This is a genomic window from Thauera sp. (genome assembly GCF_035444905.1).
Taxonomy (GTDB): domain Bacteria; phylum Pseudomonadota; class Gammaproteobacteria; order Burkholderiales; family Rhodocyclaceae; genus Thauera.
The window spans coordinates 55,653-111,245 of sequence record NZ_DAOMPS010000007.1 but is presented as its reverse complement, the minus strand read 5'-3'; the positions used below and the strand labels follow the sequence as shown (position 1 = coordinate 111,245).

Sequence of the window (55,593 nt, the reverse complement as noted above, 5' to 3'; positions counted from 1 at the left end):
ATGGCGCAGGATCTCAATGCCGGGGGCGCGACGGGTAACGCGGCGCTTGCCGATGCGGCACTCGGCGCGCGCCTGGTCGAACACTTTGCCGGCGTGCTTGCGGGCGTCATCGAGGATGCGCAGGACTTCGATCTTGGCCACCTGCGCGACGTGCCCGCCTAGCGGCGCAGCGCGCTGCCGTGCCCGGCGTCGATGTGCGGGCGGTGGCAGGTCGCACATGGGCGCGTGTTGAAGCGTCGGTTTGCGGGGCTCAGGCGCCGCCGGCCGTGCCCGGGGCAGGCAGGCGCTCGGGTTCATCGGTGGCGGGCTCGTCCTGCTCGGTCAGCAAGTCATGCAGCCAGTGACCGTGGCGGTGCGCCTTGGTCTGCAGGTAGCGCTCGTTCTGGCGCGTGACCTCGCCATAGATCGCCTGGCGCGCCACGACGTTGATGCCGGCGCGTTGCAGGGCCTCGACCTTGCTGGGGTTGTTGGTGAGCAGCAGCACCTTGGAGACGCCGAGCTGGTCGAGCATCTCGTGGGCGACGCGAAAGTCGCGCTCGTCCTTGGAGAAGCCGATCACCTGGTCGGCATCGATGGTGTCCAGGCCCTGGTCCTGCAGGCCGTAGGCGCGCAGCTTGTTGGCCAGCCCGATGCCGCGCCCTTCCTGCGACAGGTAGAGCAGGATGCCGCCGCCCTGGGCGTTGATCGCGGCGACGCCGCGGCGCAATTGCTCGCCGCAGTCGCAGCGCAGGCTGCCGAAGAGGTCGCCCGTGAGGCAGGAGGAATGCAGGCGCACGGGCACCGCCTCGGGCCATTGCGCGGCGTCGCCGATGACGATGGCGACGTGCTCGTGCACGCCATCGGCTTCGCGGAAGAGCACGAAGCGGCTGTTCTCGGCTTCGGCCAGCGGCACTTTGGCCTCGCTGATGCGGGTCAGGGTGCCGGGCCCGCTGTTGCACAGGCGCAGGGCCTCGCTGGCCTCGACGGCCAGCACCTGGCCGCGTTCGATCTCGTTGGCGACGACCGCTGCCTGTGATGCGGACACCGCGAAGGACAGTGCGGCGGGGACCAGCTGGGCGCGGCCGAGCAGGCGCAGGGCGGCACGTTCGGCCTGGCTGGCCGCGCGCGCACGGGTGCCCGCAGGCAGGGTGGCGCCTTGCATCCAGGCCAGGTCACGCAGCGCGCGCGCGTCGGGCAGGGGCTCGAGTGCGAGGGCGACGGCGTCGGTCGCATCGGCCTGCCCCAGCGCCGCCATGCGATGGCGGCTCAACACGAGCTGTGCCGCGGCGCCGCTCAGCTGCAGGGCGTCGTCCAGGCTGCGCCCGGTCAGGCCCTCGACGGCGAGGACCAGCGTCTGCCTGCCATGGTCACGCAGCACGATGGGGAGGCCGCGACGCAGATCGAAAATGGCACGCTCGGCTTGGCGCATTACTGTGTTCTCCGTTGGGGGTTCTGGTTCACCATCACGCAAGCCGTCCCCGGGGCGGGCAGACGCCGATGTAAACCGTGTGTGAAGGAAGGATGAATGTCAGACGAGCTTCTATCAGATTGGGGCTGGACGTGCATATTGCAAGCGCGTGATGCCGATTGGGCCGCCTGCGAGGCAACAAGTTTCACGGTGCAGGGCGTGGATATCGAAATCCGGCGCGGTGGCGCCTGGGGCTGCGCGCGCGATCTGGACCGGCCGACGCGGGATCTGCTCGATCTCTTCCTGCCCTGGGTGGCCACCGCCGCGCCGGTGGTGATCGCGCAGATCGGGCAGAGCCTGGACGGACGCATCGCCACCGCCAGCGGGGCCTCGCACTATATCAACGGGGAGGCGGCGCGCGCGCATCTGCATCGCCTGCGCGCGCTCGTGGATGCGGTCGTGGTGGGCGTGGGCACGGTCAATGCCGACGACCCGCAGCTCACCGTGCGCCATGTGGCCGGGCGCAATCCGGTGCGCGTGGTGCTCGATCCGCGCGGCCGCGCCAAGCCGTCGGCGCGGCTGTTCGGCGATGGGCTCGCGCCCACGCTGCATCTGGTCGCCGCCGGCCTGCCCGCGGCCGAGGCCGCACCGGCAGCGGACCCATGCAGCGCAGGGGGTGCAGGCGGCACGGTGCTGCGGATCGCGCTGGCGAGCGGTGAAGCCGGCTTCGAGCCGGCCGAGGTGCTGGCCCGCCTGGCCCGGCGCGGCTTGCGGCGCGTGCTGGTCGAGGGCGGCGGGGTGACGGTGTCGCGCTTCCTGCAGGCGGGGGTGCTCGACCGCCTCCATGTCATGGTTGCGCCGATGCTGATCGGCGCGGGCCCCGCCGGCCTGGTGCTGCCGCCGATCGACCGACTGGACGAGGCCATTCGGCCGCCCTGTCGGCACTTTGCCTGCGGCGAGGATGTGGTGTTCGATCTCGCGCTGCGCCCCCTGCGGGACCCGCCGTGAGCGTTCCCGGCCGGGCGGGCGCACAGGCCTTGCTAGCGCCGGCGCGCTAGCAGGAGCAGGGCGCCGGGCAGGCTGGAGAGCAGGACGACGAGGCCATAGCTGACCGAGATCGCGACGCCTTCGGCCGCATTCAGGCCGGCCAGCGACCACACCAGTGCGGCCGCGCCTTCACGGATGCCCCAGCCTGCGATCGACAAGGGGATCGCCATCGCCAGCAGCACCCAGGGCACCAGCGGCATGACCTCGCCAACTGGCGTCGTGATGCCGACCATGCGCATGCAGCACAGGTAGACGGCCAGGTAGCTGGCGACGATCAGCAGCGAGGCGATCAACTGGCGGGCGAAAACTTCGCGGGCGAGCAGGGCGTGCTGCACGGCGCGACCGAGGCGGCCGATCACCGTTGGCCACCGCCACCCGGCGAGACCGACGAGCAGGGCGGCGGCCAGCAGCAGCCAGAATGTGGCGCCCGCCGCTTGCGCAGCGGCCGCGCCGTCGAGCCCGAGCAGGCGCAGCGGCACGGCTTGGAGCGCTGGCGACCAGGCCAGCGTCAGCAGCGCCACCAGCAGCAGGGCAAGCTGGCCCGAAGCGCGCTCGATCAGCACGGCATGCCAGGCGCCGGCCCGCTGGCCGGCTGCCGCCTCGCTGCGCGCATGGCGCCAGGCGCGCCCGGCATCGCCCATGACGCCGCCCGGCAGCATCTGGTTGAGGAAGGTGGCGAGGTAGTACTCGGCCACGGCATGACGCAGGCCCAGCGGCACGCCGAGCTGGTGCGCCGTGAGCCGCCAGCGCCAGGCCGACAGCACGATCTGCGGCAGGCTCAGGCCGAGGGCGAGCAGCAGCCATCCTGGGTGGGGCGCGGCAAAGGCCTGCGCCAGCGCGGTGGGGTCGAGCCACAGCAGCACGAGGGCGAGCAGGCCGAGGCTCAACGCGAGGCGCAGCGCCGGCAGCAGCAGGGCGCGCACACGAAACCGCTGGCGTATTTGGGGGAGCGTGCGCGACATCGGCAGCGGGCGTCGATCCTCAGCCTGCGTTGCGCACGGGGTGGGTGCGGGGGGCGGCGAAGAGGTCGACATGCCCCACCACGAGCTGGCCCGGCGAAACCCCGCACAGCGCGCTGCGGCGCCCGTGCCAGGCCTCGATGCGCGCAGTCGCCTGCGGGCACTGCGCGCGGGCGGCGTCGCGCCAGCCGTCGATCAGGGCGCGTGCCAGGGCGGCATCGCCGGCTTCGGCGAGCTTGAGCTTCCAGGGGCTGGGGGCGAGCTCGACCTCGAAGCCGCGCGCATCGAGCGCGGCGGCAAGCGTCGGTGCCGCGTCGGGGCCGAGTGCCGCGCCCAGCCCCTTGTCGCGCCGCTGATGCGCGTTGAAGGCCTCGCGCACGAGGGCGTCGTCGGCATCGCCCGCCACTTCGCCGGTGCCCTCGAAATGCCACAGCCCGTCCACGCTGAGGGTCACGAGCACGGCGCAACGCAGATCGGCACACAGGTCGGCGAGTCGCGCCAGCCAGGCTGCATCGACAAGATCGAGCAGGGCCGATGCGCAGACCAGGCCCGTCTCGCCAAGCGCCGTGGCGTTCAGGGCGGCCAGATCGAACTGCCGTGTCTCGATCTGGACGTGGCCGCCATCATGGTCGCGCAGCTCGGTGCAGGACGCGAGCGCGCGTGCGAGCAGGGTGGGGTCGTGGTCGATCAGCGTCCAGCGTTGGGGGCCGGGCAGGCGCGGGGCGAGGTAACGCGGGTTGGCGCCGCTGCCGGTGCCCAGGTCGGCCAGCATGAAGAGGCGCTGGTTGTCGGCAGCCGGCTGGCGGGCTCGCAGCCAGTCGGCTGCGCGCCGGTTGAGGTGGTCGGCGCGTGCTGCACTGTCGGCCGCGGTGCGCAGCGCCAGCCAGTCCGCATCGAAGAGCGCATCGGGGTGGGCGTCCCGAGGGGCTTCGGGAGGCAGCGGGCTTGCGGGCGTGGGTGCGAGCATGGCGGCAGTCTCGGGCGAGGCGATCGGTCGGGCTCAGTGCCGTGCGGGGGCAGCGCCTATGCTGTCCAGCGCGGCGGCAAACTCGTCGGCCGCCTGCGTCCAGCTGCGCAGCTGCAGGCGCGCCCGGCGCGCGCCATCGCGCAAGCGCAGACGTCGGTCGCGGTCCTGCAGCAGGTTCTGCAGGGCGCTCGCCAAGGCCGCGGCGTCATCGGGCGGCACGCTCACGCCCGCGTCGGGCGGCAGGGTCTCGGCCAGCGCGCCACCGCTGGTCGTGAGCACCGGCAGGCCGGCGGCGAGGGCCTCGTCGATCACCATGCCATATCCCTCGTAGCGCGAGGCAAGCACGAACAGGTCGGCGCTGGCATAGGCCTCGCGCACCACCCGCTCCGGGCATTCGCCGAGCAGGCGCAGGCGATCGCCCAGGCCGGCGCGGCGGATGGCGTCGGCGATGGCGGCGGCGTGCTGCGGTGCGCGCGTGAGGCTGCCGATGCAGTCGCAGGTCCAGGGCAGGTGCTTCACTGATTGCAGGGCGGCAAGCAGCAGGTCGTGGCCCTTGCGCGGCGTCAACGAGGCCACGCACAGCAGGCGCGGTGCGATGTTGTCCGCGGCGGCGAGTGCGCTTGGCTCGGTGCCGGGGGCGACGACGCGCAGGCGGGCGGGACGCACGCCGAAATCAGCCAGGCGGCGGGCGGTAAACCGGCTGGTGCCGATGACGAGGCGCGCCGCCGACAGCACGGCGCGTTCGCTGGCGAGCAGGCAGCGACGGCGGCTGGCGTCGAGCCCGCTCTCGTCGGCGAGCGGATGGTGCACCAGGACGACGAGCGCCAGCCGACCGGCGTGGGCAAGCGCCACTTCGGGCAAGCCGCCCGCGGCCAGGCCGTCGACGACGACCTGATGCCCGGGCGGCAAGGCAGCGAGGGTGCGAGCGAGTGCCGTGCGCGCTTCATCGTCGGCATCGGGAAAGCGCCCGGGCAGGCCATGCACCTGCACCGTCCAGCCGCGGCTGCGCAGCCCGGCGACGATACGCGCGTCGTAGAGGTAACCGCCGGTGAGCTGGCCGGGGTCACCGGGCACGATGAAGCTGAGCTGCCGCGTCATGCGCCGGTTCTCGAGGAGCGCCGGGCAGCCGCGGTCAAAGCGCGCCCTCGTAGCTGGCCCAGGCGATGTGCGATTCGTGCAGCGTGACCTTCAGCCGCTGCAGGCCCCGGCCGCCTGCCCCCAGGCGACCACTACGGATCGCGCCAGCCATGCGGTCGAAGACCACGCGCGCCATGAACTCGGTGGTGGTGTTCTGGCCGCGGAAGGCGAGCTCGTCGTCGAGGTTGCGGAAGTTGAGATCGGCGAGCAGCGTTTTGAGGGTTTCGCTGGCGAGGCCGATGTCCACCACCAGGCCGTCGGCATCGAGCTCGGCACGCTGGAAGCAGACATCGACCACATAGGTCGCGCCATGCAGGCGTTGCGCAGGGCCGAAGATGGCGCCCTGGAAGCTGTGCGCAATCATGACGTGGTCTCGGACGGTGAGGCTGTACATGGAGGGTCTCCGGGTGGGGTCAGGGGTAGCGGATGCGCTCGCACAACGCGCCGCCGGGCTCGTGTGCGAGCCGGGCCATCAGTTGCGGCAGGTCGGCGAACGGACTCTCGCCGCTGATCAGCACGTCGAGCCGCTCGTCGACGAGCAGCGCAAGGGCAAGTTCCATGCGCCGGCGGTAATCCCAGCGCGGCGTGTGCGAGGGCGGCAAGTGGCCGACCTGGCTGGATTTGAGCGACAGGCGGCGGGCGTGAAACGCCCCGCCGAGCGCGAGCGGCACGCTGCGCAGCCCGTACCAGCTCATCTCGACGATGCGGGCCTCCTGGCCGCCCAGTTCGAGCGCGCGCGCGAGTCCGGCCGGGTTGCCGCTGGCGTGCACCACGAGGTCGCATTCGGCGCTGGCCTGGTCGGGCAGCCGATGCGTGAGCCCGAGCGCGGCGGCGAGTGCCGCCCGGCCAGGATCGACGTCGACGAGCTCGACCTGGGTGCCCGGGATGCGCCCGCACAGCCAGGCCAGCAGCGCACCGACGACGCCGGCACCGATCACCGCGATGCGCTCGCCCACCGTGGGCGCGGCGTCCCACGCGGCATTGATCGCCGTCTCCATGTTGGCGGCGAGCACGGCGCGCTCGGCGGGCAGGCCGGCAGGCAGGGGCACGACCGCAGAGGCCGGCACGATGTAGCGCTGCTGGTGCGGGTGCAGGCAGAACACCGTCTTGCCGACCAGTTCGCGGGCCGAGCTGCCGCAGCCGTCCTCGACCACGCCGACGCTGATGTAGCCGTACTTGACCGGGCCGGGAAAGTCGCCCTGCTGGAAGGGCGCGCGCATGCGCTGGTACTCGCTGACGGGCACCTCGCCGCGAAACACCAGGCACTCGGTGCCGCGGCTGATGCCGCTGTACAGGCTGCGCACGCATACGTCACCATCGCCGAGTGGGGGCAGCGGCGCCGGGCGCAGTTCGCCGCGATCCGGCGGCAGGCTCCAGAAGGCGAGGTTGGCTTGGGACATGACTCGAGGGACCGCCCGGCGAACCCTGGCGGCGGCTTGATGATCGAAGCTCGCATGGTAGCAGGCGGCACGGGCCGGACCGGGCGCGACAACAGCGGGAGGAGGGGGGGCGATCGATGAAGCAGCAGGACATGACGACGGCGGGCACGGGCTGGCCGCGGGCCGGCCTCGAACTTGGCCTCGGCCTGGCCGGCGTGGCGCTCTCCGGCGGCGGGCTTTCTGCGGTGGTCGGTCTGCCCGTGATGGCGCTGCTCGCCGCACTCGGGGTGCAGGCGGCGCTGTCGGCGCTGCTGTGGCTGCACTGGCCCGATCGCGGGCGCAGCCTGGGGCCGGCCAACCACGTCACGCTGGGGCGCGCCGCGCTCGTGTCGCTGCTTGCGGGGGCGGCGCTGGTCCCGTCGTGGGCGCAGCAGCAGGCCTGGCTGCTGGCCGGCATCGCGGGCACGGCCTTGCTGCTGGACGGCGTCGACGGCTGGGTGGCGCGGCGCTGGCGATGCGCGAGTGCGTTCGGCGCGCGCTTCGACATGGAACTCGATGCCTTTCTGATGCTCGTCCTGTGCATGCACCTGCTGTCGATGGGCAAGGCGGGGCCGTGGGTACTGGCGATCGGCCTGATGCGTTACGGCTTCGTCCTTGCCATGCGGCGCTGGCCCTGGCTCGACGCGCCGCTGCCCGACAGCCGTCGGCGCAAGCTGGTGTGCGTGTGGCAGGTGGCGAGCCTGCTGCTGTGCCTGCTGCCCCTTGTCGGTCCGACGTTGGCGACAGGCTTGCTGGCGCTTGCGCTCGGCCTGCTCGCCGGCTCGTTCGCCCTCGATGTGCGCTGGCTGTACCGGTCCGGCGCAAGCCTGCGGGTCGCCGGGCCCTGAAGAGGACGGCCGGGATCCGCCACAAGAACTCAACCACCAAAGGAGACGCAAGCATGAGAGCCGAAACGAGACCTGCCGCGCTGCGCACGCTGATCGGTAGCGGGGCGCTTGCCGCCGCGCTGGCGGCCAGCCCGGTGCTGGCCGAGCCGCACACCTACCGCATCGACCCGGATCACTTCGCGATCGCCTTTCAGGTCGACCATGTCGGCTACGCAAACGTGATCGGCCTGTTCCTGAAGGCGAGTGGCAGCTTCGTGTACGACGAGGACGCGCGCACGCTCAGCTCGGGGCGGGTGGTGGTGGTGGCCGACAGCGTGTTCAGCAACCACGGCGCGCGCGATCGCCACGTGCGCGACAGCGACTTCCTGGATGCGAAGCGCTTTCCCGAGATCGTGTTCGAGGCCACCGCGCTGGAACTCGGCGCGGACAACACCGGCAAGCTCGCGGGCAAGCTGACCCTGCTGGGGCAGACCCACCCGGTGACGCTCGACGTGTCGCTCAACAAGGCGGCGGCCTATCCCTTCGGCCACCGCAAGCACACGCTGGGCATCTCGGCGAGCACGACGCTGCAGCGCAGCCAGTGGGGCATGAACTATGGCGTCGACCGCGGCATGGTGGGCGACGCGGTGGCGCTGAGCTTCGAGCTCGAGGCCATCCGCGACTGAACGCAGCCGGGCGCCGCCCTCAGCCGCCGATGTAGGACATCTCGATCTTGCGCAGGGTGGCGGTTGCGGCGGTGCGGATCTCGGAGTAGCGATCGCTGCGTTGCTGCCACACCTGCGCGATTGCGGCGTCGATGCGGGCGTCATCGGCGCCGCCGCGCAGCAGGCCGCGCAGATCGTGGCCGTGCTGGGCAAACAGGCAGGTGTAGAGCTTGCCCTCGGTCGACAGGCGGATGCGGGTGCAGCTGGCGCAGAAGGCCTGAGTCACCGACGAGATCACGCCGACCTCGCCCCCGCCGTCCTTGTAGCGCCAGCGTTCGGCGACCTCGCCCTCGTAGTTGGGGTCGATCGGCTCGAGCGGGTAGAGGCGGTCGATGCGTGCGATCACCTCGCGCGAGGGCAGCACCTCGTCCATCTTCCAGCCGTTCGAGGCGCCCACGTCCATGAACTCGATGAAGCGCAGGATGTGGCCGCTGTGGCGAAAGTGGCCCGCCATCGCCTCGATGTCGCTGTCATTGGTGCCGCGCTTGACCACCATGTTGACCTTGATCGGCCCGAGGCCGACCGCGCTTGCGGCCGCGATGCCCTCGAGCACCTTGTCGACCGGATAGTCGGCATCGTTCATGCGTCGGAACAGCGCATCGTCGAGCGCATCAAGGCTGACGGTGACGCGATGCAGGCCGGCATCCTTGAGCCGGCGGGCGAGCTTGGGCAGCAGCACGCCGTTGGTTGTGAGCGTGATCTCGACGCCGTCGAGCCGGGCGAGCATCGCGATCAGGCGCTCGATGTCCTTGCGCAGCAGGGGTTCGCCACCGGTGATGCGAAGCTTGCGCACGCCGCGTTCGACGAACAGGCGGGCGACGCGGAAGATCTCCTCGAAGGACAGCAGCTCGCTGCGCGGCAGGAACTTGTACTGGTCGTCGAACACCTCGCGCGGCATGCAGTACACGCAACGGAAGTTGCAGCGATCGGTCACCGAGATGCGCAGATCGCGCACGCTGCGCCCGCGTTGATCGAGCAGCGGCGCGCCCGGAGCGGGGCGCTGTGCGGGATCGGCCGGCAGGATCGGGGCCGCAGCCTCGTGGATCGGAATGACTTTCATGGCAGGCCAGGGGGCGAGTGCAGCGATTATCAATACAGGGACAGCGCCTTGCAAGGCATGGTTCAAGCCGCTTTCTCGCGCGCCTGCGCATGCTGCACTGCAGCGTGTGCGCGTGCGCGTTGAGGGCCCGACCCCGAGTGCCATGGGCGAGCGGTGTATCATTGCGCGCCGGAGCGATTCCGGCATCAGGAGAACAATCAGACATGGCCGAACTCGTGCCACTGCCCGCCACGGCACTGCGCAGTTATTGCGACCCCGCCTGCTTCAATTTCGACACGACCGAATCCCTTGCCGATCACGCCGGCGACCTTGGCCAGGAGCGCGCCGTGGAGGCGATCCGCTTCGGCCTCGCCATGGGGCACAGCGGCTATCACGTGTTCGTGCTGGGCGAGGCCGGCAGCGGCAAGCATGCGACCACCTTCAGGCTGCTGCGCGATCGCGCCGCCGGCGAGCCGGTGCCGCCCGATCTGTGCTACCTGCACAACTTCGACGAGTCGCTCAAGCCGCGCCTGCTCACCCTGCCGGCCGGCCGCGGCGCGGCCTTGCGCGCATACATGCAGACCTTCATCCGCGACCTCGGCCCGGCGCTGGAGGCCGCGCTCGACAGCGACGCGCACAGCGACCGCGTCGAATCCCTGCAGAGCGCCCACAAGGCGCGCGAGGAGGGCGCCTTGCGCGAGCTCGGCCAGTCCTGTGCCGAGGAGGGCATCTCGCTGCTGCAGACTCCCGAGGGTTTCGTGTTCGCGCCGATGCGCGACGGCGAGGTGATGTCGCCCGAGGCCTTCGAGGCCTTGCCCGAGGAAGAGCGCAAGACCATCGAGGGCCGCGTCACCGCCTGGAGCGAAAGGCTGGAGGACCTGCTCAACGAGTTTCCCGGCTGGCGCAAGGCGGTACGCGAGTCGATCGAGCGTGCCGAGCACGAGGTGCTGGGGCCGGCGGTGTCCCACCTGTTGCGTGAGGTGCGCGAGGCGCACACCGACCTGCCCGAGGTGCTCGCCTTTGTCGATGCGGTCGCACATGACGTGCTCGACAGCGCGATCAGGGGCACGATGCTCGAGGAGGAAGAGGACGACGTCGCCGAACCCGAGGAGAACACGCGCTACCACCGCTACCAGGTCAAGCTGCTGGTCGATCACTCGGCGTCGCAGGGCGCGCCGGTGGTGTTCGAGAACAATCCGGGTTACGGCAACCTGATCGGGCGCATCGAGCACGTCGTGCAGCAGGGCAACCAGGTCAGCCACTTCAACCTCATCCGCGCCGGTGCCCTGCATCGGGCCAATGGCGGCTACCTGGTGCTGGACGCCGAGCGCCTGCTGTCCCAGCCCTTTGCCTGGGAAGGCCTCAAGCGCTGCCTGCGCGCCGGCGAGATCCGCATCGAGCCGCCGGCCGAGGCGCAGGGGTGGAGCGGCGCGCTGACGCTGGAGCCGCAGGCGGTGCCGAGCGCCTTGAAGGTGGTGCTGATCGGTGATCGCGATGTGTATTACCTGCTGATGGAACACGATCCCGAGTTCGCCGACCTGTTCAAGGTCGCGGCCGACTTCAACGACGACCTGCCGCGCACGCCCGAGAATGAATGCGAGTACGCCCGCCTGATGGCGCTGCTGGCGCGCGGGGCGAAGCTGCTGCCCTTCGATCGCAGCGGCGTTGCCCGCCTGGTCGAGGAGGCGTCGCGTCTGGCCGAGGATGCCGGTCGCCTGTCGCTCAATACGCGCGCCCTGTCCGACCTGATGCGCGAGGCCGACCACCACGCCCGCCTGAAGGGACGCAGCGCCACCGGCCGCGAGGAGGTCGAGGATGCGCTCGCGGCGCGTGTGCGGCGCTGCAATCGCTATCCGACGCGGGTGCGCGAGTCCATTCTCGACGGCACCACGTTGATTTCCACCGACGGCCAGCGTGCCGGCCAGATCAACGGCCTGGTGGTGGTCGAGCTCGCCGGCGAGCGCTTCGGCCATCCGGTGCGCATCACCGCCACCGTGCGCATGGGTGAGGGCGACGTGGTCGACATCGAGCGCGAAACCGAACTCGGCGGCGCGATCCACTCCAAGGGCGTGCTGATCCTGTCCGCCTTCCTCGCGGCGCGCTACGCCCGCCACCAGCCCTTGTCGCTGTCGGCCAGCCTCGTGTTCGAGCAATCCTATGCGCCGGTCGAGGGCGACTCGGCCTCGCTGGCCGAGCTGTGCGCACTGCTGTCGGCGCTGACGCAGATCCCCATCCAGCAGCGCTTTGCGATCACCGGATCGGTGAACCAGTTCGGCGAGGTGCAGGTGATCGGCGGCGTGAACGAGAAGATCGAGGGCTTCTTCGACCTGTGCAGCGCGCGCGGGCTGGATGGCTCGCACGGCGTCGTGATCCCGGCCGCCAGCGTGCGTCACCTGATGCTGCGCGAGGATGTGGTGGAGGCCGCGGCGCAGGGCCGCTTCCACATTCATGCGGTGACGACGGTCGACGAGGCGATGACGGTGCTCACCGGCGTCAATGCGGGTGAGCCCGACGCCAAGGGTGTGATCCCCAGGGGCACGCTCAACCACAAGGTGGCGACCGTGCTCGCCGAGATGACCGCGGCGCGTCACGCCTTCTCCGACACCGAGGGTTCGGCCGGCGCCCGCCAGCATCGCCGCCGTCACGGCGTCTGAGCAGCGCCCGCCCTCGCGGGCGGGCGCTGCAGGCGGCAGCGTGGGTTCAGCGCAGGCCCACGATCATGCTCAGCAGCAGGGCGAGCACCACCATCAGCGCAAGCCAGGCGACGACGCCGGTGGTGAGCACGAAGCTGCCCAGCACGCGCGAGCGCGAGTGATCGTCGAGCTTGAACAGGGGCTCGATGCCGTGATAGATGAGCGCCGCAGAGGCCACCCAGGCCACGGCCATCGCTGCGACGGCGACCCAGGCCGACGGCACGAACAGCACCAGCGCGCAGATCCACAGCGGCGCCGGCGCCACCGCGGCGAGCATGAAGGCGTCGTGGAAGTCAGGGCGGGCGTTCGCGACCTCGCCGAGCTGCTGGATGATGGAGGCCATCAGCGGCACCATCACCAGTTGTGCGGCGTAGAAGCAGACGAACAGCAGGGCCGCCTCGAAGCCCGTGATCTGTGGCACCGCAGCCGGGAATACGGCGCCGGGCGTGACGTACATCGAATACAGGAACATGGCCGGCGGGATCAGCGACATCGGCATCACGAACATCGTGAACATCTTCTTGACCGACGGATGGATGCTGACCAGTTCGGACCAGCCTTCCTTGTACGAGTACAACATCTTGGGAAGGTTATGCACATGCATGATCGTCTCCTTGTGTCTCGTTTCTCCTCATTGCAGCGGCTGGGCCCAGTCGCAGGCACGCCGTGAGCAAGTAGACCGGCGCGCGCCGGATTCGTGCCGGACATCGTGTGCCGTTGATGGCGAGGATCCGCGCCCGACAAGGAAACGAGGGCGGAGCCGGTCGAGCCGGTCCGCCCTCGGGTGCCCGCCTGCAGGCGGCCGAGTCCCTTCAGTGCAGGACCCGATTCACGTCGTCGATGATCGGGCCGAGCGCGCCGGCGATGCGCTGGAACTGCGCCGCGTCGATCATGCTCCCCAGCACGGCCTGGAAGCGTTCGCCCTGCACGCCCGAGACGATGTACTGCCAGCGGTAGGCGCGCAGCACGGTGGCGTGCACCTGCGCCGCCTCTTCCGCGCTGTGACTGCGTCCGCTGGTGGCGATGAAGTACTCGGCGTCGGCGCGCGCCTGCGCCTGCAGGATGCCGTCGACCGCGGCCACCAGGCCGATGAGGTCATCGACGGCACGGTCGCGTTCCGCCGGGCTCAGGCCTGCGTCCTCGCGCACCCACTCGAGCTCGTCGAGGATGGCGTGCTGCGATTCCTCGCGCGCATGGTGCAGGAAGACGTCCTTCCACAGCTCGGACAGGTTGTCGTCCGGCTCGATGCTACTGTGGTAGTGCAGCAGCACGAAGATCTCGATGTGGCAGATCAGGCCGAGCACGGCCCATTTCGAGGCTGACAGCACCGCCCGTGCGACCTCGTTGGGGTCGGGCACGAAGACGTAGCCCGCGGGCATGCCTGCGGCGGCCATGCGCTCGAGGCGGCGGAACATCTCCTGGTGCTTGATCTCCTCGTCGGTGAAGCGCACCAGGGCCTCGAGTGCGACCTGGTCGCCGAACCAGTGGTCACGGCTCAGGTCGAGCACCTGGGCGCTGATGAAGCGCTCGACGAGGCCGAAGATGTTGGCGTAGGAGCGGCCCTGGATCTGGGACAGGAAGCGGCGCTCGGCCGGCAGCAGGAAGGGCAGCGCGTCGACGCGTGACAGGCCGTCGGGCAGGAACTTCTTGTTGAAGTCGAACTGGCGGCCGCGGATGACGTCGCGATCGATGTCGAAGCGCACGCGCTTCGAGACTTCGACAGCCTTGGCGTAACGCTGGGCGGGGTGCAGGGCGTGGAGGGTGACTTCCATGGTGATGCTCCTTGCGGGGTGGGGTGATGGCTTCAGTACAGCGGGGCGACGGAGTTCTTTGGGCCATGGCGGCGGCTGGGTTCGGCCAGTCCTTCGAGCTCGGCCGTCAGCGAGTCGATCTCGGCGCGGTGCACGCCAATGTCCTTCAGGGTGCGCTCGTCGAGCTCGGCGAGCAGGCGGCGCTGGGCGCGCAGGGCACGTGCGGCGCGGCGGCGCACCGCCGCTTCGCGCAGCGCCGTCGCAACGTAGCCGGCGAGCTGCACGATATCGTCGAGGGCGCGGCGGATGCGGCGGGCGGGCTTGCCTGGCAGCGTGGTCGATGCGTTCAGGCGGAGGTCGGTCAGGGCTTTCATGTTGCGGTCTCCTCGTGGGGCGGCGATGGCTCGGCGACGGCCGGCTGGCAGGCCGGGCCTGGTCGTCGATGGCTGCATGCTGGGGCGTCCGGGTATCGCGCTTCTTTCGCTTTCGCGCGTCGTGGTATCAGTTTGTATTCGGCCTGTTTCGCGGCCGATCACGCGCCCTGGCCACAGGAATCGGTCCTTGATCGGGGCGCGGGTGGCGTCCACACTGGGATCAGCACTGCGGCATGAGCGAGGAGGAATCGGGCATGGAAGCAATCGGCCGCGTCCTGCTGGTGGACGACGATCCCGATATCAGGGCAATGCTCTCGGAGTACCTGTCGACACATGGACTGGAGGTGGCGGCCGCCGACGGCGGCGCGGCCATGCTCGATGCCCTGGCGCAGGCGGTCCCGGATGTGGTGTTGCTGGACCTGCGCCTGCCCGGAGAGGACGGCCTGAGCCTGCTGCGCTACCTGCGCCAGCACCATGCGGTGGGGGTGCTGATCGTGACCGGCGCGGGCGAGGTGGTCGACCGGGTGGTCGGGCTGGAGATGGGCGCCGACGACTACATCGCCAAGCCCTTCGAGCCGCGCGAACTGCTCGCCCGGGTCAAGAGCGTGATGCGCAGGCTGGCCCCGGCCGCCGCCGCCGCGCCCGCAGTGGAGGCAGCGCGGCCGCCATCGGCCGTGCAGCGCGACGAGCCGATGGTCGCGGTCGGCGAATGCCGGCTCGACCTGCGCGCACACCGGCTGTTCGACGCCGCGGGCGAGGAGCTGATGCTCACCGCGATGGAGTTCGAACTGCTGAAGGCCTTCGTCGAGCGCCCCAATCAGGTGCTGTCGCGCGACCAGTTGCTGACCCTCACCCGCAACCGCGAGTGGGAGCCCTTCGACCGCTCGATCGACATCCGCATCGCCCGCCTGCGACGCAAGGTCGAACCCGACCCGGAGCGTCCGCGGCTGATCCGCACCGTGCGCGGCGCGGGCTACATGTACGTGCCGGCGTGAGGGGCGCACGGCGGTCGGTCGTGTAACCGGCGTGTTTCCGTGGTAACCCTGCGGTAACGGACAATGACGCATCGCGGCCGCCGGCTACATTGGAAGGAACAATCCAGGCGACGGGGCAGGCCATGAAACACAAGGATCGACGCCGCTCATCCCTGCGCGCGCGCCACGGGGTGCGGGCAGGGGGCGCAGCACAGGGCACGCCCGCGTTTGCGCGCGGCGACGCCACCGCCGGGCGCCTGCTGCAGGCCGAGCGCTCGCTGCGGGCCTCGGAGCTGCGACTGCGCCAGGTGCTTGACCAGAGCAAGGCGGTGGTGTTCTGGAAGGACCTCGACGGGCGCTACCTGTTCGTGAATCGCGAGTTCTGTCGCCTGGTGGCCAGGCCGGCCGAGCAGGTGATCGGCCGCTGTGACGCCGACGTGATGCCGCTCGAGGTGGCCGCGCGCCTGCGCGCCAACGACGGTCAGGTGGTGCAGTCGAGGCAGACCATCACCTTCGAGGAACAGGTCGTGTTCGGTGGCCGGCCGCGGACCTATCTGGTGGACAAGTTTCCCCTCCTCGATGCTGCCGGCGCGCCCTATGCGGTGTGCGGCATCGCCACCGACATCACGGCGCGCAAGCGGGTCGAGGAAGCCTTGCAGGGGGCCTCCCTCGCGGTTTCCGGGGCCGGCGGCGGCAGCATCTTTCAGGCGCTGGCGCGCTATCTGGCGACCATCATCCGCAGCGACTGGATCTTCATTGCGGTGCGCGACTCGGAGCGGGCCCACTGGATGCACGTCCTGGCGCTGTGGTGCGACGGCGAGCTGGCCGAGAACTTCGACTACGACGTGCGCGGCACGCCGTGCGAGACCGTGATCGGTCAGCAGTTCCGCGTCTACCCGCAGGGTCTGGGCGAGCATTTTCCGCTCGACGCGGACTTCGCCCAGTACGGCATGGAAAGCTACGCGGGCTATCCGCTGGCCGACACGCGTGGCGAGCCGCTGGGCCTGATCGCCGCGGTGTCGCGGCGGCCGATCTCCGACCCCGGCTTCGTCGAATCGGTGATGAAGATCTTTGCCGTGCGTGCCGCGGCGGAACTCGAGCGCGATCGCATGGATCGCGCCCTGCGCGCCTCCGAGGCGAGCTATCGCGCCATCTTCGAGGCCTCGGAGGACTGCATCTTCATCCACGACATCGACACTGGAGCGCTTGTGGACGTCAATCAGCGCGCCTGCACCGTGTACGGCTATGACCACGACACCTTGCTGGCGATGCGCGTCGGCGACCTCGGCCCGGGCGTGGAACCCTACACCGAGGCCGATGCGCGACGTCTGATGCAGCGTGCGCGCGATGGTGAGGTGGTGCGCGCGGAATGGCGCCGGCGCAATGCCGACGGCAGCCTGCATTGGGACGAGGTCTGCCTCAAGCGCATCTGCCTCGCCGGCGTGGATCGCATCCTGGCGGTGACGCGCGACATCACCGCGGCCAAGGAATCCGCCGAGGCGATCGCCCGCAGCGAGGCGCAACTGCGGCAGGCGCAGAAGATGGAAGCGATCGGCCATCTGGCCGGCGGCATCGCGCACGACTTCAACAACATCCTGACCAGCATCAATGGCTACCTGGCGCTGGCCGAGGACCGCCAGGCCGAACTCGGTGACGCCAGGCTCGGGCGCTACCTCGAGCAGGCGCGCCTGTCGACGCGGCGCGCGCGCGACCTCATCCGCCAGTTGCTGACCTTCAGTCGCGGTCAGCGCGGCATGCCGCGCCCGCTTGCGCTGCAGCCGCTGGTCGAGGAGCTGGCCTTCTTTCTCGCCCCGATGCTGCCGCCCACGGTGGCCTTCGAGGTGCAGCCGCCCGGCCTCGAGGCCAGCGTGATGGCCGATCCGGTGCAGCTCGAGCAGGTGCTGATGAACCTGTGCATCAACGCGCGCGATGCGGTCGAAGGGCGCGGCCGGATACGCATCGGCGTCGAAGCGGCGCCGCCGGGCGAGGCCGTGTGCGCGTCCTGTCGGGCGTCGATGGTGACGGACGGTCAGGTGGCGCTGGTGGTGGCCGACGATGGTCCGGGGATCCCGCCGGACACGCTGGAGCGGATGTTCGAGCCCTTCTTCAGCACCAAGCCGGTGGGCAAGGGCAGCGGCATGGGGCTGGCCACCGTGCATGGCATCGTGCACGAGCACGGCGGACACATCCTGATCGACACCGCAGCGGCTGCGGGGACGCGCTTTCGCGTGCTGCTGCCGATCCTGTCGCAGCCGGCCGCGCAGGCCGGCAGCCGTGGCCCGGAGCCTGATCGGCCAGTCCCGGTGCGGCTCGCGGGGCGCATCCTGCTGGCCGATGACGAGGACATGGTGCGCGGCTTTCTGCGCGAGCTGCTCGAGGGCTGGGGGCTCGCGGTCGAGGCGGCGACCGACGGCCGCGAAGGGCGCGCGCTGTTCGCGGCCGATCCGGCGGCCTTCGATGTCGTGCTCACCGACCTCACCATGCCGCACATGACCGGGCTCGAGCTTGCGCAGGAGATCCGGCGCCTGTCGCCGGCGACGCCGGTGCTGCTGTTCTCGGGCTATGCCGACGGCGTCGGCGCCGAGGCCTTGCACGGCGCCGGCGTGCTTGCCGTGTTGCCCAAGCCGGTCGAGCCGGCAAGCCTGTACGCGGCGCTGACACAGGCCCTCAGCCCGCGCCCGCCGGCCTGAGGACGGCTGCCGCGGCGGCGGCCGGGGTGGCCGGAGCGGACGACGGCGCGGACTGCTGCGTTGCGGGGCGCTCGATCAGTGGCAGGTGGATCGCCACGGCGAGCAGCGCCAGCGCGATATCGGCATGCCACATCCAGTCGTAGCTGCCGGTGACGGTCAGCACGATGCCGCCCAGCCAGACGCCGAGAAAGGCGCCGATCTGATGCACCAGCATCACCACGCCGACAAGCGTCGCCATATGACGCAGGCCGAACAGCTTGCCGACCAGACCGACCGTCGGCGGCAGGGTGGCCATGTAGGTGAGGCCCATCCAGGCGGCAAAGCCGAGCATGACCCACTCGGTCTTCGGCAGGGCGAGGAAGGTGGCGACGCCGAGCGCACGCAAGCCGTACAACACCATCAGCACACGCCGCATCGATCCGCGACGGATGGCGGCGCCGGCGAGGAGGCTGCCGATGACGTTGCACAAGCCGACAACGGCGATCCACCAGCCCGCCAGGCTCGCCGGCAGGCCGCAATCGGCGATCACGCCGGGCATGTGCGAGATCAGGAAGGAGACGTGAAAGCCGCACACGAAGAAGCCGCCGGTGACGAGCCAGAAGGCCGGACTCGTCAGGGCATCGCGCACCGGCATCGAGGCGCTTTCCTGGGCGGACAGGGCGGGTCTGCCGGCCGACTCTCTGAACATCAGCGCCAGCGGCAGGGCCAGTAGCGCGAGTGCGGCCAGACCGAGCATTGCCTGCTGCCAGCCGGCGGCCGTGATCATGCCCTGGCTGGTCGGCCCGAGCAGCAGCTGGCCGGCCGAGCCGCCGGCGCTGACGATGCCCACGGCGAGCCCGCGGCGCTCCGCGCTCACCCGCCGGCTGACCTCGCCCAGCAGCAGACCATTGCTCCCTGCCGCCGCGCCGGCGAAGGCGAGCAGCGCGAGGGCGAGCACCAGCTCTGCCGCGCTGCCGACGAAGGGCAGCAGGGCACTTCCGGTCGCCAGTCCCAGCCCGCCGACGGCGATGACGCGGGCACTGCCATGACGGTCGGCGATCAGGCCGACGAAGGGCTGGGCAACACCCCACAGCAACTGGTTCAAGGCGACCGCGAAGCTGATGGTCACCAGGCCGAGTCCGGTGGCGGCATTGAGCGGCGCGACGAACAGCCCGAACGACGAGCGCGAACCCATCGTGATCGCCATCAGCGCCGCCGCGGCAAGGGCGATGCTGAGACCGTGAAGGGGGCGTGAGGGATGCATGGCAGTCTCCGTGCTGTGGCGGGATCACGGAGCAGATGCTGGGGGCGGCGGGTATTCGCGGAATTTCGCAATGGCGCGCGAATGTTGCGGCTTTGTATCGGGGCGGGACCCGATTGTGCATCTCCACTTTTCATCGCCTGCCTGGCGCGCTAACGTTGCAGGCGTGCGTCCGGATGTTTCGAGGAGATGCGGCGATGGACAGGAGCGGGACCGACGACCCCTTTGGCCTGCGGGAGAGACCCGGCGTCTACGACACGGGGACCGGTGCGATCAAGATCATCGAGACCAACCGCGGTATCCCGGGGGTCGAGCGCGTGATCATTCGCAGCTACTGCGGCCGAACCCAGGACAACCGCGTGTTCTACCGCCTGAGCAGCGACCGCCGGCGGGTCTTCGATACCCTGGAGCAGGCACTCGCGGCGCGCGAGGTGCGACTGACCTGAGCCTGGCTGGAACAGCCGCCAGCTCGGTGCCCGGCGGCGGTCTCAGCCGGCCTCGGGCGGACGCGCCGGCAGCTCGGAGGGCGGCTGCGCTGCCAGGCAGTAGCGATTCTTGCCAAGCGCCTTGGCGGCATACATCGCCTTGTCGGCGGCGTGCACGAGCGCTTCCTCATCGTCGCCGTGTTGCGGAAAGAGGGCGACGCCGATGCTGGCCGAGACGACGACCCTGTGTTCGCCGATGGCGATGGGCTGCGAGATCGCGCTCAGGCAGCGCTCGAGCAGTGGCAGCAGATCCTCACCGACGTCGGCGGCGTCCTCGATGAGCAGGGCGAACTCGTCACCGCCGATGCGGGCGACGCTGTCCGCACCGCGCAGCGTCCGCCGCAGGCGCTCGCCGATTTCAATCAGCACGCGGTCGCCGGCGTCATGGCCGAGGCGATCGTTGATCGGCTTGAACGCGTCGAGATCGATGAAGCACACTGCGAGTCTCGCCCCGCCGCGGACGGCCCTGGCCAGGGCGTGGCGCAGGCGGTCGGAGAACAGTCGGCGGTTCGGCAACTGGGTCAGGGGGTCGAGATGGGCGAGGCTGTGCAGCGCACTCTCCTGTTCCTTCAGGCGCTGGATGTCCGTGTGCGTGCCGACCATGCGCAAGGGCTTGCCTGCGCGGTCACGTTCGACGATGCGGCCGCGGTCCAGTACCCAACGCCATGAACCATCGCGACGATGCAGGCGGTATTCGCATTCGTAATGGTCGATGTCGCCGTCGAGGTGACGGCGCAACGCCGCCTCGGCCCGAATGAGGTCCTCAGGATGGACGAAGCGCCGCCAGGTCTCGATCGTGGTCGGCAGCAGCTCGTCGAGGCGATGGCCGACAAAGTTCGCCCAGCGCTCGTTCATGCGTACCGTGGCGGTCGCGATGTCCCATTCCCAGGAACACGCGCCCGTGCCCCAGATGATGTTGTCGAGGCGCGTGCGTTCGCTCTCGAGCTCGGCCAGCGTCTGCGCCAGCGTCGTGAGGGTTTCACGGTTGCGCTTGTCGCTGAGCGAAAGTGCCTGCCGGGCTTGCTCGAGGGTCAGCTTTTCCGCCCGTAGGCGGACATTGATCCGCCCCAGCGCGAGCGCGAGCCCGGCGATGGCAATGATGCTCGCGCCGCCGAGCAGGATCGCCGTGCGGTGGCGCGCCCACACGTCTGCCAGACTGAAGGCGGGGGTGAGGTCGTAAGGCGGCAGGCGCAGGCTGCGCAGCAGGTTCTCGACCGGCGAGTAGTCGGCCGCCGGTTCGAAGCCGGCGATGCCGGCGGCGACTGCAGCCGCCTGGTCGGGCTCGAGCGTCATCAGGGCGGCAGCGATGCGGCGCGCGAGTTCGGGCTTCAGATGCGCGGCAGCGATGCGGCGCGCGAGTTCGGGCTTCAGATGCGCGGCAGCGAAAACCGGCCATTCCGGGTACAGGCGGGTCGACAATGCATAGGGATAGCTCGGCAGATCCTGTGCATTGAGGACCTTCAGTGCGCCCGCTTCCAGCCGGCCCTCGGCGATCAGCGCCTCGAGCAGGCCGCTGCGGGCGAAGCCGACGTCCGCCTCGCCTGCGAGGACGGCGTCGACGACCTGGTCGTGCGCGCCACCCACAAAGCGCACCGGCCCCAGTGCCTCGCGAGCGATGCCCTCCTGCGCAAGGCTCATCAACTGGGCCTGATAGCCGCCCAGCGAGGCCGGATGAACGGCCGCGATCCGCTTGCCGGGGAGCTGCGCGAGGCCGCCGATGTCATCGCGCGCGCTGCGGGCAAAGATGACGCCACCCGAGCCGATCATCCGCTTGCCCTGGTACTGGGGCACCCGCGTGGCCAGCAATGCGGTGAGCGGGTTGCGGTTGCGCAGCATGACGTAGTCGCTCGCCTCGGTGATCACCACATCCACGGTCTGGCGTGCCAATCGGTCGCGGATCTCGTCATGGGACAAGGCCACCAGCACGACCTGGGGGCCATTGAGCTTTTCCGTGAGGTAGTCGGCCAGGGGCTGCCACTGCTGCAAGCTGTGTTCGGGCGGGCGGTAGGTCGCGACCGCCAGCGCCAGCGTCTGCGCCGCGCTTGCCGTGCCCGCAGCCAGGCAGAACAGCAGGAGTATGGCAGCACGCAGAAGGCCGGCAGGGCCCGGCAGACAGGCAGGGCGCAGCACGGGTGCGCAGCCGGACCATCGGGGACTCATCGGGAAAGCTCCTCCGGGCGCGGCAGCAGGCGGTCATCGACGAGGCGGTCGAGCGCAGGGCGCCGTTCGAGGTGGCCCCACTCGAACATCAGCTGCGACAGGTTGTCGGCGACCTCGAGCAGGCGGCCATTGCGGCGCAGGAGGTGACCGTTCTCGTGCTCGTCGGGCAGCAGCAGTCCGCGGAAGCTCTGCAGGGCATTGGGGCCGCTTTCACCGAGCCGGGGTGCCAGGCGGTAGGCGGCGTCGGCCGGGTTGGAGCGCAGGTGATGGAGGGCGAGGAAGTGCCCCTTGATGAGGGCCTGGAGCGCACGGCGCTTGTGCGCGTACTCCAGCGCGCGCTCACTCACGGCGAGCACGTCGATGATCGTGCCGGGGAGCGCGGTGCTGTCGAAGAGCATCCGGCCGTGCGCGGCCAGCAACATGCCGACGACCGGCTCGAAGCTGACGATGGCGTCGACCTCGTCCCTTTCCCAGGCGGCGAGGTGCTGATCGACGGTCATCGGTACCACCTGCACATCCTGCGGCTTCAGTGCGACGCTGTTCAGGGCCGACTGCAGCATCAAGGCGCCGACCGCGGTGTTCTCCACGCCGACGCGCTTGCCGGCGAGCGCGCGCAGGTCCGCAACATGCGGCTTGGCGACAAGCGCGTCGGCGCCTGATGACAGGTTGAAGACGAGCACGACCTGCAGGCGGAAGCCCTGGGCGAGGAGGCTGAGTGTCTCGTCGAGGGTCAGCGCGGCGGCGTCGATCTCGCCCGCCGTGAGGCGCTGCATGGACTCGGTGGCCGAGGCCGTCTCGACCAGCCGCACCGCATCGGAGCCGATCCAGCCCTCGCGGGCGGCTAGGAACATCAGCGCGTAACCGGGCCAGGGATGGGCCGACACCGACAAGGGCTCGCGCTGCGAGCTACAGGAGAGCGCGGCGGGGAGAAGGAGCAGCGAAAGCAGGGTCCGCACGCTGTCGCGTCGGCTCATGGTCAGGTGCGACATGTGGAAGGGGTCGCGGTCTGGGCGACTGGTTATCCTCGATCCGAGCCGAAAGTCTAGATCGGGCGCCCCGCGGCCGTCAGTGAATTGGTGCGCGACTTTAAGGGGAAAGTGGCCGCTCGATCTTGATGGCCGTCAAGGGGGCTGGACCGTAGAGCGCGCCGCAGGCATGCCCGCTGTGGGCAACAAAAAAGCCAACCCCGGAGGATTGGCTTTTCTGATTTTTGGCTCCCCGACCTGGGCTCGAACCAGGGACCTACGGATTAACAGTCCGGCGCTCTACCGACTGAGCTATCGGGGAATTACCTTGTGCAGCTTGCGCTGCGAAAACACTTGTGCAGACTTTGCTGCCGCTTGCTGTTCCCTTGGGAAACATCAAGTTCTGAAACTTGGCTCCCCGACCTGGGCTCGAACCAGGGACCTACGGATTAACAGTCCGGCGCTCTACCGACTGAGCTATCGGGGAACAGAGGCGCGCATTCTAGGCAGTGGGCGCGCTTGCGTCAAGGCGAAGACGGCAATTTTTCGGGGATCGCCCTCTTCGTCTCGACGCGACCAGAGCATCAGCCCTTGACCACCTGCGCGATCGCCTTGGCGACGTAGCCGATGTTCTTGGAGTTGAGCGCAGCCAGGCAGATGCGGCCGGTCGACACGGCGTAGATGCCGAAATCCGATTTCAGCTGCTCGACCTGGGCGGCGGTGAGGCCGGTGTAGGAGAACATGCCGCGCTGCTTGATCACGAAAGAGAAGTCCTGCGCCACGCCCTCGGCCTTCAACTGCTCGACCAGGCCGGTGCGCATGGCGCGGATGCGCTCGCGCATGCCGCCGAGCTCGTCTTCCCACATCTGGCGCAGCTCGGCCGAGGACAGCACCGCGGCGACGATGGCGCCGCCGTGGATCGGCGGGTTGGAGTAGTTGGTGCGGATCACGCGCTTGACCTGCGACAGCACGCGGCCGGCTTCTTCCTTGCTGGCGGTGACGATGGACAGCGCGCCGACGCGCTCGCCATAGAGCGAGAAGCTCTTCGAGAACGAGCTCGACACGAAGAACTGCAGACCGCTGGCCGAAAGCGCGCGCACCGCCACGGCGTCGGCGTCGATGCCTTCGGCAAAGCCCTGGTAGGCCATGTCGAGGAAGGGGATCAGGCCACGCTCACGGCACACCGCGACCACCTCGTCCCACTGCGCGTCCGACAGGTCGGCGCCGGTCGGGTTGTGGCAGCAGGCGTGCAGCACGATGATCGAGCCGGGCTGCAGACTGTCGAGCTTGGCCTTCATGCCGGCGAAGTTCACGCCGCGGGTGGCGGCGTCGTAATAGGGGTAGTTCTCGACCGGGAAGCCGGCGGATTCGAACAGCGCGCGGTGGTTCTCCCAGCTCGGGTCGGAGATGTACACGGTGGCGCCAGGCAGCAGGCGCTTGAGGTAGTCGGCGCCAACCTTGAGCGCGCCGGTGCCGCCGAGGGCCTCGATGGTGACGGTCTGGCCGCTGGTGGCGAGCTGCGAGTCCTTGCCGAAGAGCAGGCCCTGCACCGCGTTGTTGTAGGCGGCGGGGCCTTCGATCGGCTGGTAGCCGCGCGGCGGCATGGCTTCGAGGCGGGCCTTCTCGGCGGCGCGCACGGCGCCCAGCAGCGGGATCTTGCCGTTGTCGTCGTAGTACACGCCGACGCCGAGGTTGACCTTCTCGGCGCGGGTGTCGGCGGCGAAGGCCTCGTTCAGGCCAAGGATCGGGTCACGGGGCGCCATCTCGACGGCGGCGAAGATCGAAGCGGACATGAGGACTCCAGTTGTTCCGGTAGGGCAGCAGTGGAAGCGCATGGCAGGAACGGCGGTGCGCCGTGCCTTGTCACGCGATTTGGGAAATAATCGGTGTTTTCGTCCGATGCCGCCGGGTGGCGATGCACCGGAATGGAGCGGGAATTTTAGCATGACGAGTCAAGGCAATAGCGGCGGAAACGACGCAGCGCAGCAAGGCGGGACGGTGCTCAGTTTCGAAGGCAGCCCCTTCCGCCTGCACCAGCCCTTTCCGCCCGCCGGCGACCAGCCCGAGGCGATCCGCCTGCTGTGCGAGGGGGTGGAGGACGGCCTGATGTACCAGACCCTGCTCGGCGTGACTGGCTCGGGCAAGACCTACACCATGGCCAACGTGATCGCCCGCATGGGCCGCCCGGCGCTGGTGCTGGCGCCCAACAAGACGCTGGCGGCGCAGCTGTACGCCGAGTTCAAGGAGTTCCTGCCCGAGAACGCGGTCGAGTACTTCGTCAGCTACTACGACTACTACCAGCCCGAGGCCTACGTGCCCTCGCGCGACCTCTTCATCGAGAAGGACTCGTCGATCAACGAGCACATCGAGCAGATGCGACTGTCGGCGACCAAGAGCCTGATGGAGCGACGCGACGTGGTGATCGTGGCGACGGTGTCGTGCATCTACGGCATCGGCGACCCGGTGGATTACCACGCGATGATCCTGCACCTGCGCGAGGGCGAGCGCATGGCGCACCGCGACCTCATCCAGCGCCTGGTGGCGATGCAATACACCCGCGCCGACATCGACTTCCGCCGCGGCACCTTCCGCGTGCGCGGCGACGTCATCGACGTGTTCCCGGCAGAAAACGCCGAGCTGGCGGTGCGCATCGAGATGTTTGACGACGAGATCGAGCACCTGACCCTGTTCGATCCGCTCACCGGCCATCTCAAGCACAAGCTGGCGCGCTTCACCGTGTATCCGTCCAGCCACTACGTGACCCCGCGCGCCACCGTGCTGCAGGCGATCGAGGCGATCAAGGAAGAGCTGAAGGAGCGCGTTGCCTACTTCCAGCGCGAGGGCAAGCTGGTGGAGGCGCAGCGCATCGAGCAGCGCACCCGCTTCGATCTCGAGATGCTCAACGAGATGGGCTTCTGCAAGGGCATCGAGAACTACTCGCGGCATCTATCGGGCCGCGGCCCGGGCGAGCCGCCGCCGACGCTGATCGACTACCTGCCGCAGGACGCGCTGCTGTTCATCGACGAGTCCCACGTCGCCATCGGCCAGGTCGGCGGCATGTACAAGGGCGACCGCTCGCGCAAGGAGAACCTGGTCGGCTACGGCTTTCGCCTGCCCTCGGCGCTCGACAACCGGCCGCTGAAGTTCGACGAGTTCGAGCGCCTGATGCCCCAGACCATCTTCGTCTCCGCCACGCCGGCGAAGTACGAAGAGGAGCACCAGGGCCAGGTGGTGGAGCAGGTGGTACGCCCAACCGGCCTGATCGATCCGATGGTCGAGGTGCGTCCGGCAATGACGCAGGTGGACGACCTGCTCGGCGAGATCAAGAAGCGCCTGGCGGTCAATGAGCGTGTGCTGGTCACGGTGCTGACCAAGCGCATGGCCGAGGACCTGACCGACTACCTCGCCGACAACGGCATCCGCGTGCGCTACCTGCACTCGGACATCGACACCGTGGAGCGGGTGGAGATCATCCGCGATCTGCGCCTGGGCGAGTTCGACGTGCTGGTGGGCATCAACCTGCTGCGCGAGGGCCTGGACATTCCCGAGGTGTCGCTGGTGACGATCCTCGACGCGGACAAGGAGGGCTTCCTGCGCTCCGAGCGTTCGCTGATCCAGACCATCGGCCGCGCCGCGCGCCACCTGCACGGCACCGCGATCCTCTACGCCGACCGCATCACCGATTCGATGAAGGCGGCGATCGGCGAGACCGAGCGCCGGCGGCACAAGCAGATCGCCTTCAACGAGGCCAACGGCATCGTGCCCAAATCGGTGACAAAGCGGATCAAGGACATTATCGATGGGGTCTATGATTCGGATGGGGCCAGGCGTGATGCCGCGCGCGTGGCAGATAAGGGCAGCGACTACGCGGTAATGGACGAGAAGGCGCTGGCGCGGGCGATCAAGCGCCTGGAAAAGGACATGCAGGAACACGCCCGCAACCTGGAGTTCGAGAAGGCCGCTGCAGCGCGCGACGAGCTCTTCAAGTTGCGCAAGCGTGCGTTTGGCGCAGACCAGCACGGCAGCGTTTGAGAGGTCGAGAAGAGGAGACAACAATGACCCGGATTCTCTTTGTGTGTACGGGAAACATCTGCCGCTCGCCCACTGCCGAGGGGGTGGCGCGGCATTTCATCGAGACCAGTGGGCTGGGGGGGCGGGTCGAGGTCGACTCCGCCGGCACGCACGGTTATCACGTTGGCGAGGCGCCCGACCCGCGCACGCAGAAGGCGGCCAAGCAGCGTGGCTACGACCTGTCGGCACTGCGCGCGCGCAAGCTGGAGTTGCGCGATTTCCAGGAGTTCGACCTGCTGCTGGCGATGGATCGCGGTCATCTCGACATCATGCAGCGCAAGTGCCCCGAGGTTTATCAGCCCCGGCTGGGGCTGTTCATGGCCTTCGCCGGTGAGGGTCGCCTGGCCGACGAGGTGCCCGATCCCTATTACGGTGGGCCCAGAGGCTTCGACGTGGTGCTCGACATGTGCGAGGACGCGGTGCGCGGCCTGCTCGATTCGGTGTCGTCGCGAGTCTGAGGGCGGCCTGCCGCCGCACGCGCCGCAGGCAGGAGCAGGGACAGCAAAAAGGCCATCCGCTGGATGGCCTTTTTGCTGGTGGGGCGTCCTGCAGCGACGCTTACTTGTGCGTCTCGACCTGCTGCAGGGGTTCGTCCACGACCACCGGCGCGGGGCGCGGCTTGCGGCCGAGGCGGACCGGGGGCTCGACGGCACCGCTGCCGAACTGCGACAGCTTGGTGGGGTCGGTCTCGATCTTGATCAGCCCGCTGTCGCCAGCCGCGGACGGCAGTGTGATCGGCGCGGAGGCGTCCGTGTCGCGACGCCCTTCCTCGGCGACCGCCTCCGGGGCGACGACGCCGGCCTCGGCTGCGACCAAGGTGGCCGGCTTGCTCTCGACCGCAAGCGCCTCGGCCTCGGCGCTGGCAGGGGCAGCAGGCGCCGCCGCCTGTTCCACGACCTGCTCGGTGGCGACGGCAGGTGCGCTGGACGTGGTGGCCGCCTGCTCGATCGTGCCTGCTGGCTCGGTTGAATCAAGTGCGGCAGCTTCGGCCTCGGGGCTGCTGATCGATTCGCTCCCTGCGTCGCTGAGTACGGCGGGCTCGACGCGGACAGGGAGGGGCGCGAGCTCGGCGGCGCTGGCGAGGACGGTGTCCTCGATCGTGACCGGCTCGGAGGCCGGCACCGGCAGTTCGGCCGCGGATTCGGCCACACTGGCCGCCGTCGCCTCGACGGCCTCTGCGGCCTCTGCGGACGCGGCAATCGCCGGGGCAGCGGGCTGCTGATCTGCTGCGCCGGCGGTGGACGCGGTGGCCTCGTGCTGCTCGGCAACCGGGACTTCGCTTGGCGCTGCAGCCACGGGCACGCTGGTGGCTGCGTCGCTCATGAGCTCGGGCTGTTCCGCCTGCGCGGTGGCGCCGGCATCGCTGGCTTCCGCGCTCTCGACGCCCTCGGTGGCGGCCTGCGGCTCACCGGAACGGCGACCGCGACCGCGACCGCGACGGCGGCGCTTCTCGGCCGGCGCACCTTCTTCGGAACCCGGCTCGGTTGCAGGCGCTTCGCTTGCGGACAAATCGGCCTCAGACAGGGCCGCGTCCGCCACCGGGGCAAGGGCGGCCACTGCGGCCACGCCCTTCAGTTGCTCCTCCTCGGTATCGGGGCTGCGCAGCTCGGGGGCCTTGTCGGCGCGCTCGCCGGCCTCTTCGCCGCGGCTGCCACGCTGGCCACGATTGCGGCCGCGGCCACCTTCGGTGCGCTCGGTGCGCTCGCCCCGTTCGGCCTTGTCGGCGGGGGCCGCATTGCGCTGGGGCTTGTCGCCGACTTCGGTGCGTTCGCCGCGTTCGCTGCGTTCGGGCCGGGCAGTGCGCGTGCCTTCGCCGTCACGCTCGCTGCGGCGCCCGCGGTTGCCATTGCCGCGACGGCCGTCGGCGCTGCGCTCGCCACGCGGGCGCGGCTCGCGCTTGGGCGCGGCTTCGACAGCCGGGGCCGGCTCGGCGGCCGGTGCAGGCTTGCTACCGGAGAACCAGCCCATGATGCGTGCGAGCAGGCCCTTCGGCTCGGGCACCGCGGGTGCAGCAGCGGCAGGCTGCTCGGCCACGGGCGCGGCCACCGGCGCCGGCTGCGCGGGCGAGATGCCCTTCACCGCGGCTTCGGGGCGAGCGGGGCGCTCGTTGCCCTTGGACGGCAGGCGGGCGTCTTCCTCGGCGGGCTTCTGCACCATCTGGTAGCTCGCGAGCGCGATGTCCTCGGCGTTGAGCTGGTCATGGCGCAGGCGGATGATCTCGTGCGCCGGGGTCTCGAGATGACGGTTCGGCACGATGATGAGCTGCACCTTGTGGCGCATCTCGATGCGGGCGATATCGACGCGCTTCTCGTTGAGCAGGAAGGTGGCGACATCGACCGGCACCTGCAGGTGCACCGCGCCGGTGTTGTCCTTCATCGCCTCTTCCTCGAGGATGCGGACGATGTGCAGCGCGGACGATTCGGTGCTGCGGATGTGGCCGGTGCCGTTGCAGCGCGGGCAGGTGATGTAGCTCGTTTCGGCCAGCGCCGGGCGCAGGCGCTGGCGCGACAGCTCGAGCAGGCCGAAGCGGCTGATCTTGCCGGTCTGCACGCGGGCGCGGTCGTGGCGCAGCGCGTCACGCAGGCGGTTTTCCACCTCGCGCTGGTTCTTGGCCGACTCCATGTCGATGAAGTCGATGACGATCAGGCCGCCGAGGTCGCGCAGGCGCAACTGGCGTGCGATCTCGTCGGCCGCCTCGCAGTTGGTGCGGAAGGCGGTTTCCTCGATGTCCGAGCCCTTGGTGGCGCGGCCCGAGTTGACGTCGATCGAGACCAGCGCTTCGGTGTGGTCGATGACCACGGCGCCGCCCGAGGGCAGATTGACCTGGCGCGAATAGGCCGACTCGATCTGGTGCTCGATCTGGAAGCGCGAGAACAGCGGCACGTCGTCGCTGTAGCGCTTCACGCGCGACACGTTGCCGGGCATCACGTGCGCCATGAACTGCGTGGCCTGCTCGAAGATGTCGTCGGTGTCGATCAGGATCTCGCCGATGTCGGGCTGGAAGTAGTCGCGGATCGCGCGGATCACGAGGCTGCCTTCCTGGTAGATCAGGAAGGCGCCCTTCTGGCTCTGGGCCGCCCCCTCGATCGCGCGCCACAGCTGCATCAGGTAGTTGAGGTCCCACTGCAGCTCTTCGGCGCTGCGGCCGATGGCAGCGGTGCGGGCGATCAGGCTCATGCCGCCCGGCACTTCGAGCTGGTCCATGTTCTCGCGCAGCTCGGCGCGTTCGTCGCCCTCGATGCGGCGCGACACGCCGCCGCCGCGCGGGTTGTTGGGCATCAGAACCAGATAGCGGCCGGCGAGCGAGATGTAGGTGGTGAGCGCGGCGCCCTTGTTGCCGCGCTCGTCCTTCTCGACCTGGACGATCAGCTCCTGGCCTTCGCGCAGGGCTTCCTTGATCGACGCCTTGTTCGCATCGACGCCGGGCTGGAAGTAGGAACGGGAGATTTCCTTGAACGGCAGGAAGCCATGGCGCTCGGCGCCATAGTCGACAAAAGCCGCTTCGAGGCTGGGCTCGATACGGGTGATGACCGCCTTGTAGATGTTGCTCTTGCGTTCTTCTTTTGCGGCCGATTCGATATCGAGGTCGATCAGTTTCTGACCGTCCACGATTGCGACGCGCAGTTCTTCGGCCTGCGTCGCATTGAAAAGCATGCGCTTCATTTGGATCGTTCTCCCGCGCAGAACACACGGGCAGGACGAACGGCGCGCACCATCGCGCTTTCCGGGATCAGGAGCGATTGGGTAGGACTGCTGCTTTCATCCGGTGGGTTTGTCGGGCTGTGATGGGTCGGCTGGTCGATATTCTCTTGCACCCGCCGGGTCGGCCGTGTGGGCCGCCGGGCCGGCGCATTTGATCCTGCGTGTGCGCTGTGCGCATCAAAATCCAACCCGGGGGCTGGATGGGTATGTCGAAGTGGGTCTGTTGCGTTACCATCGGCGCCTTTTCGGCCTTGGATGGCGGGCAACGGTCAAGCCGGGAGCGCTCTTCAGGGCTCATTGCCAGCAGTCTGCGCACGTCCCGATGCAGATGTTTCGACCTGCATTAAATGGCGACGCGTCGCACTTGGGTGGCAGCGACCGGGTTAACCGCGCAGAAGTATATTTCATGACGACTATCGATGGCAAAGCGATCGCGGTTCGGCACGAACGCATCGATGATGCGGCGGCCGGCCAGCGCATCGACAACTACCTGCTGCGCATTGCCAAGGGCGTGCCCAAGAGTCACGTCTATCGCATCCTGCGCAGCGGCGAGGTGCGCGTGAACGGGCGCCGCGTGCAGCAGACCTACCGTCTCGTCGAAGGGGACGAGGTGCGCATTCCGCCGCTGCGTGTCGCCGAGCCGACACGCGCACGGCCGGCGCCGGCGGGGCAGCCGCTGCCGGTGGTGTACGAGGACGACGCCTTGCTGGTGATCGACAAGCCCTCGGGCAAGGCCGTGCATGGGGGCAGCGGCGTGAGCTACGGCGTGATCGAGCAGTTGCGGGCGCAGCGCCCCGAGCTGAAGATGCTCGAACTCGCCCATCGGCTCGATCGCGAGACCTCGGGCTTGCTGATCGTGGCCAAGAAGCGGTCGGCGCTCACCGCGCTGCACGACATGTTGCGCGAGGGCAAGGTCGAGAAACGCTATCTGACCCTGGTGCCGGGGCGCTGGGCCAACCCGCTGCAGCATGTCAAAGCCCCGCTGCACAAATACCTCACCGCCGAGGGCGAGCGGCGGGTGCGGGTGAGCGAGGAGGGCAAGGCGGCGCACAGCGTGATGCGGCTCGTCCGCCGCTGGCGTGCGTTCAGCCTGCTCGAGGTGGAACTCAAGACCGGGCGCACGCATCAGATCCGCGTTCATCTGGCGCACCTTGGCTTTCCGCTGTGCGGCGACGACAAGTACGGCGACTTCGCGCTCAACAAGCAGCTCGAGGGCGAGGGGCTCAAGCGCATGTTCCTGCATGCCGCGCAGCTCAGTTTCATGCACCCCATCAGCGGCGAGATGCTCGCTTTCGCGTCGCCGCTGCCGCCGGACCTGAAGGCTTTCGTCGAACACCTGGATGCTGCGGAGAAGGGGCACAAGCATGGCTGAACGATTCGAGCTCATCGTCTTCGACTGGGACGGGACGCTGATGGATTCGGCGGGCGCCATCGTGCGCGCCATGCAGGCCGCCGCACGCGACCTTGGCCTGCCGGCGCCGTCGGACGAGCGGGCGCGCTACGTGATCGGGTTGGGGCTGGCCGACGCCCTGCAGCACGCCGTGCCCGAGCTGCCCGCCGCCGACCATGCCCTCATGGTCGAGCGCTATCGCCATCACTATCTGGCTACGGATCATGAGCTGAGTCTCTTCGAGGGTGTCAAGACGCTCATCGCTGCGCTCGCCGGGCGCGGCTGCATGCTCGGCGTGGCGACCGGCAAGAGTCGCCACGGCCTCAATCGCGTGCTTCAACATACCGGTCTGGCGCCGTACTTCCACGCGACGCGTTGTGCGGACGAATGCTTTTCCAAGCCGCATCCGGCGATGCTGGAGGAGCTCATGGACGAACTCGGCGTGCTGCCCGAGCGCACGCTGATGGTCGGTGACACGACGCACGACCTGCAGATGGCGCGCAACGCACGGACCGCGGCGCTGGCGGTGAGCTTCGGCGCCCATCCACGAGCTGCGCTCGAGGCCGAGCAGCCGCTCGATTGCCTGGATTCGCCGCAGGCGCTGTCGCGCTGGCTGCTCGACGCCATCTGAGAGGCGGCCTCGATGGCGTGTTTCAGCCGAGCAGCAGGAACAGCGCAGGGCGCTTGGCGAGGGCAGGGCGGTCGGCCTTCTTCCACTCGCGCACGCTGCGCGTGTGCAGGAATTCGTTGTCGGTATTGAGTTCGCAGCCGATGCAAAGGCGCGTCTCGGGCTTGAGCAGCTTCAGCAGCGCCTCGAACATGCGCTCGTTGCGGTAGGGCGTCTCGATGAAGATCTGGGTGCGTCCGAGTCGGCGAGATTCGTCCTCGATTGCGCGCAGCGCCGTGTCGCGCTCGGTTTCGCCGACCGGCAGGTAGCCGTGGAAGCAGAAGCTCTGACCGTTGAGGCCCGAGCCCATCAGTCCGAGCAGGATCGACGAAGGGCCGACCAGGGGGATGACGCGAATGCCGAGCGCATGGGCGCGTGCCACCAGGCGTGCGCCAGGGTCGGCGACGGCCGGGCAGCCGGCATCCGACATCAGGCCGATGTCCTCGCCCCCTAGGGCCGGCGCGAGCAGGCTGTCGAGCGCGGCGGTCGAGGCTTGTTCGGTGGCCGGTGGCAGCTCGCGGATGTCGGTCTCACGCAGCGGATGCGGGTAGTCGAGTTGCTTGAGGTGCGCGCGTGCCGCGCGCGCTGTTTCGACGACGAAATGGCGCAGGCGGGCGGCGATGTGCTGTGCCTGCTCGGGAAGGAAGTTGCCCCACGGGGTCGATTCGCCGAGTGCGACCGGGACCAGGTAGAGCGCGCCAGGCGTGGTCGATCCGCCGTCGACGGGCGCGCTCACGGCAGCTCCAGTCCTTCAGCGCGCAACATGCGCGACAGCGCGATGAGCGGCAGTCCGATCAGGGCGGTCGGATCGTCGCCCGGCATGGCGTCAAGCAGGGCAATGCCGAGCCCTTCGGATTTCGCGCTGCCGGCGCAGTCGAGCGGGCGCTCCTTGGCAACGTAACGCCGGATTTCATCGTCGCTCAGCTCGCGAAAGCTCACCTGGGTGGGAACGCCTTCCACCTGGAGGTGGCCGCTGCGGGTGTTGAGCAGGGCTAGCGCGGTATGGAAGGTGATCGTCCTGCCGCGCATGCGCTGCAACTGGGAGATCGCGCGTTCCTCGGTGCCGGGTTTGCCGAAGACCTCGCCGTCGAGGTAGGCCACCTGGTCACTGCCGATGATGAGTGCATCGGGCCAGCGGCCCGCGACGGCGCGCGCCTTTTCGGCGGCGAGACGTTCGGCCGTCGCCGGCGGCGCTTCGCCGGGCAGGGGCGTCTCGTCCGTTTCGGGGCGATCGGTGTCGAAGGGGATGCAGAGCCGCTCGAGCAGCATCTTGCGATAGGCGGACGTCGAGGCGAGGACGAGCTTCATCGGGTTTCCAGGTGGTACGCGCCGGCGTGGGCGGGGCGGCTGTCCCGCATGGGCGTGTGGATGTGCGACCGGATCTGCGAGCGGCCGAGGGCATGGCGGGTGCTCGCGCTCCCGTTCTGCATGCACAGGCTTTACACAAAGGCCGAAAAAATAATATCATGCGCGGCTTATGTCGCAACAAGGCATCCCGTCCAGGCTCATCCCGGACCCTTTCAGGTTTGCCGCAGAGGCGCGCTCCATAGGGGGTGAGGTCGCTGTGGCCGATCTTTTGCGTCTGTCCGACGTGCTGGCCTCCTCCGAAGGCCAGCTTGTATGGCAGATCGAGGGGCTGATGGTGCAGGGGGCCGCCGGCATGGAGCCACGGCTCAGGTTGACGGCAAGCGGTCAGCTCGTGCTCGGATGTCAGCGCTGCCTCGGCGGCCTGCCCTGGGTACTCAAGGTCGATACCCTGCTTCATCCTGTTCGGGTCGGGCAGCCGATCGCCGAGGAGGAGCTGGAAGACGACGAGGTCGATGCGATCGAGGTCGATGGTGAGCTCGATGCGCTGGCGCTCGTCGAGGACGAGATCCTGCTGGCCTTGCCGATTGCACCGCGACACGAAAACTGTGAGTCGCCGCAGGTAGTGGGCGGCTCGACGAAAGAATCGCCTTTCGCTGCGCTGGCGTCGCTGCGAGGCAGTCCCAGCGCGAAATAGGCGCGATATTTTGCATTAGGAGTTTTTCTCATGGCCGTTCAGCAGAACAAGAAGTCCCCCTCCAAGCGTGGCATGCACCGCTCGCACGATTTCCTCACCGGCCCGGCGCTGGCTGTCGAGCCCACCACCGGTGAAGTGCACCTGCGCCACCACATCAGCCCGAACGGTTTCTATCGCGGCAAGAAGGTGCTGAAGGTCAAGGGCGAGTAATCCGCTGCCCGCAAGATCGAGGGCGGCGCACGGCGCTAGGCGCCTGCGCCGCTTTTTTTCCGACATCAATAACTGAACATCACGCGAGTTGCCGATGGGTGTCACCATTGCAATCGACTGCATGGGTGGCGATCACGGCCCGGCCGTGACCGTGCCTGCTGCGCTGTCCTTCCTGCGCAGCCACCCCGATGCGCATGCAGTCCTCGTCGGTCGCGAGGAGGCGATTGCGCCCCAGCTCGGCGCGGCGCTGACCGAGTTCGCCGGTCGCCTGCGCGTGCGACCCGCAGCCGAGGTGGTGACCATGGACGACCCGCCCGCGATCGCCATGCGCACCAAGAAAGACTCCTCGATGCGCGTGGCGATCGACCTCGTCAAGGCGGGCGAGGCCGATGCCGCGGTTTCGGCGGGCAACACGGGCGCCCTGATGGCGATCTCCCGCTTCGTCCTCAAGACCTTGCCGGGCATCGATCGCCCGGCCATTGCCACCGTCCTGCCGTCGCTGAAGGGGCATACCTATGTCCTCGACCTCGGCGCCAACGTCGATTGCACCGCCGAGCACCTGCTCCAGTTCGGCATCATGGGCGCAATGCTGGTGGCGGCGATCGAGCACAAGGATCGCCCGCTGGTCGGTCTGCTCAACATCGGCGAGGAAGCGATCAAGGGCAACGACGTGGTCAAGGAGGCGGGCGAGCTGCTGCGCGAGAGCGGGCTCAACTTCTACGGCAACGTCGAGGGCAACGACATCTACGAAGGGACGGTGGATGTGGTGGTCTGCGACGGCTTCGTCGGCAATGTGGCGCTGAAGACCTCCGAGGGCCTGGCGCAGATGCTGGGCGCCTTCCTCAAGCAGGAGTTCGGCCGCTCGCTGCTGACCAAGCTCATGGCCGTGCTGGCGTTGCCGGTGCTCAAGCGCTTCAAGAACCGGGTCGATCATCGCCTCTACAACGGCGCGCCCCTGCTAGGATTGCGCGGCGTGGTCCTCAAGAGCCATGGCTCGGCCGATGCGCTCGCCTTCGGCAATGCGCTGGCGCGAGCCGCTGAGGCGGCGTCCAACCGCTTGATCGAACGCATTTCCGACCGCATGGCGAGCATGAACGAGGTGAAGGCATGATCTACGCACGGATCGCGGGTACCGGCAGCTGCCTGCCGGGCAAGCCGGTGAGCAACGACGACCTGGTCGGTCGTGGCATCGACACCTCCGACGAGTGGATCGTCAGCCGCTCGGGGATCCGCAGTCGCCATCTCGCCAGCGCCGACGTGGGGGCGAGCGACCTCGCGCGCGAGGCGGCTGAGCGGGCGATCGAGGCAGCGGGCTGCGAGGCCGAGGACATCGACCTCATCATCGTCGCCACCTCGACCCCCGACTACATCTTTCCGAGCACCGCCGCCCTTGTGCAGTCCAAGCTCGGCATCCGCAACGGCGGCGCCGCCTTCGATGTGCAGGCCGTGTGCACCGGCTTTGTCTACGCGCTCACGGTCGCGGAAAAGTTCATCCGCTCGGGCAGCCACAAGCGCGCGCTCGTCATCGGCGCCGAGGTCTTCTCGCGCATCCTCGACTGGTCCGATCGCGCCACCTGCGTGCTGTTCGGCGATGGCGCCGGCGCGGTGGTGCTCGAGGCTTCGACCGAGCCCGGCATTCGCGCCAGTGCGCTGCACGCCGATGGCAGCCATCACCCCATACTGTGCGTGCCCGGTGGTGTCGCATCCGGTCAGGTCATCGGTGACCCCTTCCTGCGCATGGATGGCCAGGCGGTGTTCAAGTTCGCCGTCAAGGTGCTCGGTGATGTGGCGCACGAAGTGATCGAGCAGGCTGGCGTGGGGACCGACTCGGTCGACTGGCTGATTCCGCACCAGGCGAACATCCGCATCATCCAGGCCACCGCCAAGCGTCTCGGCCTGCCGATGGAGCGCGTCATCACGACGCTGGACCACCACGGCAACACCTCGGCGGCGTCCATTCCGCTGGCACTCGACGAGGCGGTGCGCAGCGGCCACATCCAGCGCGGGCAGCGCCTGGTGCTGGAGGGCGTGGGCGGCGGCTTCACCTGGGGCGCAGCCCTGATCGATTTCTGATTCCACCCATTTTTTGACAACAGCGGAGAACATCATGGCATTTGCGCTGGTTTTTCCCGGCCAGGGTTCGCAATCGGTCGGCATGATGGCGGCCTACGGTGAGTCGGCCGTGATTCGTGACACCTTCGCGGAAGCATCGGATGCGCTCGGCGAGGATCTGTGGTCGATGGTGTGCGACGGCCCGGCCGAGCGCCTGGCGCTGACGGTGAACACGCAACCGCTGATGCTGACCGCAGGCGTGGCCGCCTATCGCGCCTGGCTGGCGGCGGGCGGGCCGAAACCGGCCATGGTGGCCGGCCACAGCCTGGGTGAGTATTCCGCACTCGTCGCGGCGGGTGCGCTCGCCTTTGCCGACGCCGTGCCGCTGGTGCGCTTTCGCGCCCAGGCGATGCAGGAGGCGGTGCCCGCAGGCGAGGGCGCGATGGCTGCGGTGATGGGGCTGGAAGCCGATGCCGTGCGCGCGGCCTGTGCCGAAGCCGCGCAGGGCGAGGTCGTCGAGGCGGCCAATCTCAACGCCCCGGGCCAGATCGTGATCGCCGGCGCCAAGGCCGCGGTCGAGCGTGCGGGTGAGATCGCCAAGGCCAGGGGCGCCAAGCGGGCCGTGCTGCTGCCGGTGTCCGCCCCCTTCCATTGCGCACTCATGCGTCCTGCGGCCGAGCGCCTGGCCGAGCGTCTGGCGACGCTGACGATTTCGCGCCCGGCGATCGACGTCATCAACAATGTCGACGTCGCCGTCTATGATGAGCCAGAGAAGATTCGCGATGCGCTGGTGCGCCAGGCCTATTCGCCAGTGCGCTGGATCGAGCTGGTGCAGGCGATGGCGGGTCGTGGCATGAGCCACGTCATCGAATGCGGGCCCGGCAAGGTGCTCGCCGGCATGACCAAGCGCATCGCCAAGGACGTCGAAGGGGGCTCGGCACATGACGCCGCCAGTCTCGAGCAAGCCATTGCGGCAGTGAGGTAAGTCATGAGTTTTTCGCTTGAAGGGCAGGTTGCGCTGGTCACCGGTGCATCGCGCGGCATCGGCCGTGCGGTGGCGCTCGAACTCGGGCGCCTCGGTGCAATCGTCGTCGGCACCGCGACCTCGGAATCCGGTGCGGCCGACATCGACAAGGCGCTTGCCGACGCGGGCATCAAGGGCGCCGGCATGGCGCTCGACGTGACCGATGCCGCCGCCTGCGAGGCGCTCGTGGGCGACATCGAGAAGCGCTTCGGGGCCATCGGCGTCCTGGTGAACAACGCTGGCATCACGCGCGACAACCTGGCGATGCGCATGAAGGACGAGGAGTGGGATGCCGTCATCGACACCAACCTGCGCGCCGTCTTCCGCATGAGCAAGCTGGTCATGCGCGGCATGATGAAGGCGCGCACCGGCCGCATCATCAACATCACCTCGGTGGTCGCCAGTGCCGGCAACCCGGGCCAGGCCAACTACGCCGCGGCCAAGGCCGGCGTGGCCGGCATGACGCGGGCGCTGGCCCGCGAACTGGGCAGCCGCAACATCACGGTGAACTGCGTCGCGCCCGGCTTCATCGACACTGACATGACGCGCGCATTGCCCGAGGCGGCCCGTGACGCCCTGCTCGGCAACATCGCCCTGGGCCGGCTCGGTCGGCCGGAAGAGATTGCCGGCGCCGTTGCATTCCTTGGCTCACCTGCTGCTGCTTACGTGACGGGGACCACCCTGCATGTGAATGGCGGTATGTACATGTCCTGATCGCGGATCAGGATAGCGGTTCCGCGGCGTTTTGGTAGAATACGCCGTCTTTTTTCAATACACCTGTCACCCTCAGGAAGGAGTTGGTTCATGGAGAACATCGAACAGCGCGTCAAGAAGATCGTCGCTGAGCAACTTGGCGTGAACGAATCGGAGATCAAGACCGAGTCTTCGTTCGTCGATGATCTGGGCGCGGATTCGCTGGACACCGTGGAGCTGGTCATGGCACTCGAAGAAGAGTTCGAGTGCGAGATTCCGGACGAAGAGGCCGAGAAGATCACCACCGTCCAGCAGGCGATCGACTACGTCAACGCCCACCTCAAGAAGTAAGCATTTCCAACGCTTTCCGAGCGTCTCCTGTCCGGCCGCTGCATCCCTTCGCAGGCCCGGGCAGGTCTCCATTCTCATTCATTGATTCCAACGGAGTTGCCTGTGTCGCGTCGCAGAGTCGTCGTCACCGGTCTGGGCGTCATTTCGCCGGTCGGCAATACGGTCCCCGAGGCTTGGGAAAACGTGCTTGCCGGCAAGAGCGGCATCGGTCCGATCACCCGCTTCGATGCCAGCGGATTTGCCGCACGCATCGCCGGCGAGGTGAAGGACTTCGACGTATCGGCCTACCTGTCGCCCAAGGAAGCACGCCGCATGGATGTGTTCATCCATTACGGCATGGCGGCCGGCATCCAGGCCATCCGCGACTCCGGTATCGAGGTCAATGAAAGCAACGCCGATCGCATCGGCGTCAACATCGGCTCGGGCATCGGCGGTCTGCCGATGATCGAGGATACGCATGACGACTACCTGAAGGGCGGAGCGCGCAAGATCTCGCCCTTCTTCATCCCGGGCACGATCATCAACATGATCTCCGGCAACCTGTCGATCATGTACGGCATGAAGGGGCCCAATCTTGCCGTGGTCACCGCCTGCACCACCGGTCTCCATGCGATCGGCATGAGTGCGCGCATGATCGCGTACGGCGATGCCGACGTGATGGTGTGCGGGGGGGCGGAGTCGACGGTGACCCACCTCGCCATCGGCGGCTTCGGCTCGGCCAAGGCCTTGTCCACCCGCAACGACGATCCGGCGACCGCGAGCCGGCCGTGGGACAAGGAGCGCGACGGTTTCGTCCTCGGCGAAGGCGCCGGCGTGATGGTGCTCGAGGAGTACGAACACGCGGTCAAGCGCGGCGCCAGGATCTACGCCGAGCTGGCCGGTTTCGGCATGAGCGGCGATGCCTATCACATGACGGCGCCCGATACCGACGGCCCGCGCCGCAGCATGGTCAACGCAATGAAGGATGCGGGGGTCAACGGCGACGAGGTCCATTACCTCAACGCCCACGGCACGTCCACACCGCTCGGGGACAAGAACGAGACCGATGCCATCAAGCTCGCCTTCGGCCTGGATGTGGCGAAGACGCTGGTGGTCAATTCGACCAAGTCGATGACGGGCCACCTCCTGGGCGGCGCAGGCGGGCTGGAGTCGGTGTTCACCGTGCTTGCGATCCACAACCAGATCTCGCCCCCCACCACCAACATCTTCGACCAGGATCCGGAGTGCGACCTGGACTACTGCGCCAACGTCGCGCGACCGATGAAGATCGACGTGGCCTTGAAGAACAACTTCGGCTTCGGCGGCACGAACGGGACGCTGGTTTTCCGTCGCGTCTGAGCGCTGTCGGCATGGCAGTCCATGCACGATTCGCTGATCATTGAATTGCGCCCCTCGCGGGCCTTGCTGGCGTCAGTGCTGGTCGCTCATCTAGCGGCTGCACTGGCGCTTTTTCATGTGCCCATGCTCGGTGTCGGCGGCGTGAGCGTTGCGGCCCAGACGCCTGCCGCCGCGGCACTCATGATGGCGGTATGGGGCCTGCTGGCAGCGTCCTTGCTGCGCACCCTCGTGGTCGAGCTGGGAAAGCGCGGCATGCGCCTGGTGTTCGAGGGTGACGGCCATGTCGAGCTTTTGCTGCCCGGCCGCGACGCGCCCGTGTGGTGCGAGGTGCAGCTGGGGTCGGCGGTCGATCTCGAGTGGGGAATCTGGTTTGCGCTGGCGCCGGCGGGCGGCGACTCCTCGCGCTGGACCCCGCGCCGCAGGCGGCGGCTGATGCTGCTGCGGGGCAACCTCGACCGCGCCGCCGAGCAATCCTGGCGCAGGCTCAGGATCTGGCTGCGGCACAAGTCGGGCCGGGCTTCGGCTGCAGTTCCGACTCTGCCCTGAACGTCGCGACGGGGCGGCGGGCTTCGGCCCCGCTTCCGAGCCGGCAGCCGGCTCAGTGGGCGCTCGTCTTCGGTACGCGGCGTGGGCGCAGAATGGTGTCGCGGGCGCGCGCAAGCGTGTCGGGGAAGTCGCGCGAGTGATGCAGGCCGCGGCTTTCCTTGCGCTGGAGGGCGCAGCGCACGATCAGTTCGGCCGTGACCACGAGGTTGCGCAGCTCGATCAGGTCGTTGCTGACGCGGAAGTTGCTGTAGAACTCGTGGATCTCGCGCTCGAGCAGGCGGATGCGATGCTGCGCGCGGAGCAGGCGCTTGGTCGTGCGCACGATGCCGACGTAGTCCCACATGGCGCGGCGCAGCTCGGCCCAGTTGTGCGAGATCACCACCTCCTCGTCGGCGTCGGTCACCCGGCTCTCGTCCCAGTCCGGCAGCACGGGGGGCGCACTCTGCGGCTTCGACAGGATGTCATCGGCTGCTGCCTCGCCGAACACCAGGCATTCCAGCAGCGAGTTGCTCGCGAGGCGGTTGGCGCCGTGCAGGCCGGTAAAGGCGGATTCGCCCACGGCATAAAGGCCGGGCACGTCGGTGCGTGCCGCGAGATCGGTGACGATGCCGCCGCAGGAGTAATGTGCGGCGGGTACGACCGGAATCGGCTCGCGTGTGATGTCGATCCCCAGTTCGAGGCAGCGCGCGTAGATGTTGGGGAAGTGTCCGCGCAACCAGTCGGCCGGCTTGTGGCTGATGTCGAGGTAGACGCAGTCGAGGCCGCGCTTCTTCATCTCGAAGTCGATCGCGCGCGCGACGATGTCGCGTGGGGCAAGCTCCTCGCGCGCATCATGCTCGGGCATGAAGCGCGAACCGTCGGGTAGCCGCAGCAGGCCGCCCTCGCCGCGGACCGCCTCGGAAATCAGGAAGGACTTGGCCTGCGGATGGTAGAGGCAGGTGGGATGGAACTGGATGAACTCCATGTTGCCGACCCGGCAGCCCGCCCGCCAGGCCATGGCCACGCCGTCGCCGGTGGCTACGTCCGGATTGGTGGTGTAGAGGTACACCTTGCCCGTGCCGCCGGTGGCGAGCACGGTGTTGCGCGCGGCAAAGGTGACCACCTCGTCGGCGGCAATGTCGAGCACGTAGGCACCCAGGCAGCCGGCACCGGGCTGCCCCACCTTGTCGCCGATGACGAGATCGACCGCGATGTGGTGCTCATAGACATCGATGTTGGGATGGCTGCGAACCTGCGCGCCCAGCGTGGTCTGCACGGCCGCGCCTGTGGCGTCGGCGGCATGGATGATGCGGCGGTGGGAGTGACCGCCCTCGCGCGTGAGGTGGTAGCCAAGCTGCGAGTCGGCCTCGCGGGTGAAGGGGACGCCGCGGTCGATCAGCCATTCGATGGCGCGTTTGCCGTTTTCCACCACCAGACGGGTGGAACGCGGATTGCATAAGCCGGCGCCGGCGACAAAGGTGTCCTGGATGTGCGCTTCGATGCTGTCGGTCGTATCCAGGACCGCAGCAATCCCGCCTTGTGCCCAGTTGCTCGCGCTGTCGGATAACTCGCGCTTGGTCACGAGTGCAACGCGCAGCCTGTCGGCCAGCCGAAGCGCCATGGATTGGCCGGCCGTGCCGCTGCCAAGAATGAGTACGTCGTACTGTTTCAGCAAGATGTCGCTCGGGCTCGTGGGAAGGCCGAAAATATAGCACGCGTGGTGACGCCCCGCCCCTGTCCCGCCTTGCATCGCAGGAAGACGCCGACCTTGAAGCTCGGCGCCAAAGACCACGGCGTTGGCTGAACTATTTTCTGGGCCCCCTGTCTGTTTGGGTGTCTTCGATTTGTGCTGAACCTGAACGCGGTCGCTTATAATCCGGACGTTTTGTCATTCGAATATCCGGAAGAAACCATACCCCATGAGCGATCGTGAGCTCGATCAGCAACTCGTCGAGCGCGTACAGCGCGGCGACAAACAGGCGTTCGGCTTGCTGGTCTCGAAGTACCAGCGCAAGCTTAATCGTCTGCTGTCCAGGCTGATCCGCGATTCCGCCGAAGTCGAGGATGTGGCGCAGGAGACCTTCATCAAGGCCTACCGTGCGCTGGGTTCCTTTCGCGGAGATAGTGCGTTCTACACCTGGCTTTATCGCATCGGCATCAACACGGCGAAGAACTACCTTGTCTCCCAAGGACGCAGGGCGCCGACCTCGACCAGTTTCGACTCGGAAGAGGCGGAGACTTTCGAAGACGGTGATCAGTTGCGCGACATCAACACGCCCGAGCGGCTGATGATGACGCGGCAGATTGGTGAGACCGTCGAGGATGCGATGGCTGACCTTCCCGAGGAGTTGAGGACCGCCATCATGTTGCGCGAGCTGGAGGGGCTGAGCTACGAAGAGATCGCCAACATCATGGAATGCCCGATTGGTACGGTGCGCTCGCGAATCTTTCGTGCGCGTGAAGCAATTGCAGAACGTCTGCGGCCCTTGCTCGATACGGCCCCGGACAAACGTTGGTAGGTGGCAAACATGAAGGACAAATTGTCGGCGCTGCTCGATGGAGATCTGGAAGAACAGGCGACCCGCCCTGTTTTCGAGCGCCTTCGAAGCGATGCCGAACTGAGGCGGCAGTGGGATGCCTACTGCGTGATCGGGGACGCCCTTCGCGGCGATCGGCATGGGTCGAACGACTTCGTTGCGCGCGTGATGGCGGGTCTCGACGACGAGCCGACGCTGCTCGCCCCCAAGGCCGCCGCTCGCAGCGGCGTCCGACAGACCGTGTGGCAATCGCTGATGCCGATCGCGGCGTCGGTGATGGGGGTGGCGGCCGTCGGGCTCGTCGCCGCAACTCTTTATTCGCAGGACGAGCCGGCGTCTCCGCGCCTGGCTGTCGCGTCGCCTGCGGTGCAGGTTGTCAGCGCGCCGGTCGAGCGGGCGCCCCTGCTGCCGGTCGCGAATGATCCGCATCGCGAGTACGTCTTCGCCCATCAGGGACTGAGTGGTGGCGGTCCGCTGCCGGCAGGCGTGCAATACGTCCGCACCGTTTCCGAACAACGTCAGGGTGTGGGTCGATGAGGTTTTTCTCTGCAGTGCTGGGGCTGTGCGCCTTGCTGGCGCATGCCCCCGCGTATGCCGAGGCGCCTTCGGATCCACTGTCCTGGCTCGGCCGGATCGCCTCTGCAAGTCAGCGGCTCAATTACGTCGGCACGTTTGTGTATCAGTCCGGTGACCACGTCGAGACCTCGCGCATCGCGCATCGGGTGGACGCCAGCGGTGAGTACGAGCGTCTCGAGGTGCTTGACGGCAGCCCGCGGGAGATCATCCGTCGCGGCAACGAAGTGCGTTGTGTGCTGCCTGATGAACGGACCGTGATCATCGACCAGGCGAGCGGGCGGCGGGCTTTCCCAGCGCGCCTGCCGGCCTCGCTCAACGGCCTTGCCGAAAGCTACCGCATTCGTAAGGGCGAAGTGGGGCGGGTGGCCGGCTACGAGGCTCAGGCGGTGGTGCTCGAGCCGCGTGATGACCTGCGCTATGGCCACACCCTCTGGGCCGAGATGCAGAGCGGCCTGCTGTTGAAATCCCGCACCGTCGACGAGCATGGCGGACTGATCGAGCAGTTCAGCTTCAGCGACCTGCGCATCGGTGGCGACGTCGGCATGGACCTGCTCGAGTCGCGCTTCACGCCGGATGACGATTGGCGCATGGTCAATGCGCGGGGCAACGACATGCCCAGGAGCGAGATCGGCTGGGGGCTGGCTCAGGCCTTGCCGGGCTACAGCCTCAGTTCGGTGATGCGTCGTCCCCTCGGTCGGGACCGAGGGCAGGCCGTGCATATGGTCTTCAGTGACGGGCTGGCGGCAATCTCGGTGTTCATCGAGCCCATCGGCGACGGCTCCAGCGTCGGCCTCGGGCCGGTATCGAACGGAGCAATCAACATCTACAAGCGCACCGTCAACGGCCACTTGGTGACTGCGCTCGGCGAGGCGCCGGAGCGGGCGGTTCGTCTCATCGGTGACAACATCCAGGCGGTCCAGCAGTGATGCAGGCGCGCGCCCAGGTGCTGCGTGTCGAGGGCGGGCAGGTCTGGCTCAAGGTCGCCGACGTCGGCGGCGGTTGTGGGCGTTGCGACGAACCGGGCGGTTGCCGTTCGCTCCAGCTGACGCAGGCCTTCGGTGCGCCGCGAGGCGAATTCGTACTGCCGCTGAGCGTGCCGGTGCAGGTGGGTGACCGGGTGCTGATCAGCATTCCCGATGGTGCACCGCTCAGCGCGGCGCTGGCCAGTTACGGGCTGGCGACCGTGCTGCTGGTGCTGGGGGCAGCGATCGGCAACGGGTTTGCCGGCTCAGGCGAGGGCGACTTGTTTGCCGTGGTCGGGGCAGGAGCGGGCCTGGCCGTGGCCTGGATGCTGAATCGGCTGCTGGCGCGCAGCCGCAACTGGCGTTACCGCTTGCGCATGGAGCTGGCGCCGGCGGCCGGCTGCGTACACGCCCTGCAGGAATCGAGATGAGCCGCTGCTGCTCGCGCGTGACGGCGCTCAGGCCGCGTTGTGTCGCCTTTTGCGCGCAGACCGTGTGGGTTGCGGCCTTGCTGTTGCTCCTTTCACTGTGGTCGGGCGTCGCGCGCAGCGCGAGCGTGGTCTTGCCCGATTTCACCGAGCTCGTTGCCCGCCAGGGCGCGGCGGTGGTGAATATCAGTACCACCCAGGTGCGCAAGCCGCCCGCCAGGTTGCCCTTCCAGATCCCGGAACTGGATGAGTCGGACCCGATGTTCGACTTCTTCCGCAAGTTCATTCCTCGCATCCCCGAGGCCCCGGGCGCCGATCCGGACAATCAGTCGCTCGGTTCGGGCTTCATCATCAGCGCGGACGGCTACATCCTCACCAATGCGCATGTCGTCGAGGAGGCCGAGGAGATCCTCGTGCGGCTCGCCGACAAGCGCGAGTTCAATGCGGTCGTGATCGGTGCCGACGCGCGCAGCGACGTCGCCCTGATCCGCATCGAGGCGAGCGACCTGCCGCACGTGGTGCTGGGTGACCCCGATCAGCTCAAGGTGGGCGAGTGGGTGCTCGCCATCGGTTCGCCCTTCGGCTTCGAGCAGTCGGTGACCGCCGGTATCGTCAGCGCCAAGGGGCGCAGTCTGCCCGACGAGAACTTCGTTCCCTTCATCCAGACCGATGTCGCGATCAATCCGGGCAACTCGGGCGGGCCGCTCTTCAACCTGCGCGGCGAGGTCGTGGGCATCAACTCGCAGATCTACAGCCGCACCGGTGGCTTCATGGGGCTGTCCTTCTCGATCCCGATCGATGTGGCGATGGACGTGCAGAACCAGCTGCGCACCAAGGGGCGCGTGCAGCGTGGCCGCATCGGTGTCTCCATCCAGGAGATCACCCGCGATCTGGCGGACAGTTTTGGTCTGCCGCGTGCCGCGGGTGCGCTGGTGAGCGCGGTCGAGCCCGACAGCCCGGCGGCGGATGGCGGGATCGAGCAGGGCGACGTGATCGTGCGCTTCAATGCGCGCGCGATCGAGAGCTCGGCCGACCTGCCGCGCATCGTTGCGGCGGTCCAGCCCGGAAGCGAGGTCGATGTCGAGATCTATCGCGATGGCGAGGCACGCCGCCTGCAGATCACCGTCGGTGAATGGGAGGACCCGGAAGCCGAACCGCTGGCCAGCAGCGCGTCAAGCACAGGGGCGGCCCCTAATCGACTGGGGCTGGAGCTGGCCTTGCCGACTCCGGTGCAGCGTCGCGAACGTGGAATCGACCACGGCCTGGTGGTTCTGCGTGCGCAGGGCGCGGCGGCGCGCGCCGAGATCGTGCCCGGCGACGTGGTGCTGGCGATGGTCGTTGCCGGGCGACAGGTGCAACTCGCCAGGACCGAGGACTTCGAGGGCATGGTGACGACGCTCGAGCCTGGCCAGCAGGTCACGCTCCTGGTGCAGCGCGGCGAGATCAGCTCCTACGTCAGCCTGCGGGCGGCAAAATGAGCGCGGTCGCCGAGCCCAGGGTGTTTACCGTCATGAGCAGGGAGTGGTGCCACCTCTGCCATGAACTCATTGCTGCGCTGGGGCCGATCGCCAGCGAGTTCGGGTGGTCGATCGAGGTCTTCGATGTCGATCAGGATCCGGCGCTGGAGGCGCGCTGGGACGAGTTGGTGCCGGTGCTGTTGCACGGCGAGCACGAACTCTGCCACTACCATCTTGACGAAGCGGTGGTACGCGCTTATTGCCGTGGTTTTCCGCTAGAATCACGGGCTTGACGACGCCAACCATTCCGAAAACGGGTGCTGCAAGGCACCCTTTTCGTTTCGCATGAACCATATCCGCAACTTCTCCATCATTGCCCATATCGACCACGGTAAATCGACCCTGGCCGATCGACTCATCCACTTCTGCGGCGGCCTGTCCGAACGCGAGATGGAGGCGCAAGTGCTCGACTCGATGGACATCGAGCGCGAGCGCGGCATCACCATCAAGGCGCAGACCGCCGCCTTGCACTACAAGGCGAAGGACGGGCAGGTCTACAACCTGAACCTGATCGACACGCCGGGACACGTCGACTTTTCCTACGAGGTGAGCCGCTCGCTTGCCGCCTGCGAGGGCGCGCTGCTGGTGGTCGATGCGTCCCAGGGGGTCGAGGCGCAGACGGTGGCCAACTGCTACACCGCGCTCGATCTCGATGTCGAGGTGGTGCCGGTGCTCAACAAGATCGACCTGCCCGCCGCTGATCCCGAGAACGCGCGCAGCGAGATCGAGGACGTGATCGGCGTGGACGCGTCGGAAGCCATCCTGTGCTCGGCCAAGACCGGCCTGGGCGTGGAGGACGTGCTCGAGGCCATCGTTGCCCGCATCCCGCCGCCCAAGGGTGAGCCCGAAGGGCCGCTGAAGGCGCTGATCATCGATTCGTGGTTCGACAACTACGTCGGCGTGGTGATGCTGGTGCGGGTGGTCGACGGCGTGCTCAAGCCCAAGGACCGCATCCTGCTGATGTCGAACGGGGCGCAGTATCCGTGCGACCAGGTCGGCGTATTCACGCCGCGCTCGCTGGCGCGCGAGCAATTGCGTGCCGGCGAGGTGGGCTTCATCATCGCCGGCATCAAGGAGATCGAAGCCGCCAAGGTCGGCGATACGGTGACCCTTGCCAACCGCCCCGCGGCCGAGCCGCTGCCCGGTTTCAAGGAGATCAAGCCGCAGGTGTTCGCCGGCCTGTATCCGGTCGAATCCTCTGAATACGACCAGCTGCGCGACTCGCTCGAGAAGCTGCGCCTGAACGATGCCTCGCTGCAGTTCGAGCCCGAGGTGTCTCAGGCGCTCGGCTTCGGCTTCCGCTGCGGCTTCCTCGGCCTGCTGCACATGGACATCGTGCAGGAGCGCCTCGAGCGCGAGTTCGACATGGATCTCATCACCACCGCGCCGACGGTGGTGTACGAGGTCGTGCTCAACGACGGCAGCATCATCCGCATCGAGAACCCGGCCAAGCTGCCTGAGCCCGGCAAGTACCAGGAGATCCGCGAGCCGATCATCACTGCCACCATCTTCCTGCCGCAGGACTACGTCGGCCCGGTGATCACGCTGTGCAACCAGAAGCGCGGCAACCAGATCGACATGCGCTACCACGGCCGCCAGGTGCAGCTGATCTACGAGCTGCCGATGAACGAAGTGGTGATGGACTTCTTCGACAAGCTCAAGTCGGTGTCGCGCGGCTACGCCTCGCTCGATTACGACTTCAAGGAATATCGTACGGCCGACCTCGTCAAGCTCGACCTGATGGTCGGCGGTGAGAAGGTCGATGCGCTGTCGGTGATCGTGCACCGCGCCAGTGCGCAGTACCGCGGCCGCGAGCTGGCGAGCAAGCTGCGTGGCCTGATTCCGCGCCAGATGTTCGACGTGCCGGTGCAGGCCGCGATTGGCGCTCACATCATCGCGCGCGAGACGATCAAGGCCTTGCGCAAGAACGTGCTCGCCAAGTGCTACGGCGGCGACATCAGCCGCAAGAAGAAGCTGCTCGAGAAGCAGAAGGAAGGCAAGAAGCGCATGAAGCAGGTGGGCAACGTCGAGATCCCGCAGGAAGCCTTCCTCGCCGTGCTGCGGACCGACGAAGGCAAGTGACGACAGCCGCATGAATTTCGCCCTGGTTCTTTTCCTGCTCCTGGTCGCCACCGGCGCGCTGTGGTTCCTCGACCGTTTCCATGCCCGCAAGCTGCGCCCGGCCAACGCCCCGGCGCCGTGGTGGGTGGAATACGGTGCGAGCTTCTTTCCGGTGATCCTGATCGTCTTCGGCCTGCGCTCCTTCGTCGTCGAGCCGTTCAAGATCCCGTCCGGCTCGATGATTCCGACCCTGCTGGTCGGCGACTTCATCCTGGTCAACAAGTGGACCTATGGCATCCGGCTGCCGGTGATCAATCACAAGATCATCGACGTCAACGAGCCGCAGCGCGGCGAAGTCATGGTGTTCCGCTACCCGGCGGATCCCTCGCTGGACTACATCAAGCGCGTGGTAGGCCTGCCCGGCGATCGGGTGGAATACCTCAACAAGCGTCTGCGCATCAATGGCGAGGTCGTCGCCATCGAGGAGTCGGGCACCTATCTGCATCCCGACCGGCTGTACTACTCGCCGCAGTACACCGAGAAGCTGGGCGAGGTCGAGCACTCGGTGCTGATCGAGCGTGACGCACCGGCCTTCGTGCCGCAGGTGCTCAACTTCCCCGGTCGTGAAAACTGCACCTACACAAGCGCGGGCGTGAGTTGTACGGTTCCGGCCAATCACTACTTCGTCCTCGGCGACAACCGGGACGCCAGCAGCGACAGCAGGGTGTGGGGCTTCGTGCCCGAGGAGAACATCGTCGGCCGGGCCTTCTTCATCTGGTTCAACTTCAGTGACATGAAGCGGATCGGCAGCTTCCACTGATCCAGGAGTGACAATCGTGCGCATGAAAACCCAAAGCGGTCTGAGCCTGCTGGGCGTGCTGGTCGTCGGCGCCCTGGCGTCCTTCGTGCTGATCATCGGTTTCCGCACCGTGCCCGTGTTCACCGAGTACATGGCGGTCAAGCGCATCATGAATGTGCTTGCCGACGAGTCCGACAAGGGCGCGACCCTGGTCGAGGTGCGCCGCAGCTTCGACACCCGGCGCCAGATCGACGACGTGTCGAGCGTGACAGGTGCCGACCTGATCATCAACAAGACCGGCCCGCGCACGGTGATCGAGGCGCGTTATGAGCGCACCGTGCCGCTGGTCGCAAACGTCAGCCTGCTCTTCGACCTCAATCCGAGCAGCGCGGAACAGTGAGTCGATGACGGCCGATCGACTCCAGGCCAGCCTTGGGCATGTGTTCGCCGATGCGAGACTGCTCGAGGAGGCGCTGACCCACCGCAGCTTCGGCCAGCCGAACAACGAACGCTTCGAGTTTCTTGGCGACAGCATCCTCAACTGCGTGATGTCGATCGCGCTGTTCGAGCGCTTCGGCGAGCTGCGCGAGGGCGAACTCTCGCGCGTGCGTGCCTCGCTTGTGCGTCAGGATGCGCTGTATCGCATCGCGCTCGGCCTGCAACTCGGTGACTGCCTGCGCCTGGGCGAAGGTGAGCTCAAGTCCGGCGGCAACCGCCGCCCCTCGATCCTCGCCGATGCGGTTGAAGCCCTGTTTGCCGCCGTCTTCCTCGATGCGGGCTTCGCCCGGGCCAAGGAGGTCATCGACCGCCTGTACGCGCCGCTGCTCGCCGAGGTGGATCCGCGCAAGCCGAGCAAGGATCCGAAGACGGCCTTGCAGGAGTGGCTGCAGGCGCGCAGGATTGCGGTGCCAACGTACTCGATGGTGCAGGTGCTGGGCGAGGCCCACGCGCAGGAGTTCGAGGTGGCCTGCGAGATCCCGAAAATGGGCGTGCGCACCCTGGGGCGCGGCCCGTCCCGGCGCATCGCCGAACAGCAGTCGGCCGAGCTTGCGCTGGCCGCCCTGAGGAAGACATGAACGAACTGCCCCCCAATGCCGCTGCGCCGGCCACTGCCGCGCCCGCTGGCGAGGACTATCGCGCCGGCTTCGTTGCCATCGTCGGTCGCCCCAACGTCGGCAAGTCGACCCTGCTCAACCGCCTGATCGGGCAGAAGATCAGCATTGTCTCCAGCAAGGCGCAGACCACCCGCCACCGCGTCACCGGGATCCTGACCGAGCCTGGCGCCCAGTTCGTCTTCGTCGACACGCCGGGCTTCCAGACCCACCACCGGAATGCGCTCAACCGCTCGATGAACCGCACCGTGTCTCAGGTGCTGGCCGATGTCGATCTGGTGTTCTTCGTCATCGAGGCGGGTCGCTTCAGCGAGGACGACCGCAAGGTGTTGGCGGTGATTCCGGAGTCGTCGAAGGTGATCCTGGTCATCAACAAGGTCGACCAGCTGAAGGACAAGTCACGTCTGCTGCCCTTCATCGACCAGGTGCGCCAGGTGCGCGACTTCACCGAGATCGTGCCGCTGTCGGCCGAGAAGGGGCGCAACGTCGACGAGCTGATCAAGACCGCGACGCCGCTGCTGCCGGTGGGCACGCCGATGTTCGAGGAGGACGAGATCACCGACCGCAGCGAACGCTTCCTGGCCTCCGAATTCCTGCGCGAGAAGCTCTTCCGCCTGCTCGGTGACGAGTTGCCCTACGGTATTGCGGTCGAGATCGAGAAGTTCGAGCTCGAGGGCAACCTGCGGCGCATCCACGCGGCGGTGGTCGTGGACAAGCCGGGCCACAAGGCCATGGTGATCGGTCGCGGCGGCGAGAAGCTCAAACGCATTTCCAGCGAGGCCCGCGTCGAGCTCGAGAGGCTCTTCGACGGCAAGGTCTTCCTCGAGGTCTGGGTCAAGGTCAAGAGCGGCTGGGCCGACGACGAGCGTGCGTTGAAGAGCCTCGGCTACGAGTAAGCCCGCGGGCGAGCCATGGCCGGCCCCAAGCAGCGCGTCGAGCAGCAGCCCGCGTGGGTGCTGCACACCCACCCCTGGCGCGAGACCAGCCTGATCGTCGAGGCCTGGTCGCGCGACCATGGACGCATCGCGCTGGTCGCCAAGGGCGCGCGGCGGCCGCATTCCCAGATGCGTGGCGTGCTGATGGCCTTTCAGCCCTTGTCGATGGACTGGTCCGGCGGCGGCGAGGTGAAGACCCTGGCCCGCGCGGAATGGCTGGGCGGGCAGCCCTTGCTCACCGGGCGTGCGCTGATCTGCGGCTATTACCTCAACGAGCTGCTGGTGCGCCTGACCGCGCGCGAGGACCCGCATCCGCAGCTGTTCTCGGCCTATGCCGAGGCAGTGCGGGCGCTGGGCCGCGGCGAATCGGAGTCGCCCATCCTGCGCCGTTTCGAACTTGCCCTGTTGCAGGAGCTCGGCTATGAAGCCGGGCTCGCCATCGAAGCGGACGGCGGCAACGCGGTGCGGCCCGAGGGGCGCTACCTTTATATAATCGAACGCGGTCCGGTGCGGCTGGAGACGCTCGAGCAAGAAGGGGCGACGGTGGATGCGGCCGCGCTCGGCGACCAGCCGCTGCTGTCCGGGCAGACCCTGCTCGACATGGCGGCCGACGATTTTTCGCGCGCAGAGACGCTGGCCCAGTCCAAGCAGCTGCTGCGCATGCTGATCAACCACACCCTGGGCGGCCAGCCGCTGCAGTCGCGCCGGGTGTTGAAGGAATTGCAGGAGCTCTGATGATCGAACTCGGCGTCAATATCGACCACGTCGCCACGCTGCGCCAGGCGCGCCGCACCTGGGAGCCCGACCCGGTGTGGGCCGCGGTGGAAGCGCACCTGGGCGGTGCCGACGGCATCACCATCCACCTGCGCGAGGATCGCCGCCACATCAACGACGAGGACGTGCGCCGGCTCGCCGAACTCACCCAGGTCAAGCTCAACCTCGAGATGGCCGCCACCGACGAGATGGTCGCCATCGCCTGCCGCACGCGTCCGCAGATGGCGATGCTGGTGCCCGAGGGCCGCCACGAGATCACCACCGAGGGCGGCCTCGACGTGCTGTCGCAGGAGGCGAGGCTGAAGGACGTCATCGCCCGCCTGGCCGACGCCGGCATCGTCACCAGCGTCTTCATCGACGCCGAGCCCGAGCAGATCGAAGCCGCGGCGCGCATCGGCGCACGCGTGTGCGAGATCCACACCGGCCCCTACGCCCACGCTTTCCACGCCGCCGGCCGTGACGCCGAGGCCCCGGCCGTGGTGGCCGAGGTGGACAAGATCCGCCTCGCCGGCGAAGCGGTGCGCCGGCTCGGCATGCGCTTCAACGCCGGCCACGCACTCAACTACTACAACGTGCAGCCGGTCGCCCGCCTGCACGGCATCCGCGAGCTGCACATCGGCCATGCCATCGTCAGCCGCGCGGTCTTCGTCGGCCTGCGCGCCGCGGTGGCCGAGATGAAGCGCCTGATGCGCGAAGCGGCGCAGACGGCCTGACGAGCGTGCAAGGAACGCAGGCGATGAACGGCCGCCAGGGAGCGGGGCAGGGCGAGGCATGATCCACGGTATCGGCACCGATCTCGTGCAACTGCCGCGAATGCGCGCGGCGCTCGAGCGTCACGGCGAGCGCTTCGCGCTGCGCATCCTGGCCGCGAGCGAGGTCGAGGCCTGGCGCGCCCACCGCGACCCGGCGCGCTTTCTTGCCAAGCGCTTCGCCGCCAAGGAAGCCTTCGGCAAGGCACTCGGCACCGGCGTCGCCGTGCCGGCCACGCTGCACGCGGTCGCGGTCGGCCACGACGCGCGCGGCAAGCCCGAGTACCGCTATGACGAGCGCCTCGCCGCGCACATGCGCGACAACGGGCTGCGCGCCCACCTCAGCATCAGCGACGAGGACGAGCACATCGTTGCGTTCGCACTGATCGAACAGGCCTGAGCCCCGGAACTTCGAGCACATGAACTCCCCCCTCCGCCGCCCCCGCGGCCCCGTCATGATCGATGTCGCCGGCACTGCGCTGACCGACGAGGAACGCGAACGCCTGCTCGACCCCCTGGTCGGCGGCGTGATCCTGTTCGCGCGCAACTTCAGCGCATCGGACCAGCTCCGCGCGCTCACCGCCGACATCCGCGCCCTGCGCGACCCGGCGCTGATCATCGCGGTCGACCACGAAGGCGGCAGGGTGCAGCGCTTCCGCACAGACGGCTTCATCCGCCTGCCGTCGATGCGTAGCCTGGGCGCGCTGTGGGAGCAGGATCACCTCGGCGCCCTCGAAGCCGCACGCGCCACCGGCTTCGTGCTCGCGGCCGAGCTGCGCGCGCATGGCGTCGATCTCAGCTTCACGCCCGTGCTCGACCTCGACTATGGCTGCTGCCGCGCGATCGGCAATCGCGCCTTCCACCGTGACCCACAGGCGGTGGCGGCGCTCGCCCAGGCGCTGGTTGCCGGCATGGCGGAGGCGGGCATGGGCGCGGTCGGCAAGCACTTTCCCGGCCACGGCTTCGTCGAGGCCGATTCGCACCACGACGTGCCGGTGGATGAACGCGACTTCGACACCGTGTGGAACGAGGACATCGCCCCTTACCGCCACCGCCTCGGCCGCCAGCTCGCCGGCGTGATGCCTGCGCATGTGATCTACCCGAACGCCGACCCGAGCCCGGAACCGCAACCCGCGGGTTTCTCGCCCTTCTGGCTCAAGGACGTGCTGCGCGCCCGGCTCGGCTTCCAGGGCGTGATCTTCAGCGACGACCTCAACATGGAAGGCGCCCGCGTCGCCGGCGACATCGTCGGCCGTGCCAAGGCCGCATACGCCGCCGGCTGCGACATGCTGCTGGTGTGCAACCGCCCGGACCTCGCCGCCGAACTGCTCGACCGCTGGGCCCCCGTCCCCGACCCCGACAATCTCGCCCGCCTCGCCGCGGTCGTGCCGACCGCCCCGCGGCCGGCCTGGCTCGCCGACCCCTTTGCGCTCGAACTCCACGCCGCCTACGTCCAGGCGCGCGACCGCGTCGCCGCCATCCCCGACGACAGCAACGCCGAGCCGACCATGACTGCAGCCACCATCGGCGAGCAGCGCACCGAGACCCTCCCTAAGCACGGATAATCGACAGGAAGTTTGCTACGGACCGTCGAGCACGAATCGCGCTGGAAGGAATGCCCCGTGTCCGCTCCGAGGCACAGATGGTTTCAAGCCCTGTTCAGCATCACCACTCATGACCGACCCGACGTCCTCTAACGCCTTCGATCCCAAGCCCTTCCTGCGCACCCTCACCGAGGAGCCCGGCGTTTATCGCATGATCGGCGCCGACGACAAGGTGCTCTATGTCGGCAAGGCCAAGAACCTCAAGCGCCGCGTCTCCAGCTACTTCCAGAAGACCCTCTCCAGTCCGCGCATCGCGATGATGGTCGCCCAGGTGCAGCGCGTGGACACTACCGCCACGCGCAGTGAGGCCGAGGCCCTGATCCTCGAGAACAACCTCATCAAGTGCCTGGCGCCGCGCTACAACATCCTCTTCCGCGACGACAAGACCTACCCGTACATCGAGCTCTCGGCGGACGAATTCCCGCGCCTGGCCTACCACCGCGGCGCCTTCACCAAGGGCGCGCGCTACTTCGGACCGTTTCCGAATGCCTGGGCGGTGCGCGAGAGCATCCACCTGCTGCAGAAGACCTTCCAGCTGCGCACCTGCGAGAACAGCGTCTTCGCCAACCGCTCGCGCCCCTGCCTGCTGCACCAGATCAAGCGCTGCACGGCACCCTGCGTGGGGCTGATCGAGCCCGAGGCCTACGCGGCGGACGTGAAGCTCGCCACCCGCTTC

At 68.1% G+C, this 55,593-nt stretch carries 55 protein-coding genes and 2 tRNA genes (2 of these 57 running past the window's edge); 37 read left to right on the top strand and 20 right to left on the bottom strand.

The window, feature by feature from the left end:
• Positions 1-162: the end of a creatininase family protein gene (locus tag PLC66_RS05415; RefSeq protein WP_324538218.1), read on the top strand. Its footprint begins 651 nt before the window's first position; only the last 162 of its 813 coding nucleotides appear in the window; its start codon lies beyond the left edge, outside the window; its stop codon occupies positions 160-162.
• An 88-nt stretch (positions 163-250) separates the two neighbouring features.
• On the opposite strand, the gene ribA is transcribed toward PLC66_RS05415, so the two are convergent.
• Entirely contained in the window at positions 251-1,408 is a 1,158-nt protein-coding gene (gene ribA / locus PLC66_RS05410) for a GTP cyclohydrolase II (RefSeq protein WP_324538217.1), read from the bottom strand.
• Between the two features lie 198 nt (positions 1,409-1,606).
• Here ribA and PLC66_RS05405 point away from each other — a divergent pair, with 198 nt between their 5' ends.
• Positions 1,607-2,395, top strand: a complete 789-nt coding sequence (locus PLC66_RS05405; protein WP_324538216.1) for a RibD family protein — start codon at positions 1,607-1,609, stop codon at positions 2,393-2,395.
• Positions 2,396-2,427: 32 nt separating this feature from the next.
• On the opposite strand, the gene PLC66_RS05400 is transcribed toward PLC66_RS05405, so the two are convergent.
• From PLC66_RS05400 to PLC66_RS05380, 5 genes are read right to left on the bottom strand one after another with little or no spacing between them, the layout of a single operon-like run.
• A complete protein-coding gene (locus PLC66_RS05400) occupies positions 2,428-3,357 on the bottom strand; it encodes a lysylphosphatidylglycerol synthase transmembrane domain-containing protein (protein ID WP_324538215.1) in 930 nt (309 codons plus the stop codon).
• A gap of 58 nt (positions 3,358-3,415) precedes the next feature.
• On the bottom strand, positions 3,416-4,360 hold the full coding sequence (locus PLC66_RS05395) for a class I SAM-dependent methyltransferase (protein ID WP_324538214.1): 945 nt from the start codon (positions 4,358-4,360) through the stop codon (positions 3,416-3,418).
• A 33-nt stretch (positions 4,361-4,393) separates the two neighbouring features.
• Positions 4,394-5,458: a glycosyltransferase family 4 protein gene (locus PLC66_RS05390; protein ID WP_324538213.1), complete on the bottom strand. Its 1,065-nt coding sequence runs from the start codon at positions 5,456-5,458 to the stop codon at positions 4,394-4,396.
• A 34-nt stretch (positions 5,459-5,492) separates the two neighbouring features.
• Entirely contained in the window at positions 5,493-5,891 is a 399-nt protein-coding gene (locus tag PLC66_RS05385) for a 6-pyruvoyl trahydropterin synthase family protein (RefSeq protein WP_324538212.1), read from the bottom strand.
• A 19-nt stretch (positions 5,892-5,910) separates the two neighbouring features.
• Positions 5,911-6,897 carry a zinc-dependent alcohol dehydrogenase gene (locus tag PLC66_RS05380; protein ID WP_324538211.1) on the bottom strand — a complete coding sequence of 329 codons (987 nt, stop codon included), beginning with the start codon at positions 6,895-6,897 and terminating at the stop codon, positions 5,911-5,913.
• A 116-nt stretch (positions 6,898-7,013) separates the two neighbouring features.
• Here PLC66_RS05380 and PLC66_RS05375 point away from each other — a divergent pair, with 116 nt between their 5' ends.
• On the top strand, positions 7,014-7,763 hold the full coding sequence (locus PLC66_RS05375; RefSeq protein ID WP_324538210.1) for a CDP-alcohol phosphatidyltransferase family protein: 750 nt from the start codon (positions 7,014-7,016) through the stop codon (positions 7,761-7,763).
• 53 nt (positions 7,764-7,816) lie between these two features.
• Positions 7,817-8,428, top strand: a complete 612-nt coding sequence (locus PLC66_RS05370; RefSeq protein WP_324538209.1) for a YceI family protein — start codon at positions 7,817-7,819, stop codon at positions 8,426-8,428.
• Between the two features lie 19 nt (positions 8,429-8,447).
• Here PLC66_RS05370 and moaA read toward each other — a convergent pair whose 3' ends face one another.
• Positions 8,448-9,527: a GTP 3',8-cyclase MoaA gene (moaA, locus tag PLC66_RS05365; RefSeq protein ID WP_324538208.1), complete on the bottom strand. Its 1,080-nt coding sequence runs from the start codon at positions 9,525-9,527 to the stop codon at positions 8,448-8,450.
• Positions 9,528-9,730: 203 nt separating this feature from the next.
• Here moaA and PLC66_RS05360 point away from each other — a divergent pair, with 203 nt between their 5' ends.
• Positions 9,731-12,160 (top strand): Lon protease family protein, encoded by a 2,430-nt coding sequence (locus tag PLC66_RS05360; RefSeq protein ID WP_324538207.1) that lies wholly within the window; start codon positions 9,731-9,733, stop codon positions 12,158-12,160.
• 46 nt (positions 12,161-12,206) lie between these two features.
• Here PLC66_RS05360 and PLC66_RS05355 read toward each other — a convergent pair whose 3' ends face one another.
• From PLC66_RS05355 to PLC66_RS05345, 3 genes are all read right to left on the bottom strand, one after another.
• Positions 12,207-12,803 (bottom strand): Yip1 family protein, encoded by a 597-nt coding sequence (locus tag PLC66_RS05355; RefSeq protein WP_324538206.1) that lies wholly within the window; start codon positions 12,801-12,803, stop codon positions 12,207-12,209.
• A 208-nt stretch (positions 12,804-13,011) separates the two neighbouring features.
• Positions 13,012-13,971 carry a hypothetical protein gene (locus tag PLC66_RS05350; RefSeq protein WP_324538205.1) on the bottom strand — a complete coding sequence of 320 codons (960 nt, stop codon included), beginning with the start codon at positions 13,969-13,971 and terminating at the stop codon, positions 13,012-13,014.
• 32 nt (positions 13,972-14,003) lie between these two features.
• Entirely contained in the window at positions 14,004-14,324 is a 321-nt protein-coding gene (locus PLC66_RS05345) for a YjiS-like domain-containing protein (RefSeq protein WP_324538204.1), read from the bottom strand.
• 233 nt (positions 14,325-14,557) lie between these two features.
• Between PLC66_RS05345 and PLC66_RS05340 the strand changes: the two genes are divergently transcribed.
• Positions 14,558-15,319, top strand: a complete 762-nt coding sequence (locus PLC66_RS05340; protein ID WP_324538203.1) for a response regulator — start codon at positions 14,558-14,560, stop codon at positions 15,317-15,319.
• Between the two features lie 122 nt (positions 15,320-15,441).
• On the top strand, positions 15,442-17,988 hold the full coding sequence (locus PLC66_RS05335; RefSeq protein WP_324538202.1) for a hybrid sensor histidine kinase/response regulator: 2,547 nt from the start codon (positions 15,442-15,444) through the stop codon (positions 17,986-17,988).
• Here the strand turns inward: PLC66_RS05335 and PLC66_RS05330 are convergent.
• Complete coding sequence (locus PLC66_RS05330) at positions 17,966-19,231, bottom strand: MFS transporter (protein WP_324538201.1); 1,266 nt, start codon at positions 19,229-19,231, stop codon at positions 17,966-17,968. The genes PLC66_RS05335 and PLC66_RS05330 overlap by 23 nt on opposite strands.
• A gap of 194 nt (positions 19,232-19,425) precedes the next feature.
• On the opposite strand from PLC66_RS05330, the gene PLC66_RS05325 reads away from it, so the two are divergent.
• Positions 19,426-19,674, top strand: coding sequence for a hypothetical protein (locus tag PLC66_RS05325; RefSeq protein ID WP_324538200.1), 249 nt, complete (start codon positions 19,426-19,428; stop codon positions 19,672-19,674).
• 42 nt (positions 19,675-19,716) lie between these two features.
• On the opposite strand, the gene PLC66_RS05320 is transcribed toward PLC66_RS05325, so the two are convergent.
• The 5 genes from PLC66_RS05320 to PLC66_RS05300 form a co-directional block, all read right to left on the bottom strand.
• Positions 19,717-21,873 (bottom strand): diguanylate cyclase domain-containing protein, encoded by a 2,157-nt coding sequence (locus tag PLC66_RS05320; protein WP_324538199.1) that lies wholly within the window; start codon positions 21,871-21,873, stop codon positions 19,717-19,719.
• Entirely contained in the window at positions 21,870-22,862 is a 993-nt protein-coding gene (locus tag PLC66_RS05315) for an ABC transporter substrate-binding protein (protein ID WP_324538198.1), read from the bottom strand. Before PLC66_RS05315 ends, PLC66_RS05320 begins: the two co-directional genes overlap by 4 nt.
• A 222-nt stretch (positions 22,863-23,084) precedes the next feature.
• A tRNA-Asn gene (locus tag PLC66_RS05310) sits at positions 23,085-23,160 on the bottom strand.
• An 89-nt stretch (positions 23,161-23,249) separates the two neighbouring features.
• Positions 23,250-23,325 (bottom strand) — tRNA-Asn (locus tag PLC66_RS05305).
• A 97-nt stretch (positions 23,326-23,422) separates the two neighbouring features.
• On the bottom strand, positions 23,423-24,631 hold the full coding sequence (locus PLC66_RS05300; protein ID WP_324538197.1) for an amino acid aminotransferase: 1,209 nt from the start codon (positions 24,629-24,631) through the stop codon (positions 23,423-23,425).
• Between the two features lie 151 nt (positions 24,632-24,782).
• Here PLC66_RS05300 and uvrB point away from each other — a divergent pair, with 151 nt between their 5' ends.
• Both uvrB and PLC66_RS05290 read left to right on the top strand, forming a co-directional pair.
• On the top strand, positions 24,783-26,870 hold the full coding sequence (uvrB, locus tag PLC66_RS05295) for an excinuclease ABC subunit UvrB (RefSeq protein WP_324538196.1): 2,088 nt from the start codon (positions 24,783-24,785) through the stop codon (positions 26,868-26,870).
• Positions 26,871-26,893: 23 nt separating this feature from the next.
• Positions 26,894-27,367, top strand: coding sequence for a low molecular weight protein-tyrosine-phosphatase (locus PLC66_RS05290; protein WP_324538195.1), 474 nt, complete (start codon positions 26,894-26,896; stop codon positions 27,365-27,367).
• Positions 27,368-27,467: 100 nt separating this feature from the next.
• On the opposite strand, the gene PLC66_RS05285 is transcribed toward PLC66_RS05290, so the two are convergent.
• Positions 27,468-30,572, bottom strand: coding sequence for an Rne/Rng family ribonuclease (locus PLC66_RS05285; protein ID WP_324538194.1), 3,105 nt, complete (start codon positions 30,570-30,572; stop codon positions 27,468-27,470).
• Between the two features lie 445 nt (positions 30,573-31,017).
• Between PLC66_RS05285 and PLC66_RS05280 the strand changes: the two genes are divergently transcribed.
• Together PLC66_RS05280 and PLC66_RS05275 are read left to right on the top strand one after the other, a co-directional pair.
• Positions 31,018-31,983, top strand: a complete 966-nt coding sequence (locus PLC66_RS05280) for an RluA family pseudouridine synthase (RefSeq protein WP_324538193.1) — start codon at positions 31,018-31,020, stop codon at positions 31,981-31,983.
• Entirely contained in the window at positions 31,976-32,632 is a 657-nt protein-coding gene (locus tag PLC66_RS05275; protein ID WP_324538192.1) for an HAD-IA family hydrolase, read from the top strand. Before PLC66_RS05280 ends, PLC66_RS05275 begins: the two co-directional genes overlap by 8 nt.
• A gap of 22 nt (positions 32,633-32,654) precedes the next feature.
• On the opposite strand, the gene PLC66_RS05270 is transcribed toward PLC66_RS05275, so the two are convergent.
• Both PLC66_RS05270 and PLC66_RS05265 read right to left on the bottom strand, forming a co-directional pair.
• Positions 32,655-33,404: an SAM-dependent methyltransferase gene (locus tag PLC66_RS05270; RefSeq protein WP_324538191.1), complete on the bottom strand. Its 750-nt coding sequence runs from the start codon at positions 33,402-33,404 to the stop codon at positions 32,655-32,657.
• On the bottom strand, positions 33,401-33,976 hold the full coding sequence (locus tag PLC66_RS05265) for a Maf family protein (RefSeq protein WP_324538190.1): 576 nt from the start codon (positions 33,974-33,976) through the stop codon (positions 33,401-33,403). Before PLC66_RS05265 ends, PLC66_RS05270 begins: the two co-directional genes overlap by 4 nt.
• Positions 33,977-34,145: 169 nt before the next feature.
• Between PLC66_RS05265 and PLC66_RS05260 the strand changes: the two genes are divergently transcribed.
• The 9 genes from PLC66_RS05260 to PLC66_RS05220 all read left to right on the top strand — a co-directional run bounded on the left by PLC66_RS05260 (position 34,146) and on the right by PLC66_RS05220 (position 40,884).
• Positions 34,146-34,670 (top strand): YceD family protein, encoded by a 525-nt coding sequence (locus tag PLC66_RS05260; protein WP_324538189.1) that lies wholly within the window; start codon positions 34,146-34,148, stop codon positions 34,668-34,670.
• Positions 34,671-34,700: 30 nt separating this feature from the next.
• On the top strand, positions 34,701-34,880 hold the full coding sequence (gene rpmF / locus PLC66_RS05255) for a 50S ribosomal protein L32 (protein ID WP_324538188.1): 180 nt from the start codon (positions 34,701-34,703) through the stop codon (positions 34,878-34,880).
• Positions 34,881-34,974: 94 nt separating this feature from the next.
• Entirely contained in the window at positions 34,975-35,991 is a 1,017-nt protein-coding gene (plsX, locus tag PLC66_RS05250) for a phosphate acyltransferase PlsX (protein ID WP_324538187.1), read from the top strand.
• A complete protein-coding gene (locus tag PLC66_RS05245) occupies positions 35,988-36,953 on the top strand; it encodes a beta-ketoacyl-ACP synthase III (RefSeq protein ID WP_324538186.1) in 966 nt (321 codons plus the stop codon). The genes plsX and PLC66_RS05245 overlap by 4 nt, the downstream gene beginning before the upstream one ends.
• Before the next feature lie 34 nt (positions 36,954-36,987).
• Positions 36,988-37,917 (top strand): ACP S-malonyltransferase, encoded by a 930-nt coding sequence (fabD, locus tag PLC66_RS05240; protein WP_324538185.1) that lies wholly within the window; start codon positions 36,988-36,990, stop codon positions 37,915-37,917.
• A gap of 3 nt (positions 37,918-37,920) precedes the next feature.
• Positions 37,921-38,670 carry a 3-oxoacyl-ACP reductase FabG gene (fabG, locus tag PLC66_RS05235; RefSeq protein WP_324538184.1) on the top strand — a complete coding sequence of 250 codons (750 nt, stop codon included), beginning with the start codon at positions 37,921-37,923 and terminating at the stop codon, positions 38,668-38,670.
• Positions 38,671-38,760: 90 nt separating this feature from the next.
• Complete coding sequence (gene acpP, locus PLC66_RS05230; protein WP_002930040.1) at positions 38,761-39,000, top strand: acyl carrier protein; 240 nt, start codon at positions 38,761-38,763, stop codon at positions 38,998-39,000.
• Between the two features lie 102 nt (positions 39,001-39,102).
• Positions 39,103-40,338, top strand: coding sequence for a beta-ketoacyl-ACP synthase II (gene fabF / locus PLC66_RS05225; protein WP_324538183.1), 1,236 nt, complete (start codon positions 39,103-39,105; stop codon positions 40,336-40,338).
• Between the two features lie 21 nt (positions 40,339-40,359).
• The gene (locus PLC66_RS05220) at positions 40,360-40,884 is read left to right on the top strand and encodes a protein YgfX (RefSeq protein WP_324538182.1); all 525 of its coding nucleotides are present in this window, start codon (positions 40,360-40,362) and stop codon (positions 40,882-40,884) included.
• Between the two features lie 52 nt (positions 40,885-40,936).
• Here PLC66_RS05220 and nadB read toward each other — a convergent pair whose 3' ends face one another.
• Positions 40,937-42,538 (bottom strand): L-aspartate oxidase, encoded by a 1,602-nt coding sequence (gene nadB / locus PLC66_RS05215; protein ID WP_324538181.1) that lies wholly within the window; start codon positions 42,536-42,538, stop codon positions 40,937-40,939.
• 244 nt (positions 42,539-42,782) lie between these two features.
• On the opposite strand from nadB, the gene rpoE reads away from it, so the two are divergent.
• From rpoE to uvrC, 16 genes are all read left to right on the top strand, one after another.
• Complete coding sequence (gene rpoE / locus PLC66_RS05210; RefSeq protein ID WP_324538180.1) at positions 42,783-43,382, top strand: RNA polymerase sigma factor RpoE; 600 nt, start codon at positions 42,783-42,785, stop codon at positions 43,380-43,382.
• A 9-nt stretch (positions 43,383-43,391) separates the two neighbouring features.
• The gene (locus PLC66_RS05205; RefSeq protein WP_324538179.1) at positions 43,392-43,937 is read left to right on the top strand and encodes a sigma-E factor negative regulatory protein; all 546 of its coding nucleotides are present in this window, start codon (positions 43,392-43,394) and stop codon (positions 43,935-43,937) included.
• A complete protein-coding gene (locus PLC66_RS05200) occupies positions 43,934-44,902 on the top strand; it encodes a MucB/RseB C-terminal domain-containing protein (protein ID WP_324538178.1) in 969 nt (322 codons plus the stop codon). The genes PLC66_RS05205 and PLC66_RS05200 overlap by 4 nt, the downstream gene beginning before the upstream one ends.
• On the top strand, positions 44,902-45,369 hold the full coding sequence (locus tag PLC66_RS05195) for a SoxR reducing system RseC family protein (RefSeq protein WP_324538243.1): 468 nt from the start codon (positions 44,902-44,904) through the stop codon (positions 45,367-45,369). The genes PLC66_RS05200 and PLC66_RS05195 overlap by 1 nt, the downstream gene beginning before the upstream one ends.
• Positions 45,366-46,844, top strand: a complete 1,479-nt coding sequence (locus tag PLC66_RS05190) for a Do family serine endopeptidase (RefSeq protein WP_324538177.1) — start codon at positions 45,366-45,368, stop codon at positions 46,842-46,844. The genes PLC66_RS05195 and PLC66_RS05190 overlap by 4 nt, the downstream gene beginning before the upstream one ends.
• Before the next feature lie 32 nt (positions 46,845-46,876).
• Entirely contained in the window at positions 46,877-47,116 is a 240-nt protein-coding gene (locus tag PLC66_RS05185; RefSeq protein ID WP_503012181.1) for a glutaredoxin family protein, read from the top strand.
• Positions 47,117-47,168: 52 nt separating this feature from the next.
• Positions 47,169-48,965 carry a translation elongation factor 4 gene (gene lepA, locus PLC66_RS05180; RefSeq protein ID WP_324538175.1) on the top strand — a complete coding sequence of 599 codons (1,797 nt, stop codon included), beginning with the start codon at positions 47,169-47,171 and terminating at the stop codon, positions 48,963-48,965.
• A gap of 10 nt (positions 48,966-48,975) precedes the next feature.
• Entirely contained in the window at positions 48,976-49,764 is a 789-nt protein-coding gene (gene lepB / locus PLC66_RS05175) for a signal peptidase I (RefSeq protein WP_324538174.1), read from the top strand.
• A gap of 22 nt (positions 49,765-49,786) precedes the next feature.
• A complete protein-coding gene (locus PLC66_RS05170) occupies positions 49,787-50,143 on the top strand; it encodes a DUF4845 domain-containing protein (RefSeq protein ID WP_416163143.1) in 357 nt (118 codons plus the stop codon).
• A gap of 4 nt (positions 50,144-50,147) precedes the next feature.
• Entirely contained in the window at positions 50,148-50,819 is a 672-nt protein-coding gene (gene rnc / locus PLC66_RS05165) for a ribonuclease III (protein ID WP_324538172.1), read from the top strand.
• Entirely contained in the window at positions 50,816-51,751 is a 936-nt protein-coding gene (gene era / locus PLC66_RS05160) for a GTPase Era (RefSeq protein ID WP_324538171.1), read from the top strand. The genes rnc and era overlap by 4 nt, the downstream gene beginning before the upstream one ends.
• A 15-nt stretch (positions 51,752-51,766) precedes the next feature.
• The gene (gene recO, locus PLC66_RS05155; protein ID WP_324538170.1) at positions 51,767-52,525 is read left to right on the top strand and encodes a DNA repair protein RecO; all 759 of its coding nucleotides are present in this window, start codon (positions 51,767-51,769) and stop codon (positions 52,523-52,525) included.
• On the top strand, positions 52,525-53,277 hold the full coding sequence (locus PLC66_RS05150; RefSeq protein ID WP_324538169.1) for a pyridoxine 5'-phosphate synthase: 753 nt from the start codon (positions 52,525-52,527) through the stop codon (positions 53,275-53,277). The genes recO and PLC66_RS05150 overlap by 1 nt, the downstream gene beginning before the upstream one ends.
• A gap of 58 nt (positions 53,278-53,335) precedes the next feature.
• Positions 53,336-53,713 carry a holo-ACP synthase gene (acpS, locus tag PLC66_RS05145; protein WP_324538168.1) on the top strand — a complete coding sequence of 126 codons (378 nt, stop codon included), beginning with the start codon at positions 53,336-53,338 and terminating at the stop codon, positions 53,711-53,713.
• Between the two features lie 19 nt (positions 53,714-53,732).
• Positions 53,733-54,878, top strand: coding sequence for a beta-N-acetylhexosaminidase (gene nagZ / locus PLC66_RS05140; RefSeq protein ID WP_324538167.1), 1,146 nt, complete (start codon positions 53,733-53,735; stop codon positions 54,876-54,878).
• Positions 54,879-54,987: 109 nt separating this feature from the next.
• A protein-coding gene (uvrC, locus tag PLC66_RS05135) for an excinuclease ABC subunit UvrC (protein ID WP_324538166.1) crosses the window boundary here: on the top strand, positions 54,988-55,593 show its 5' portion. The gene runs 1,212 nt beyond the window's last position; 606 of the gene's 1,818 nt are visible here — the first part of the coding sequence; the start codon lies at positions 54,988-54,990; the stop codon falls past the right edge of the window.

Coding starts and splice junctions, on each gene's coding strand:
- ribA (WP_324538217.1), bottom strand. CDS start 1,408: ATGCGCCAAGCCGAGCGTGCCATTTTCGATCTGCGTCGCGGCCTCCCC.
- PLC66_RS05395 (WP_324538214.1), bottom strand. CDS start 4,360: ATGCTCGCACCCACGCCCGCAAGCCCGCTGCCTCCCGAAGCCCCTCGG.
- PLC66_RS05390 (WP_324538213.1), bottom strand. CDS start 5,458: ATGACGCGGCAGCTCAGCTTCATCGTGCCCGGTGACCCCGGCCAGCTC.
- PLC66_RS05385 (WP_324538212.1), bottom strand. CDS start 5,891: ATGTACAGCCTCACCGTCCGAGACCACGTCATGATTGCGCACAGCTTC.
- PLC66_RS05380 (WP_324538211.1), bottom strand. CDS start 6,897: ATGTCCCAAGCCAACCTCGCCTTCTGGAGCCTGCCGCCGGATCGCGGC.
- PLC66_RS05375 (WP_324538210.1), top strand. CDS start 7,014: ATGAAGCAGCAGGACATGACGACGGCGGGCACGGGCTGGCCGCGGGCC.
- PLC66_RS05370 (WP_324538209.1), top strand. CDS start 7,817: ATGAGAGCCGAAACGAGACCTGCCGCGCTGCGCACGCTGATCGGTAGC.
- moaA (WP_324538208.1), bottom strand. CDS start 9,527: ATGAAAGTCATTCCGATCCACGAGGCTGCGGCCCCGATCCTGCCGGCC.
- PLC66_RS05360 (WP_324538207.1), top strand. CDS start 9,731: ATGGCCGAACTCGTGCCACTGCCCGCCACGGCACTGCGCAGTTATTGC.
- PLC66_RS05355 (WP_324538206.1), bottom strand. CDS start 12,803: ATGCATGTGCATAACCTTCCCAAGATGTTGTACTCGTACAAGGAAGGC.
- PLC66_RS05350 (WP_324538205.1), bottom strand. CDS start 13,971: ATGGAAGTCACCCTCCACGCCCTGCACCCCGCCCAGCGTTACGCCAAG.
- PLC66_RS05345 (WP_324538204.1), bottom strand. CDS start 14,324: ATGAAAGCCCTGACCGACCTCCGCCTGAACGCATCGACCACGCTGCCA.
- PLC66_RS05340 (WP_324538203.1), top strand. CDS start 14,558: ATGAGCGAGGAGGAATCGGGCATGGAAGCAATCGGCCGCGTCCTGCTG.
- PLC66_RS05335 (WP_324538202.1), top strand. CDS start 15,442: ATGAAACACAAGGATCGACGCCGCTCATCCCTGCGCGCGCGCCACGGG.
- PLC66_RS05330 (WP_324538201.1), bottom strand. CDS start 19,231: ATGCATCCCTCACGCCCCCTTCACGGTCTCAGCATCGCCCTTGCCGCG.
- PLC66_RS05325 (WP_324538200.1), top strand. CDS start 19,426: ATGGACAGGAGCGGGACCGACGACCCCTTTGGCCTGCGGGAGAGACCC.
- PLC66_RS05320 (WP_324538199.1), bottom strand. CDS start 21,873: ATGAGTCCCCGATGGTCCGGCTGCGCACCCGTGCTGCGCCCTGCCTGT.
- PLC66_RS05315 (WP_324538198.1), bottom strand. CDS start 22,862: ATGTCGCACCTGACCATGAGCCGACGCGACAGCGTGCGGACCCTGCTT.
- PLC66_RS05300 (WP_324538197.1), bottom strand. CDS start 24,631: ATGTCCGCTTCGATCTTCGCCGCCGTCGAGATGGCGCCCCGTGACCCG.
- uvrB (WP_324538196.1), top strand. CDS start 24,783: ATGACGAGTCAAGGCAATAGCGGCGGAAACGACGCAGCGCAGCAAGGC.
- PLC66_RS05290 (WP_324538195.1), top strand. CDS start 26,894: ATGACCCGGATTCTCTTTGTGTGTACGGGAAACATCTGCCGCTCGCCC.
- PLC66_RS05285 (WP_324538194.1), bottom strand. CDS start 30,572: ATGAAGCGCATGCTTTTCAATGCGACGCAGGCCGAAGAACTGCGCGTC.
- PLC66_RS05280 (WP_324538193.1), top strand. CDS start 31,018: ATGACGACTATCGATGGCAAAGCGATCGCGGTTCGGCACGAACGCATC.
- PLC66_RS05275 (WP_324538192.1), top strand. CDS start 31,976: ATGGCTGAACGATTCGAGCTCATCGTCTTCGACTGGGACGGGACGCTG.
- PLC66_RS05265 (WP_324538190.1), bottom strand. CDS start 33,976: ATGAAGCTCGTCCTCGCCTCGACGTCCGCCTATCGCAAGATGCTGCTC.
- PLC66_RS05260 (WP_324538189.1), top strand. CDS start 34,146: ATGTCGCAACAAGGCATCCCGTCCAGGCTCATCCCGGACCCTTTCAGG.
- rpmF (WP_324538188.1), top strand. CDS start 34,701: ATGGCCGTTCAGCAGAACAAGAAGTCCCCCTCCAAGCGTGGCATGCAC.
- plsX (WP_324538187.1), top strand. CDS start 34,975: ATGGGTGTCACCATTGCAATCGACTGCATGGGTGGCGATCACGGCCCG.
- PLC66_RS05245 (WP_324538186.1), top strand. CDS start 35,988: ATGATCTACGCACGGATCGCGGGTACCGGCAGCTGCCTGCCGGGCAAG.
- fabD (WP_324538185.1), top strand. CDS start 36,988: ATGGCATTTGCGCTGGTTTTTCCCGGCCAGGGTTCGCAATCGGTCGGC.
- fabG (WP_324538184.1), top strand. CDS start 37,921: ATGAGTTTTTCGCTTGAAGGGCAGGTTGCGCTGGTCACCGGTGCATCG.
- acpP (WP_002930040.1), top strand. CDS start 38,761: ATGGAGAACATCGAACAGCGCGTCAAGAAGATCGTCGCTGAGCAACTT.
- PLC66_RS05220 (WP_324538182.1), top strand. CDS start 40,360: ATGCACGATTCGCTGATCATTGAATTGCGCCCCTCGCGGGCCTTGCTG.
- rpoE (WP_324538180.1), top strand. CDS start 42,783: ATGAGCGATCGTGAGCTCGATCAGCAACTCGTCGAGCGCGTACAGCGC.
- PLC66_RS05205 (WP_324538179.1), top strand. CDS start 43,392: ATGAAGGACAAATTGTCGGCGCTGCTCGATGGAGATCTGGAAGAACAG.
- PLC66_RS05200 (WP_324538178.1), top strand. CDS start 43,934: ATGAGGTTTTTCTCTGCAGTGCTGGGGCTGTGCGCCTTGCTGGCGCAT.
- PLC66_RS05195 (WP_324538243.1), top strand. CDS start 44,902: ATGCAGGCGCGCGCCCAGGTGCTGCGTGTCGAGGGCGGGCAGGTCTGG.
- PLC66_RS05190 (WP_324538177.1), top strand. CDS start 45,366: ATGAGCCGCTGCTGCTCGCGCGTGACGGCGCTCAGGCCGCGTTGTGTC.
- PLC66_RS05185 (WP_503012181.1), top strand. CDS start 46,877: ATGAGCAGGGAGTGGTGCCACCTCTGCCATGAACTCATTGCTGCGCTG.
- lepA (WP_324538175.1), top strand. CDS start 47,169: ATGAACCATATCCGCAACTTCTCCATCATTGCCCATATCGACCACGGT.
- lepB (WP_324538174.1), top strand. CDS start 48,976: ATGAATTTCGCCCTGGTTCTTTTCCTGCTCCTGGTCGCCACCGGCGCG.
- PLC66_RS05170 (WP_416163143.1), top strand. CDS start 49,787: ATGAAAACCCAAAGCGGTCTGAGCCTGCTGGGCGTGCTGGTCGTCGGC.
- rnc (WP_324538172.1), top strand. CDS start 50,148: ATGACGGCCGATCGACTCCAGGCCAGCCTTGGGCATGTGTTCGCCGAT.
- era (WP_324538171.1), top strand. CDS start 50,816: ATGAACGAACTGCCCCCCAATGCCGCTGCGCCGGCCACTGCCGCGCCC.
- recO (WP_324538170.1), top strand. CDS start 51,767: ATGGCCGGCCCCAAGCAGCGCGTCGAGCAGCAGCCCGCGTGGGTGCTG.
- PLC66_RS05150 (WP_324538169.1), top strand. CDS start 52,525: ATGATCGAACTCGGCGTCAATATCGACCACGTCGCCACGCTGCGCCAG.
- acpS (WP_324538168.1), top strand. CDS start 53,336: ATGATCCACGGTATCGGCACCGATCTCGTGCAACTGCCGCGAATGCGC.
- nagZ (WP_324538167.1), top strand. CDS start 53,733: ATGAACTCCCCCCTCCGCCGCCCCCGCGGCCCCGTCATGATCGATGTC.